Consider the following 57,671-nt stretch of genomic DNA (forward strand, 5'->3'; position numbering starts at 1 on the left):
GCTGGGGTGGGTATCACTATCGAATCACCGGCAAGGATGCAGATGGCAACGTGACCTACGAGGGTGGATGGCAAAACAATCGCCCCTCGGGAATGCACAAGGACCAGCGGATGGTCGAGAACATCTTCGAAGAGTTGGATGCGCCGGGCGAGTGGTATCACAACGCGAAAACGAACACGTTGTATTTCTATCCCGGCCCAGCGTTGGATTTAAAGACGGCCAAAATCGAGGTCGTTCGGTTGCGGCACTTGATCGAGTTCAACGGCACCGAGCAACAACCTGTTCGTCACATCACATTGAACGGTTTTGTCTTCCGGCACTCGGCGCGAACGTTCATGGAAACCAAGGAACCGATGCTGCGATCGGACTGGACGATCTACCGCGGCGGTGCTGTTGTGTTGACTGGAACCGAAGACGTCGAAATCGCGAATTCGGAGTTTGATCAAGTCGGTGGCAATGCGATCTTTGTCAGCAATTACAACCGCCGGGCTCATATTCACGGATGCCACATTCACGACGCGGGAGCCAGCGGCGTTTGCTTTGTCGGGGACCCCAACGCGGTGCGAGACCCGTTGTTTCAGTACGGTCACAAAAACGATTTGGCAAAGGTCGATCGAACGCCAGGACCGAAAACGAACAACTACCCAGCGGACTGCACAGTCGAGGATTGTTTGATCCACGGGATTGGACGAGTCGAACGGCAACCCGCTGGCGTGCAGATCGAAATGGCGCAGCACATCACCGTTCGTGATTGCTCGATCTACGACTGCGCTCGGGCCGGCATCAACATCGGCGACGGAGCTTGGGGCGGTCACTTGATCGAAGGATGTGATGTCTTCGACACCGTCCAAGAAACGCACGATCACGGCTCGTTCAATTCATGGGGACGCGATCGTTACTGGAGCAGCGACCGAGGTGCCAGCCAGAAAGTCATCGACAAAGAGCCTGACTTTCCATTCTTAGATGCGGTGGAAACGACCGTCATTCGAAACAGTCGCTGGCGTTGCGATCATGGTTGGGACATCGACCTGGACGATGGATCGTCGAACTATGACATCACCAACAACTTGATGTTGGCTGGTGGATTGAAGTTGCGTGAAGGTTTTCGTCGTCGGGCGTGGAACAACATCACGATCAATAACGGACTGCACCCGCACGTTTGGTACAACAACAGCGGTGATGAAGTCTTCAGCAACATCTTCATGGCCGCGCCGCAAGGTGCTCGAATGCCGACGAAAACGGCCAAGGGAAAACGAGTCGACGGCAACCTGTACTACGCAAACGCTCCGGACATGAAGGATCGTTACGCCAGTTTTGGTTGGGATGTGAATTCGATTGTCGCGGATCCGAAATTCGTCGATCCCGAAAAGGGAGACTTTCGCGTGGAAGCAGGTTCACCCGCGATGGCGATCGGTTTCAAAAACTTTCCGATGGACCAGTTCGGAGTGAAAAAGCCTTCGCTGAAGAAGATTGCGGCGACGCCTGTGATTCCGGAATTGGATGTCAAGAGTTCGCTCAACAAACCGCGATCGGACAGCGGTCGTGTGACGCGGCCTCAGCCGATTTATTGGTTGGGTGCGAGAGTGGCGGACTTGAAAGGGGCGGAGTTCTCGGCATACGGCGTTGCCAAAGAAGACGGCGGCGTGGCGTTATCGGCCGTCGTGGCGACCACCTCCGCCGCGGAGGCCGGTTTGCAAAACGGCGATCTTGTCCAAGCACTCAATGGGAAACCGTTGCGAAAGGTTTCTGAGTTGCTGACGGAGTACCAACGAGCGAGCGGAGAGACGTTGCAGCTCAAAGTGGTTCGGGAACAACGGGTGATCGAGCTTTCGGTTGAGAAAACGCCGATGGTGATCGTTGAAAACTTCGAGTCCGCTGCCGCTGCAGGAGAAATCAACGAGACGCTCGGTTCGGATGCGAAGGTCGAAGCCAATGATTCCGTTCGCGATGCACCCGTTGGAACGCTCCTCGATGGCAAGTTGGCGGACGGATACGGTCCCGTGTTTGCAAATGGAGTCAACTCGGGGGCGTACCGAGTGGACTTGGGGACCGTCGCGGAAGTTTCTTCCATCCTCAGTTGGTCAACGAACCTGAACGGTGTGCGTGGTCCGCAAAAGCTGACTTTGTATGCGAGTGCGATGGATTCCGACCCCGGATGGAACGTCGAAGATCGGTCCAAATTCGTTCCCCTGACCACGATTGACACCACCGGTCTGAAACACGGCAAGTATTGCTCCGTCGAGTTGCGATCACGAGAGGATCAATCGCTGGGCCGTTTTCGATGGATCGTTTGGAAGGTCCAACCCGTTACCCAACGCGGTGAGAACTCTGCCTTTCAAGAACTGCAAGTTCTGACGCGGTGAGCTGGTGCATTCGCCGCTCACCGCGATTGAAGTCCGACCAAACAACCTCCCTCCTTCCCGCCCCCACCTTCACCTCCCTCCTCTCACCTCGGTGAACCCTCATGTCTCGCTTCCTGAAAATTCAGGCATTGGCCACGTGCGCCGTTCTTGGTGCGATCGGTTTCGCTGCTCCAGCATTCTCGCAGGATCGTCCGGACAAGCCCAATGTGGTGTTGCTGTTGACGGATGATCTCGGATGGCAAGACGTCGGTTGCTACGACATCGACGAGCCCTGCCCCTATGAGACTCCCAACATCGATCGGCTGAGTCAGCAGGGCGTCTTGTTTCGGCAAGCGTATTCGCCGGCACCAACTTGTGCCCCGTCGAGGGCTGCGATTCTGTCAGGCAAGCATCCCGCCAGAACACAGAAGACTCATGTGGTTGGAGGAGCACCTCCGTCGCCTTACACCAAGAAATCGCCACTGATCTCGCCGTGGTACAGCGGCCGAATGAAGTTGAGCGAAATCACGATTGCCGAGGCGCTTCGCGAAAACGGGTATCGGACGGGGCACGCGGGGAAATGGCATGTCGCGATCAATCATTTCGCGTTCCCACAACCGGAAGACCAAGGCTTCGATTTCACTCGGGCCGAACGAGGCGTGACCCGACCAATGCGTCCCAACCGCTTGTCCGGATTCGCGAGCGATGCGGACGACGATCCTTACAAGCTGGATGAGGATGGATTCCCGTTTCATCAGAATGTGGCTGACGTGATGTCGTTCATGGACGAAGCCAAAGCCGAACCCTTCTTTCTGTATCACGCGACGTACTTGGTGCACGCTCCGATTCACACGCGATCGGAACGGTTGCTGCGGAAGTACTGTGAAAAAATGAATGTTCCGTTCCCGACTGATCCCAAGATCTGGGAGCTCGAAGGGCAACGCAATCCGTTCTACGGTGCGATGGTCGAGATGCTGGACCACTATGTTGGCAACGTGTTGCGTTACCTCGACACCACGGAAGACCCGCGTTGGCCGGGACATCAACTGAGCGAGAACACGTACGTGATCTTCACGTCGGACAATGGCGGGATGGAGCGTCATCCGGGCGAGATCATCACCGACAACTATCCGCTCGACAAAGGCAAGATCAACGCGAAGGAAGGCGGCGTCCGCGTCCCATTGATCATTCGCGGTCCAGGGATCGCACCAGGAACAGAATCCAATGCGATGGTAAACGGTTTGGATTTCTATCCGACCATTTTGTCTTGGACCGGAACCTCCAAGCCGGCCGAGCAACATCTCGATGGAACGGACCTGTCGTCGTTGCTTGCATCAGATCCAACGGATGCGTCCTTGATCGTTGATCGCGACGGAAAGCCTCGTGATTCGATGTTCTGGCACTTCCCGCACTCGTCGATGCAGTCCACTCTTCGCGTCGGCGGCTACAAGCTGATTCGAAATTGGAACGATGTCTTGCAAGGCGGTGACAATCCGCTGGAACTGTACCTCCTCTATGACGAGCGGAATCAACGTGTGGACATCGAGGAGTCCAACAACTTGGCCGACGATATGCCTGAGAAAGCAGCGGCGATGAATGAAGAGCTGCAACGGCGTCTCGATGAAACAGCCGCGAGCACGCCCTCTCTGAACCCAACTTGTTCGCGTCGTTTGCCAAACAAAGACAAGGTTTGCGAGGTTTCCGATCACGGACGGGATGGAAGCATTGTGTGGGCGAAGTTTGAAACGAACGGGGCGAAGGTGGTGAAAGCCAATCTGATCTACACGGACAACGGAGGCGAACGATACGAGGAATGGTATCGGCTGCCCGCGAAAATCGTGGGTGACCGTGTGGAGGTTGAATTGCCCAAAGAGGCGACGCACTACGTTTTCAACCTGATCGACGAGAACCAATATTTGGTCAGTTACCCGACGATGAAAAACGGAAAGGATTCGTCGGAACCGTATTCGAAACGGGCGATCGCGAAATAGCGAGACGATGATGTCTTCCTGTCTGAGTTTCTCCGTCCTCATCCTTCCTGCCCATCCAATACCAAACCGATGAAGTCCTGTCTTCGTTCTCGATGTGTGTCGATTCGCTGCATGTTGTTGGCTTTCATGGTTGTATTGTGCGGCGCAGATTCCGCGTCGGCACAATTGGATGAGACTTTGCCGTCACTCGTCGACGGACGTGCTCCAGAAAACTTTGAGGAGATGTGGCGAGGCTTTGATCCCACGAGCGAGCCTCTGAATGTGGAGGTGGTGAAAGAATGGGAAGAGGACGGCGTCGATCTCAAGATCGTTCGCTTTCGAATGGGTGTGTTCAAAGGACACGAAGCCAAACTCGCCGCGGTCTTTGGCGTTCCCAAATGTGCCACGAATGTGCCGGGGTTGGTTCAAATTCACGGCGGCGGTCAATTCGCCGACCACAAGGCTTGCGTTGCCAATGCAAAACGAGGTTATGCGACGGTCTCGATTGCTTGGGCCGGTCGGATCTCAGCACCCGGCCACCGAGTTTCTCGCGACGAAGTGAAGCTGTTCTGGGATCAGAAAACGGATGATCCCGCCTACAGGCTGACCACCGACTGGGGCGTGGTGGATGGCTATCACGCTCCATCACGCAATCCTGGGAATCAGTTCCCGAGTGCGAAGCCCGCGGAGTGGACGTTGGACGATGTGGAATCGCCACGCAACAGCGGTTGGTTCTTGTGTGCGATCGCTGCCCGTCGAGCGTTGACATTTTTGGAATCGCAACCGGAAGTCGACGCAAGCCGACTTGGCGTCTACGGGCACTCCATGGGCGGCAAATTGACGGTGCTGACCGCGGTGGATCCTCGAGTCAAAGCCGCCGCGCCATCATGCGGCGGAATCAGCGATCGCTACAACGACAGCGAATTGTTTCGCAAGACGTTGGGCGATGACGTGAGCCTGAGTGAGATCCAGTGCCCGATCATGTTCCTCAGCCCCGCGAATGATTTCCATGGACGGATTGGTGACCTGCCCAGTGCGGTGAGTGAGATTCAAAGTCAAGATTGGCGGGTGACTTGCTCGCCTCATCACAACCACCAAGACACGCCCGCCTATGAAGCGGCGACGTTGCTTTGGTTTGATCAGCATCTGAAGAACGCCTTCCAATTTCCCCAGACACCCCAGGTGACGATGGTTTGGGATGGTTCCGAGGGCGTTCCGAAAGCCAAGGTTCAGGTGGATGCGTCCATGCCGATCGAGTCGGTTGATATGTACTACACCCAAAACGGCAAACCCGGCGAAACACCAGCCGATCGAGACGACGTCGTGCATCGATTCTGGCACCATGTTTCCGCCGCCGAAGGTGATGACGTATGGACCGCGAAAATGCCGATTTCCAGTACGAGCAAGCCGTTGTGGGTTTATGCCAACGTGACCTATCGGTTGTCTGAAACAGTGGAAGGCGTCGGCTACTACTACCGAACGTATCGCACCGACGAAGTGAACCTGTCTTCGGTGGTTCAAATGTTTGACTCCGAACAGTTGCGTGCCGCAGGTGTCAAAGCGACCAAGCAACACACCAACCTCATCGAAGATTTCGCGAGCGATTGGGAGCGTGAATGGTTCACCTATCGGCCGGAACAGTGGGCTCGGACGACGAACAAGCTCTGCGCCGATCAGTACAAAGCTCCCGCAAACGCGAAGCTGGCTCTGGAGGTACAGTCATTGCAAGCGAATTCGTTGGTGGTCGTGATCGATGAATATGCGGCGACTGTCGAGCTTGATGGCAGTGAGACTTGGCAAACGATCGAACTCTCGCCCGGCGATTTTCAGAATGCCGCCGGAAAGTTGCTTGCCAATTGGGAAGGCATTCGTCAATTGAAACTGAGCGATGCCGAACGTCTCACCGGCGGCAGAGGCGAAGCGGCTCAATCACGCATCGTCGGTCGGCGTTGGAAAGGCGAACCGCCTCCATTTCGAAACTTGCGATGGACAACCCAAGCGGCCGACTCCGCCAATTCCAGATTGGACGTGTTTCCTGCGTCCACGGTTGGAGTCGAATCGGTCAACGGCGAAACCAAATTTCAGAAGCAGTATTCGCCCAGCCCAAGCGTGTGGGACGACCGGATTGATGAAGCGGCTGTCTTTCAAGTCGAGATGCAGCATCAACAATCCCCCGCGAATTCGTTTCGATTGCGAATGGGCAAAGGCGGTCAAATCTATTCGCTTCGAGGCTCGTTCGGCGAGAGTTTGCCGCCATCTTGGAGAAAGCCCGGTGGCAAACTGTCGCCTTGGAACGATGAGGTTTGGCAGTTCGTTGCTGTGTGTACTCAGTTCAACGGCATCAAGACACAGCGGCCCAATCGACGTCGACCGGAACAATCATCGTCACAAGTCGAAGAGGTCAAGAACAAACTGGCGGAACTCGGGCTGAGTGACACTTTCTTTGTTCACAACTCGGGGGCGTACATCCCCAATTCGTCGGAGCTGAAGTCTCTGTACTGCCCACTGCTGGCCTACGAGATCGACGAAGACGCTCGTGCCATTCGAATGTTGAACTGGGGGTTGGTTCCGCAGATCCGAAGCGTGCATCGATCGCCGTTGCTGTATTACACACAAATTCGCGATGCGGGCGATGGCGTGATCGAGATGACTTGGGTGGTGCATAACTTCAGCCAACGAGAGGACGTCGTTTTTGATCACCTCAATGCACCATGGGGCGGCACACGGATTAGCAGTTTGCCGCTTCGGTACGTGGCGTCTCCGGAAGGCGAATTGCTTGAGCGGGAAGGGTTTTTGAGCGAACACGGCACCGTGGACGTTCGCGAAACCGCGGGTTGGAATTTGTCGTGTCAATCCGATGCGGACGACAGCCCAAGTTTGGCGTTGGTGTACGGTCGCGACAAACATCTGGAACGCGAGTTGGAACGCAAGGCCAACGGCGAAGCTTATTGCCAATTCAAACACTCGTTGTATCGCGATTGGCGTGCGAGCGATCCGCTCTACAAAAACGAATGGAATGATTGGGCGACTCGGCCGGAAAATAGTTTCCGCAACTACGACGTTTGCGAGATAATTCCAAAGCTTCGCATCGTTCCGGGATCGACGATTTGGTTTCGCAGCTACCTGGTTGTTGGTGAAAAAGCAGCAACCATGAAGCGGGCTCAATCGCTGGTGGACCACGTCGACTATGGGCTGTTGGATTTTCGTGCGGACCAGTGCCCCATGACGACGGTTGTTCGTGGCGACGTGTCGATGCAGTTGTTTGCGAAGCCGGTTTCCGGATCGTTGCCGGTGTTTGAAATCGAACATACCGAAACCGGGCAAAACATTCTGACCACTGATCCTTATTACTTTGTCGAAAACCAACCGCTGGATTTGGATCTGCCGAGCGATCACCCACAGCGAGATTATTTCGCTAGCGTTCGTGGCTACTTTCTCGACCGCAACCACAGCAAGTGGAAACGTTTGGTGGGATACGCCCTGGTCGAACCTCCCGCAGAAGGCGGCTCACATGCGAATGGGACCTGGAAACGTCTGTCCAGCGTGCTGAACTTGCAAGTGGCGGCGGAGGACAACAAGTATCATCGAGATGTCTGGGTTCAATGCAGTGACACGGCATCCAATGTAGAAGCGAGGGCAACGGAATGAACGACATGTATTGTTTGCTCCCTTTTCCAAATCCAAAGCTTGGTTCAATAGTCATTTCCATGCAGCGTTCTCTGTTTGCATCCCGTTTGTTCGTTGTCCTCGCCGTGTTGCTCGGCGGTGGTCACTTCGCCGTGGCCGGTGCTGAATCGGCGAGCCAGGTCGAATCGTCGGGATCTGTTCAGACGGACGAGTCGTCGCCTGTTGTGCTCGGCTATGGCGTGGGGAACTTTCGTGATGGCAAGTTACTTGCGAAAGACAACTTTGAAACGCTCGACGACTGGGTGGTGCAGATCGAAGATCGCAAAGGGTTCCCAGAGGCTTCGGTTCAAGCGAAGGATGGGACGTTGGATTGTTTGGTTCCGGGGCGTGGTTGCACGGTTTGGTACCGGAACAAATTGCCGACACGAATCGCGATCACGTATGACGTGGTTTGCCCCACCCATGATCCCGCCATTCGCGGTGTGGAACCGCGGGATTTGAATCAGTTTTGGATGGCGACCGATCCAGCGGATCCAGAGAAGGGATTGTTTGATGAATCTCGCTATTCGGGGAAGTTCACGGACTACGATAAAATGCATGGCTACTACGCCAGCAGTGGAGGACGCAAGAACACGACGACTCGCATGCGCCGCTACCCTCGGTCAAAGAACGGCAAGCCCGTTCCTCACGTGGCTTTGAACGAACAAGACAACCACCCCGGTTATCTGATAAAGCCCAATCGCAAGATGACAGTCCAGTTGGTCGCTTATGACGACGTGGTTCAGTACATCTTGGACGGAAGGTTGGTCTATCAATTTCGACAAGGCGACTCGGTCGGATTGGAAGACCGAGATTCTGAGGGCAAGATTGTTCAGCGGATGACGCAACTGGGGCCTGAAGGCGGCGTTGCTTATCGCGAAGGTTTTTTCGGTTTCCGCATGGTCGGAACCCACCATGTCTATTCCAATTTTCGCGTGCACGAGTTGCTGCCGATCGAACCGGATGAGACGTCTGCCAGCCGACCTGTCATTCGAGTCCATTCCATTGAAGGACTTCGGCGCGCTGCGAAGGAGAGTGGACAGCAGATTGTGATGACGCCCGGTGAGTACTTCATCGCGGACCGCAAAGGGCTGAGGTTTTCCGGTTCCGACAATGACGTCGAGCTGACTGGCGTCAAACTGAACGTGCCAATTGAGGTGGCATCGGGGCGAGACTTGTTTCGACTCACGGGAAACGACATCACCATTCGTGGCGGTTTCATCGAAGACACGTACCCGGATGGTTCAACGGAAGTGACCGATTTTGGAAGTTACAACCAAGGTCGCAAGTATGGGAAAATGAATGAGATGGAGATCACCGGCGACAACAATCGGGTGATCGGGATGAAGATGATCATTCGCGGGTCGTACCCGTATGGATACGGCAACATGTTCGGCATCGGTGGCGGCAGTGTGCTTCGGCTGAGGAAACACTGCGGCATTCAAATCACGGGAAACGATGCCGTGATCGACGGTTGCCAGATCAAGATGGAAGCCTTTGGCCACGCGATTTTTGTGCAAGGTGGCAATCGCACGACGGTCCGAAATACGATCGTCGAGGGCACGGTTCGGCGCAGCAACGATTGTTACGCTGAAACCGACGACGGTGATTTGGCCAATCGATTCAACTACAAATTGCAGTGGCCGGAAGACGTGCGTGGTTTGCCAATTCCCCGCGACCACATGATCAACTGCACCGAAGACGGCATCCGTGCGTACAAGGGCGCCGGCGAGATGGTCGTGGACAATTGCGTGGTCAAGAAAGCACGTGGCGGAATTAAGCTTTACATGGCGAAGAATGCGACGGTCACCAATTGCGAAGTCCTCGACTGCGTCGTGCAGGGTTATTCATTGCCTCGGCGCGGTGTGATCCGAAACTGCTGCGGCAACGCAGCCTATGGTCCTCTGTTGTACGTGCACTCCGATTCTCACTCGGGTCAGCAAATTGATCTGGAGGTGCTGCCTGCTCCTCATTCACTCGGTGATCACCCCTTGGCGGCGATTAAAGGCAAGGGGCATGACATCCGGCTGTGGCAACGTTCGCCTGCGGAAGAAACGCTGCGTCCGATCATCATTGGCTACGCTTTGAGGTTTGATTTCTTGAGCGTTGACTTTCCAGATGTTCCAAAGGGGCATGAGACGCTCTTTGAAACACACGCCCCGAAGACCTATCGAGCCTCTGACATCACGCTCACCAACGACACACAGCACCCCGTTGTGCTGGCTGAACTGTCGAGCGGCAATCACGTCAGCAGTCTGGGCTCCGTGACGGATCTTGGCATCGACAATGAACTGGAATCAATTACCCACACCGACAACGTAAAGGACACACCATGAAATCACGACGATCGTTGAACGCCCTTTTGCCCTCATTGCTGCTTGGCATGGTCTGTTGTCCGAATCTCGCAGTGTCCGATGAGACCTGGCGGATTGAAACGCAGGAAGAGTGGACGTCGGGCTTGGAATCGAGTTCTGAACTCAAGCTGAAGGATGGCCAAGCTGTTCCGACGGCCAAGCTCGCGACTTTGATGAGTGAGCTGAAAACGTTTCCGATGAAGCGGTCGGCCAAGTCCATCGTTGTGACTCAGTCGGCTGATTGGTTGAACTGGGAACCAGCGGGAAACCTCGGACCAGTCAATCTGGGTGACGCGCCGGTGATGTTGAGTCTCGGACCAGACAATTACTGGATGTTTGGTCGATATGGAAGTGGGCGAAACCGCAAAGACCGATCCAAACAAGCTCCGTTTCAGCCGGAGCCCGCCACGTTGGACGGATTCGAGATGCCGCTGAAGACGACTCCGTTTGCCAATCAATACGACGCACCCGGCGGCTTGAAAAAACGCCTCGGTGGCTATCACGCTTGGCAGAGTCGTGACATGGTCAACTGGGTGCACCATGGCCCGATCACGGAAAGCTTTGCCAAGTGGATGACCACCGCAGAATTCGCGGACGGCAAGGCGTACTTTTACTACGATTTTCCCAACGACCAAGACCCGCATGTGTACGTGGACAGTGATCTGTTCGACGGCGTGCCGGGCGAGAACAAGAGCATGGCCTACGACGACCCAACGCACGGATCGGATTGTGCGATCATCCGTGATTTGGACGGTCAGTTTCATTTGATCTTGGAAGATTGGAGTCCCATCAACGCGCAGACGCACGCGTGGGATTCGCCTTTGGCTGTGCACGCTGTCAGTCCCGATGGGCTGCAGGATTTCAAAGCGTTGTCGCCACCGATCGATGAACGCACCAAGCCAACCGGTGAGATCGGAACGTATAAGCACCCGCACTGGTTGAAGGAAAACCCCGAGCGATTCAAGACTAACATCGCGAAGTATGAAATTCACAAGCCAGAACAAAACGCGTACGGCGACTGGGCAGCGATCTCGATCGGCGTCCAGTACTACTTGTTCTGCGACTACGATCCAGCGGACAGCAAGTCGATGAGCGTCGGTTGGTTCACTTCCAAAAGCATCGATGAACCGTTCACTTGGTGCGGCAACATTGGCAAGGGCCATCCTGATCCGGACATCATGTTTGCCGAGGGCAAGTTCTATCTCGCGACGCAGCAGGCAATGGACTTTGTCAGCGATGGACCTTGGGTGGACGGAGTGCAAATTCGAGTCGGCGTGGATGTTGACCAAGATCAGTCGATTGATCAGTGGACCGAGTGGACCACCATCAAAGAAAGCTACGACCATGTGCCAGGCTTCGCCAAACAAGTCTCGCGAACGCCCGCTGAGCTGGATTTGTCCAAGTTGCCCGAAGGGTTCGGCTACCAGTTTGAGATCAAGTTGGAAGACACCACCGAGAACGATTCGAAACCCGTGCTGGACTCAGTGGAATTGATGTTCGACTGAGTTGGAGGCTGGTTTAGCGAGTCACCGTTCGACCTCCCCTCGCTTCGCTCGACCCTCCTGCCAGGAGGGTGAATTGAGGAAGTGTTCGAACGCTTCCGTCCGAATCACGCTAGAATGTCGGCACCCAACTTCACTTCACCGGCCAAAAAACTTCACCCTCCCTCTGGGAGGGTCGAGCGAAGCGAGGGGAGGGAACGCGCACGGAGCCATTCCTGAATGTCCCACGACCACGCAAGCAATCGCCGCAAGAACAGCACTCGATCCGAAGGCTTGCTGTGGTCCATTCTTCGCGGGCAACAAGTTTGCGGACTCAAGTTTCGTCGCGAACATTCCATTGCACCTTGGATCGTTGACTTTGCGTGCCTCGCGAAATCACTTGTCGTTGAGATTGATGGTGGCTACCACGATGCGACGATCGAGCGCGACATGCGTCGGCAGCGCGACTTGGAATCACGCGGGTGGCAGGTCTTGAGGTTCACGGATGAGGAAGTCGAAAACGATGCCGAAGCTGTTGCTCGTGCGATCGTCGCAGCGATAGGGATGGAGTATTCGTTTCAGCCGAGGTTGAAGACGGGCAGCGGAGCGCGGAATATTCACGCGAAGAAACCCAAACCGAAGTGATCTTCAATTGAGAGGTTTGCTGGAAGGTTGGTGCAGGTGGCTGATTGGGAGAAGGAATTGGAAAGTTGAGAAGTTTGGGGTGGTGGCTGGTTTGGCGTGTCACCGTTCGACCTCCCCTCGCTTCGCTCGACCCTCCTGCCAGGAGGGTGAATTGGCTTTGGCGGATGCCCAAGCCTGGGACACTTCACGTTGCTATATTGCGGTGCAATAGGATTGGCGGCGGGCCGGCGGAATGTGCTTGGGCATGGTTGGAGAGAGGATGAATATGGTGAAACGACTTCGTGTTCTCTTCAGCAAGTGGGCATTTGGTTTGCGAATCGGATCGTCACTCACAATCCTCGTTTGCTTTTTGGGGGCTAGCTCGAAGGTTTCGGCAGAGACCACTGGCAGCATTCAACCGCCGCATATCGTGCACATCATTGCGGATGACTTGGGGTGGAATGATGTTGCTTTTCATGGCAGTGATATTCGCACGCCCAACATCGATCGGTTGGCCCGTGAGTCGGTGGTGCTCGATCGGTTTTATGTGACCCCCATTTGTTCGCCGACTCGTGCGGGAGTGCTGACCGGTTTGTACCCGTTTCGTTTTGGCATTTGGGGCGGTGTGGTCTCGCCGACCAAGCGACACGGGCTGCCACCTGAAACACGAACGACGCCGGAATTTCTGGCGGAACTGGGGTATCAACATCGAGCGATGTTCGGCAAGTGGCACCTGGGGCTCGCGTCGACAATGTTTCATCCACTGCGTCATGGGATGACTCAGTTCTATGGTCACTACAACGGAGCGATTGATTACTTCAGTCGAAAACGCTTTGGTGAGTTGGATTGGCATCGCGATTACGCCAGCATTCACGAGAATGGGTATTCAACGGATTTGATCGGCAACGCGGTGGTGGACTTCATCGACCGAAACGCGGGAGGCGATCCGCTGTATGCCTACGTCGCGTTCAATGCGCCGCATTCTCCGCTGCAAGCGAAACGCTCCGACCTCGTCGAATATGGTTTTGACCCAGACGGCGATCTGGCTCCCAACACCGATCGCAAAATCGCGAGGCGTGAGAATGCATTGAACTACGGCGAGCGTGGCAAGGGCAACACGATCCGGCAGACATTTTCCGCGATGACTACCGCGATGGATCAGCAGGTCGGACGTATCCTGGAAGCCATCGATCGCAACGGAATGCGTGAAAACACGCTCGTGGTTTTTCACAGTGACAACGGCGCGGATCCCAAACATGGAGGAAGCAATACGCCTCTTCGCGGGAAGAAATTCAGTACGTGGGAAGGTGGTGTCCGCGTGATGGCAACCATCCGTTGGCCTCGCGAGTTGCCCTCGGGAGTCACGTTCAATTCCGTTGCGAGCTATGTCGATCTGATGCCAACGATGATCGCTGCAGCGGGTGGGGCTTCACCGACGGAGACAGACGGCGTGAACCTGCTGCCGTATTTGTCCGGACAAGCTTCGCCGCCAGAGCGAACGATTTTGCTGGGGGAGGCCACGGTGGTTTCCGATCGTTGGAAGTTGAAGGATGGCGAGTTGTTCGATTTGAAAGACGATCCGAACGAAGCCTCTCCGATCGACGACCCCGATCCCAATGTGTTGAGTGGTCTCAGCGAATCATTGAGGCGTTATTCGTCGATGGTCGGCCCTGCGGTGACGTCACGTTTGCCGGAGCCAGAAAGCTGGCCGCCCTCGGAGTGGAAGCTACCCGAGGAAGAATCGCCAATCCGCTGACGCGTGTTCGTGTTAACGGGGGAGGAATGTCCCATCGCGATGTTTGGTGGGATCTCCAGCGAACTCGATTTGACGGGCGAATTTGCAGCGGAGACACTGGGGGCTGGGCGGAAGAGCGTCGCCGATTGCGTTGCGACGCGTTGTGAGAGTCACGAAATCTTTTTACACCTTGAAGTACAACATGAATTTTGCAGTCTCGAAGTCGTCCAAAACTTTGCTCGCGTGGACGATGCTGTTTGTCTGTTTCGCTGGTTTCAGCGGTTCGGTCATGTCCAACGCCTTTGCCGTCGAGTCAGCCACTGATCCAGGTTCGGCGACCGCCCGTCCGAACATTGTTCTGATCGTTGCGGACGATTTGGGTTACAGCGAACTGGGGTGTTATGGGCAAGCGAAGATTCGAACGCCTCGTTTGGATCAGCTAGCGGCGGAAGGAATCAAACTCACCAATTTCTATTCTGGGAATGCGGTTTGCGCACCAAGTCGTTGCTGCTTGATGACTGGCAAGCATCCCGGCCACGCGCACGTTCGCGACAACGGGGATCCTAAGATCGATCCAGCGATTCGCGAAAAATTGGAACTGGAATATCCCGGGCAGTACCCTTTGCCTGTTGAAGAGATCACGATCGCGGAGCATCTGAAGTCGGTTGGCTATCGGACGGGGGCGTTCGGCAAATGGGGACTGGGTCACTTCGGAACGACGGGTGACCCAAACGATCAAGGATTTGATTTGTTCTATGGTTTCAACTGCCAACGTCACGCGCACAATCACTATCCAAAATTTCTGTGGCGAAACCGAGTCAAGGAAGTTCAGCCAGGCAACGATCGAACGTTGCACGGCGAAACTTATTCGCAAGATCAATTTGTGAACGAGGCCTGTGACTTCATTCGTCGAAGCGTTGCGGAGGACAAGACGCAGCCGTTCTTTGCCTATCTGCCTTTCGCGGTGCCTCACCTTTCGATTCAGGTGCCCGAAGACGAAGTCGACGAATACGAAGGTGTGATCGAAGAAGCCGAGTACGAGCATCGCGGTTATCTCAAACACCCACGTCCGCGAGCCGGCTACGCAGCGATGGTGACTCGAATGGACGAAGGGGTTGGGCAAGTCGTCGACTTGATCGATTCTTTGGGGCTGGGTGAGAACACGTTGATCCTGTTCACGTCCGACAATGGTCCGACGTACAACCGTTTGGGCGGATCTGACAGCGATTACTTCGAATCGGCCAAGGGAATGAAAGGCCTGAAGGGGCAGCTCGACGAAGGTGGTATTCGTGTGCCGATGATCGCTCGTCAAACAGGAGTCGTTCCGGCTGGTCGGACGTCGGATTGGATCGGCGCGTGGTGGGATTTTTTGCCAACGCTGACGGACGCCGCTGGTGTGAAGGTCGACGCGAGCACGACGGACGGTGTCTCGTTTCTGCCATTGCTTCATGGCGAGAGCCAGAAGGACCACGAGTTTCTGTATTGGGAATCGCCGGGTTACAGCGGCCAACAAGCGATTCGAATGGGCGATTGGAAAGCGATCCGAAAGGGTTTGTCACGTCGTCCCAAAAAGGGCGTGACAGAGCCACCGGCGTTTGCCCTGTATGACTTGTCGAAGGATTTAGCGGAGTCGACTGACGTGAGTCAATCGCACCCAGACGTGATGGCCAAGATCCAGGCGATCGCGAAACAGCAGCATGTTCCCAGCGAACACTTTCCTCTCAGGGCGATCGACTGATGCGAAACACGTTGGCAGAGATTCGACAGCATTTGAAAGATCATCCTTGGTTGGTATCGATGATCTTTCATACCGCCGCCTTGCTGGTGATGGGACTGTGGGTCTTTCCCGACTGGATGGACAGGCAAGGACAAGTGATCACTGCGAGTTTTACTGACTTGGGTGATCAGGAGTCGACGTTCTCGTTGATGCCGATCGCTTCGATCGAAATGCCCGACATGGGCGAACTCGATTTCGAGGACGAACCCGTTGAGACTTCGACGACATCGGAGATGACGGAAGTGGATCTTCCTGAATTGATGCCGTCCTTGGAAGGATTGCAAGCGTCTTCGGTCGAGCTGCTCCGCCCGACTCCCGAGACTCGGTTGGCTTCGATCCGGAAGATGATGACCGAAGTCGGCGGCAGCGAGACGACGGAGCGGACTGAATCAACGGTAGAGCAAATCGGTGCCGCGGATGGAATCGAGTCCGCAACGCAGTCGGTCGAGAACGCGATCCGTGGCGAACTGAAGCAGGGCGACACATTGGTCGTGTGGTTGCTCGATGCTTCCATCAGTTTGCAACTCAACCGAGACCGAATGGCACGACGGATTCGCGAATTTTATGAAGAGATCGGCGCGTTGTCTCGGCCCGATACTTCGGACGGAATTGATCGGCATCGGTTGTTCAGCAGTGTGGTCGCGTTCGGGCGAGGCATCAACGAGGTCTCTCGTCCGTCACTGGTTGGCGTCAATGCAATCGATGCGATGACTCGAGTGCCGGTCGACACCAGCGGAGTCGAGAACACGATGTCCGCGGTGGACCATGTGCTCAATCACTATCGGTACAAGACGAAGCGCAAAGAACGATTGATGATCGTGTTGTTGACGGACGAATCCGGCGATGACGTGGAGAAGCTGGAATACACGATCGCGAATTGCCGCGAAGCCAAGGCGGTGGTTCACGTGCTGGGCCCCACCGCCGTGATGGGCATGCAAAAAGGATTGCAGCGATGGAAGTCCGACCAGCGGGGCGGTGCCGAGTACTTTTTGACCGTGGATCGAGGTCCTGAATCCGCGGTTCCGCAGCGGATTTTCTTGCCTTATTGGCACGAGGCGGATGTGCCGTTGAAGCTGGTCAAGATGCAATCCGTAACCGCGTTGCCTTGGTATGGGAGTGCCTATCGCGAGCGTGTGTTGTCTGGGTTTGGGCCTTACTCGCTGACTCGATTGGCGTTGCAAACGGGCGGCACTTACACGCTCTACGACGACGGTGTCTCGGACCAATACGATGTGGAAAAGCTCAGGCGGTACATGCCCAGCTATCGGTCTGAGGGAGAGGTGCGTGTGTCCGTGCAAGACAGTTTGTTGCGATCTTTCGTCGTTCAGTCCGCTGATCTGACCATGCGAGAGAAGGAGCAATTCGCGGCACCTCGGACGCTGTTCATGGGAAAGCGATCGCCGATCAATCCAATGCAATTCACGACGATGTACTTGACCCCATCTGCCTTTCGATCGCAGTTTGGCAGGCTGGTCAAACGCGAACGATCCAAGAGCGAGGATGCTTTGAAGTCGTTGGACGCGCTATTGTCAGAATCTAAAACGCACAATTGGCGAGCATTGTTGGAGGGTGAAAAATCCGAACGCTGGCGGGCCGCCTTCAGCCTGGCGAGGGGAAGATCGCTGGCGGCGATGGCACGCTATCACGAATACATCGCCGCTTGTGACTCAGCCGGTGAGCACATCCAAACCGATACGAACATGCTGATCTTCATGCCTTCGTATCACATGAACACGTCGCCCGGCGTGGCGCTCGCGGAGCAAGCCAGGCAAGTGCTCAACGAATGCGTCAACCAACACCGTGACACGCCATGGGCGGAGCTTGCGAATTGGGAATTGCAAAAGGAGTTCGGGATCGAGATCCAGGCTCGTTCGGTTCCAAAACCGACTCCGCGAATTGGCGTGCCTCGAATGCCGATGACTCGTTCTGGCGGCGGATCGGGGATGTCGGTCCCTTCGCTGTAGTCGCATTCGATCAGTGGATGGCGGGTTCTTCGCCCGGTGACCGACCGGCGAGGAAATCGAAGTCGCATCCCTGGTCAGCTTGCGTCACATGTTTCGCGTAGAGCTTCATGTAACCGCGAGCGGGTTCGGGTGCAGCGCCCGGTTGGTTCGCTCGGCGTCGAGCAAGTTCGTCATCGTCGATGTGCCAATGAATCGAACGCTCTGGCACATTGATCTCAATCTCATCACCGGTTTCGACGAGAGCCAACGGTCCGCCCGCGGCACTTTCTGGAGCGATGTGTAGGACGCAGGTTCCGTAACTGGTTCCGCTCATCCGCGCGTCGCTCATGCGGACCATGTCGGTGACACCGGCCTGCAAGAGTTTTTTAGGAATCGGCAACATGCCCCATTCTGGAAAACCGGGGGCACCGAGCGGACCGGCCGAACGAAGAATTAACACGCTGTTTTCATCCACCTCCAAGTCGGGATCGTTGATGTTTTTTTTCATCTCGGGGTAGTCATTGAAGACCACCGCACGGCCGCGATGATGCAGCAACTTTTTGCTGGCGGCAATGGATTTAATCACGCACCCAGATGGGGCCAGGTTGCCACGCAGCAAGCAGACGCCTCCCGCCGGTGAGACCGGATTCTCGCGAGTCCGGATGACTTCGTTGTCGTGCACTTCGGCTTCTTCGATTTGTTCACCGAGTGTTGTCCCGGCGACGGTTTTGCAATCCAAATTCAGCAGATCGCGAAGACGTTGCAGCAGGGCGGGCAGTCCGCCGGCTTCGAAGAAGTCCTGCATGAGGAATCGACCGCCGGGGCGCAAGTCACCCAGAACTGGAGTTTGCCGCGACAGTTCATCGAAGCGGTCGAGCGTCAAGGTTTCGCCGAGTCGGCCTGCGATGGCGATCAGGTGCACAATCGCGTTGGTGCTGCCGCCGATTGCCAAAGACGTTGTCAGTCCATTGTCGATGCTGCGTGAGTCAAAGAATGTACTGGGTTTGAGTTGTTCCCAAGCCATGTCGACGGCGCGTCGTCCGGTTGCGACGGCCAATCGGGAGTGATCAGCCATCACGGCGGGAATGGTGGCGGCGGACGGAAGCGTCCAACCCATCGCTTCCGCGACGCAGGCCATCGTGCTGGCCGTTCCCATCGTCATGCAGGTGCCAGCGGACGCGGCGATACAGTTTTCAACTTGGTTCCAATCGCGATCGCAAAGGTTGCCTGCCAATCGTTGGTCCCAATACTTCCAAGCATCGCTGCCGCTGCCCAGTGTTTGATCTTTCCAGCGGGCTCGCAACATTGCTCCGGCCGGCAAAAAGAGACTGGGGATGTCCGCGCTAATTGCTCCCATCAACATCGCGGGAACAGTTTTGTCGCAGCCGCCCATCAACACCGCCGCATCGATCGGGTGACAACGCAGAACTTCCTCGACTTCCATTGCCAACAGGTTGCGATACAGCATCGTGGTTGGCTTCATCATCATTTCGCCCAGTGACATCACGGGCACTTCGACGGGGAAGCCGCCGGATTGCAAGATGCCACGCCGGACCTCATCCGCTCGATCGCGAAAATGCGAGTGGCAGGTATTCAGTTCACTCCAAGTATTCAGAATCGCGACAACGGGACGATCGCGGTAATCAATGTCGTCGAAACCCATCCCTTTCAAGCGTGAACGGTGGCCAAAAGAACGTAAGTCGTCACGGCCGAACCAACGATGGGAACGCAATTGGGTTGGGTCACGGTCGGGATTGGGATTCATGGAAGAAGACGTATCGTTGGGGAAGGGATCAAACGGTAGGATAGAACCAAGCTTTGGGACGAAGGGCATCACGTCCAAGGTGGGTTGCCGGACAGATTACCGACAATGATTGTTGCCGTGTGCACGAGGGGGCTAGCGATGACTGATTCGTTGCGAATTGTTTCTGTTCAAATTGGGGCTTGCCAGTCTTATTTCAAAAATGGCGATCCGAATCGACCCTGGGTATCCGCCATTGAAAAAAGTGTCGTGTTCGGTCCGGTGCCGACTTCGGAGTTAGGTCTGGACGGTGATGAACAAGCGGACAAAGTGCACCATGGCGGAGTCGACAAGGCCGTCTTGGGTTATTGCGAATCGCACTATTCTTTTTGGAAAACCGAATTTCCTGAGATCAATTGGGGATCCGGTGCGTTTGGAGAAAACCTGACTCTTTCCGGCATGCTCGAGTCCGAAGTGTGCGTCGGTGATATTTTTGAGTGCCAATCTGCGACTGCTGGTGGTCTTTGCTTGCAAGTTTCACAGCCTCGAGAGCCGTGTTGGAAGTTGTCCCAACGTTGGGGGCTGCCTAAGTTAGCGGTGCGAGTTCAGGCAACGCGGCGGACTGGGTGGTACATGCGGGTATTACATCGTGGGGATCTGCAAGCCGGTCAAACGCTGAGTTTGGTCGAACGGCCTCATCCCGAGTTCACCATCGATGTTGCGAACGACATATTGTTTGCGAAACCTCGTGATGCCGCGGCGGATCTTCGGTTGGCCGGATGCCAGCATTTGTCAGAAGCTTGGAAAGAAAACTTGATTCGTCGGAGTGCCAAACATGTCTCTTGAGCCATCGCTGGATGGAACTACCGTTGATCTAGCCTCACCGTCGCCTGCGGCGGCTTCCGGTCCGGTCATCGACACCAAGTACTTGCGTCGTTTGATGCATGACTTGAGTGCTCCGACGCGGCACGTGTCCTTCTTTTCAGGCTTTGTGGACGAGGCATTGACCGAACCATTGGATTTGGATGATGCCCGACGTTCTTTGCAAACCGTTCGCACCGCCGCCGAGCGGATGCAGCAGTTGACGAACATGGTGTCGTTGCACATGAGAAGCATCGAGACGTTGCACGCCACCGCCGCGAATCCGAACCAACGCTTTTCGGAAGAGGCGTACGGTGTCGCTGAGTTGGTGGCCGACGCGTGGCAAAAGGTTGGTGGGGATGCGTCAGTCTTGACGGTTCAAGGCGATACCAAAACGTGTGTGGATCGTAGTCTGCTGGAAATTCCCATTCAGCAAGTGCTGCGAAATGCGATCTCTTTCGCCGAAGAATCGCGACCACTCAAAGTCGTCGTGGCGATTCAACAAACCAGCGACATGATTTCGGTTGCGGTCGAAGACAATGGCATCGGATTTGACACGCAGTACGCAGAAAAAATCTGCGAGCCGTTTGAGTGCTTGGGCACCGGCAAAGATCGACGCGAAGGTGCTGGGTTGGGATTGACGGTGGCTTCGTTGGTGATTGATGCGTTGGCGGGGGCGTTGAAGTTGCAATCCGATGACAAATCGGGAACCAAGGTGACGATGAGTTGGCCACACCATTGCAAGGAAGCTGCCTCCGACGTCGAATGAGGGCTTCTGTTGACCGCCCGAGAAGCCTTGTTCGAATCTTCCCATGGACAATTCCGCTGTTGCCGCCGTCTTCGAAGAGCTTGCTGAGCTACTCGAATTTCAAGGTGAAAACCCTTTCCGAATCCGTGCGTACCAGAACGGGGCTCGTGCAATTCGCGACCTCGATGAACCGATCGCGAATTTGGCGTCGGATCCGGATCGAGATTTGTCGAAACTGCCCGGGATTGGCAAAACCATCGCGGAGAAAACCAAGGTTCTCTTAGAGACAGGCTCGCTTCCGCAATTGGAAAAGTTGCGAGAGGCGGTCCCGGAGGTCGTGATTCAAATGTCACGGATTCCCGGGCTGGGTGCCAAGAAGGCCAGCAAGCTTCGCGAAGAATTGGGCATCGAGTCGCTGGAAGATCTGGCGGCAGCGTGTCGAGAAGGACGTGTCGCCAGCCTGAAAGGTTTCGCCAAAAAGACGGAAGCGGCGATCCTGGACGGGATGGCGATCGCGAAAGCGGCGTCGGAGCGAATCTACTGGTCGAAGGCAGATGATCTCACCCGCGAGATCGGCAAGCACATGCAGGCTTGCGACGTGATCGAGCAAATGGAATGGGCGGGCAGCTATCGACGAGGCCGTGACACGGTTGGTGATCTGGATTTGTTGGCGGTTGCTTCAGACCGAGCCGCCGCGATGGATCATCTTGCGAGTTTTCCTGGCTTGGTGTCGATCATCGGACGCGGCGACACAAAGATGTCAATCCGTGTCGGCAAAGCGTTCCAGGTCGACATGCGATTGGTGGACGCTGAAGAGTTCGGGGCGGCGCTGCAGTACTTCACCGGCAGCCAAGCTCACAACATTCATGTTCGCCGAATCGCGAAGGAACACGGGTACAAGATCAACGAGTACGGCGTGTTCAAGCTGGACGACGAATCTCGCGTGGCAGGCGCGACGGAAGAAGACGTGTATCAATCGATCGGTTTGCCATGGATTGCGCCGGAGTTGCGCGAAGATCGCCATGAATTCGAGTTGGCAACAGACGGTGACTTACCTGATCTGATTGACACCGACGATGTGCTCGGCGACTTGCACATGCACACTTCGGCAACCGATGGCCAGAACACGATCGCGGAGATGGCGAATGCGGCGATCGAGCGAGGTTTGAAGTACATCGCAATCACTGACCACAGCAAACGAGTGACGATGGCGGGCGGATTGGACGCCGAACGATTGCTCAAGCAGTGGGAGATCATCGACGAAATTCGTCCGCAGTACGAAGGCCGTTTGGTCATCCTGAAAGGCATCGAGTGCGATATTCTTGAAGCCGGTGGCATGGATTTGCCTGACGAGGTGTTGGAACAAGGCGATTGGATTCTGGGAAGTGTTCACTACGGGCAGAAGCAGCCTCGCGATCAGATCACAGACCGTATCCTGGGTGCGATCGAGAACCCACACGTGGACTGCATTGCTCACCCGACAGGTCGGATTTTGAATCGCCGCGAGGCTTACGACGTTGACATGGATGCCGTGATGCAGGCCGCGAAAGAGAACAACAAGTTTCTCGAACTCAATGCGAATCCGGCTCGGCTGGATTTGAACGACGTTCACCTGGCGGCGGCGAAGAAACGAGGTATTCCGATCGTGATCAACACCGACGCTCACGTCACGGATGGGCTGTGGGTGATGCGTTACGGAATCCGGCAGGCTCGCCGCGGTGGGCTGACTTCGGCCGATGTTGCCAACACATTGCCCTACGAGGCCTTTTCTAAAAAGCTAGCCGAAGTTGGCAGCTAAACTCTCTTTCGTTTGCACCATGGATCGTCTGATGGTGGAACGTTCCCTCAAACAACCATTGAATTGTCATGGCAATCCTGACCATCGTCGCTCACATCACCGCGAAAGAAGATCAAGTCGACCTCGTGAAGAGCGAACTCGTGAAGTTGATCGCACCGACGCTGAAGGAAGAAGGGTGCGTGAACTACGACTTGCACCAGGACAACGAAAACCCGGCTCACTTCATGTTCTATGAAAACTGGGAATCACGTGAATTGTGGCAGCAACACACGGCTGGTCAGCCGTTGAAGGATTTCGGAGCAGCGACCGAAGGTGCCGTGGAAGACATTCACATTCATGAAATGACGCAGCTTTCTTAGAGTCGAAAGAGGCGAATCCGCCATTCATCACAACGGAACCGAACCATGCTCAATGAACTGCCCGACACCGCGGCCTTTCCTCTGTTGACCGAGGATGAGTTGGCTTGTTTGGAAGAGATTGGGACGGTTCGTCGATTCGCCGACGGCGATCTGCTGTTCGATCTAGGTGAGATGGACTACTCGTTTTTCGCGATCAAGTCCGGTGCGGTTCGTATCTTGGACCATTCTCATGGCGAACCTCGCGAGGTGGCGTTGCATGAAGCGAAATCGTTTTCCGGCGATGTCGACCTTTTGACGGGGCGTCCGGCGGTGATCAGTGCAGTTGCCAAAGGGGACTGCGAAACGATTGAGGTGACCGCGTGCCGCATTCGCCGAATGCTGGGCGAGATCCCGACGCTGAGCGACAAGTTGCTCGATGCGTTTCAACTTCGTCGTCAACGACTGGAAGCGTCCGGGTTTTTGGGAATTCGTTTGGCGGGCTCGAGCCACTCGAAAGAGACGATGCATCTGCGTGAGTTCTTTTACAAGAACAAGGTACCGCACACGTTGTTTGACACTGAGACAGAGGAAGGTCGAAACCTGCTGCGTGAGTGGGACGTCACCGAGGAAGACACTCCGGTGTTGGGTTGCGGCAAAAGAATGGTTCGCAAACCGTCGCTTGCCGATGTCGCAGAATGCTTGGGCATTTGTCGTGAGATTCCTGATCAGACCTACGACGTTCTGATCGTTGGTGCTGGACCGGCCGGGTTGGCAGCCGCGGTCTACGGTGCATCCGAAGGGTTGCAGACGTTGGTGGTTGATCGAATGGGACCTGGCGGGCAGGCCGGGCAAAGTTCGCGAATTGAAAACTACATGGGGTTTCCGGCCGGTTTGACTGGCGCGGATTTGGCGAACCGAGGTTACCTGCAATCGTTGAAATTTGGGGCGCAGTTCACCGCACCCGTGTCGGTTGCGTCGATGTCAAAGGCTGAGAATGGTGACTACGAAGTCGACTTTTGCACTGGGCAAAAGGTTCGCACGCGGACGGTGTTGATTGCGACGGGGGCGTCGTATCGGCGATTGCCGTTGGATGCTTGTGAACGGTTCGAGGGCATGGGCGTTTACTATTCCGCGACCTCGGTGGAGGCCCGGATTTGCCGAGAGGCGACCGCGGTTGTCGTTGGCGGTGGGAACTCGGCCGGACAAGCCGCCATGTTTTTGTCGCAGCACGCCAGCGACGTTCGTGTCTTGCTTCGTGGAGGTGACTTGCGAAAAGGAATGTCCAGTTACTTGGCGGACCGAATCGAGAAGCAACCGAACATTGAAGTGATGTATCACACCGAAATCAGTGAAATGGTCGGAGACAAACATCTCGAGCAAGTCGGCATTCGAAACAATCAAACGGACGAACGGTCGACGTTGGATTGTCCTTCGGCATTTATCTTTGTCGGAGCGAAGCCGCACACCGAATGGCTACCCGATTCGGTGGCGTTGGATGAACGCGGTTTTGTGATGACCGGGCCGATGATTCATGATCACGAGAAGTTGCCTGAAGGACGGACGCCGTGCGAATTGGAAACGACCAACCCCGGCGTGTTCGCGTGCGGCGATGTTCGAAGCGGAACCACCAAGCGATGCGCCTTCGCAGTCGGTGATGGGGCTCTGGCGATCACGTGCGTGCATCAGTATCTGCAGTGAGGTTTGGTTTTGTTTCGTAAGTGTTGCGATCGCAAATCATAGCGGTTGGGCGCGAGCCCTCCGGTGACGGACCGGGCGGCTCGCGCCGCTCCGCTAGGAACTCATTACCGGGCGGCTCACGCCGCTCCGCTAGGAACTTAGGCGAACTCGAGGCCTCGCATGGTGCCGGTGGCACTTGCGAAAGAGTCGACTTCGAGGCCGAGGCGTTGCAGCATTGAGGTGTACAGGTTCGGTAGCGGGTAGTTGTTGGTCTTGTCGAACGCGAGGTGTTGACCGTGACGGAATCCACCGCCGGCGACCACCACGGGCATGTTCTTGGTGTCGTGAGATGATGCGTTGCCCAGGTTGGATGTGAGCAGCAGCATCGTTTGATCCAGCAGGTTTCCGTTGCCTTCTTGCGTTTCGTGAAGTCGTCTCACCAGGTTGCCCCAGGATCGCATTTGGGCTTCTTCGATGATTCCAAGTTGTGTGATCTTGTCTTCGTCGCGGCCGTGGTGGCTGAGTTGGTGATATCCCTGGTCGACGCCTTCCAATGGAACGCGTTCGCCACCGCCATCGGTGTGCATGGTGATGAACCGCGTGCTGTCGGTTTGGATGGCGAGGTAAATCACGTCGTGCATCGCGGATTGTTTCGCGATCGTGTGACTGTTGTCGGAAACTGGCGCCGGTGCTTTTTCGTTGACTTTGGGTTTGGCTCGTTCCGCCCAGCCTTGGTTCATGTCCAAGCGACGTTCTAGATCGCGAACGCTGGTGAAGTAGGCATCCAGCTTTTCGCGATCGGTTGGCCCCAATCGACGCTGCATCGTTTTGGCTTCTGCCGCAACGAGATCCATGATGCTGCGGCCTTCGCGAATACGTTGTTTTTGAGCTTTCTGAGCAGCGGGGCTGTCGTCGATAAACAGTTGTGCGAACAACTTCTGTGGTGAATTGATCGGCGGGATCATCGACCCGTTCGCAGTGTACGACGTGCCGGTGGTGCCGTTGGAGCTGAGGACCAACGACGGGAATCGGGTCTGACCCCCGAGTTCTCGGACCATCAGTTGGTCCAGCGAGATCGTGTTGCGAAAGTTGGATCCGCTGTAAGGAGCTGCGGAAAGGATGCACGGTTCGGCTTTGTGGCCGCCACCGACGCCGGGGTGAGATGCTCCCGAAATGATTGTGAATTGATCACGCAGGTCTTCGATTGGTTTCAGATACCGCGTCGTTTCATAGTCGCGACCGCTCTTTTTCGGGAACAAGAATGGCCCGTGAAATCCCAGAGCGTTGCTGATGCCAACGAATCGACGCGGAGGGTTGGCCGCGGAGGTCGCTTCGCGGCCGAAGGCGGGCACCATCGAGTCCAACCAAGGCAGAGCCATGGTGACGCCGGCGCCCCGGAGCACGGTTCGGCGAGACAACGATTGGTTGTTCACAAAGGGTTTGGTATTCATAACGGCAAATTTTGTGGAGGTCTATTTGTTTTGGAACAGCGGGCTTTGGATCACTTCGTGGATCAGTGATCGGACGCCGTAGTCCGTTGGCTGGGTCGCGGCGACGATGCGTTGCAATTCGTCTCGGTCGGCAAACGTTGGTGACGCTCCCGTCGCGTAGGTCACAAATTGGGATGCAAGGTTCTTCGCCAATTGTTCCGGTCTTTTCGTGAGGATCGCTTTCAAGCCTTCGATGTCGTCGAAGGCTTCCCCGCTGGTGAAAGCGTGGCTCGGGTCGATTGGCAGACCGGGCACCCAGCGTTGTTTCTTGTTGGGAGAAGCGGCACGGTAACGCTCCCGCCATCCACCGATCACATCGTAGCTTTCCAGCGCGAAGCCCGGTGGGTCAATTTTGACATGACAAGCAGCACAGCTGTCGATGTTGCGGTGTTTGTCGAGTTGGTCGCGAATCGATGTTGCACCTCGGATATCCGGTTCGACCGCGGGAACGTTGGCGGGCGGTGGCGGCACGTGCTCGCCAATGATTTTCTCCAGCATCCAAATGCCACGAATGATTGGTGACGTGGTGGTGCCATTAGCCGTGACTTTCAGGACGCTGCCGTGAGTGATGATGCCGCCTCGTCGGCAATCGTCATCGATCGCGACGCGTTGCATGTCGGTTCCGCCGGGCCAGTCGACGCCATAGTGGCGAGCCAAGCGTTGATTGAGAAACGTGAAGTCCGAATCGACGAGGTTGGTCACGGATAGGTTTTCACGAACCAGTTCCGTCACATAGGCGTGCGTTTCATCGGGCAGTGATTGATGCAAAATGACATCGTATTCGGGATACAGCTTGCCATCCGGCGTGGTGCTGTTGAGTTCGTAGAGTTCCAGCCACTGATTGGTGAACTCGTTGATTGCGACCTGTGATCGCGGATCGTTCAGCAATCGTTCGGTTTGGGCTCGCAAGACTTCCGGCTCGCGAAGTTTGCCTGAGCGAGCGAGGCGTCGAAGTTCGTCGTCCGGTGCTCGTCCCCAAAGGAAATGGCTGAGCCGATTCGCGAGAGCTTCGTCGGACAAGACGCCGGGCGATTCATCGAAGTAGAGGAAACGAGATGAGCACAGGATGGCTCGGTAGCCCGCACGCAGACCGTCCTGCATGGAGCGTGTGGCCTGACGTCTCGCCTCAGCAAATTCGAAATAGGTGTCCAACTCTGACGGATCGACTTCTTGCCGGAACGCTTGCTCGGCAAAGGCGTGGATTCGTTGTTTCAGGTCCTGTTTGGGGTTAGCCGAGACGATTTTGAAACGTTGCTTGGAACGTTTGTTGGTTGCATCGATGGGTTGGAGTTCTAAGTCACCGACCAGAGCCACTTTGATCTTTTCGCGGTCGCCCCGGAGTCGCTCCAGCTCAATCCACTCAATCGCGATCCCAGCGACACCCATTTCTTCCACCACGCCAGGTTTCGAATCCACCGCTTTGGCTGCGACGCGGCGAATGCCGTAGTCATTGGGGACGATCTGCAGCATGTGGCCTTCGCGAATCCACGCATCGAATTCGTAGACCTGAGTTTCATCCGTCGCTTCGATGCTTCCGATCCAATACATCGTGGATGCTTTGCCCGAACACACGCCGCTGTTGACGCTGCACCAGACGCGACCCATTTTCGGAGTGTTGACCGAGCGGGCTTTCACTCGAACTTTGTAGCGGCCGGTTTCTGGAACCGACGTCGCTGGCATTCGTCCGTAGAAGTTTTGGCTGCTGGACCACGAGACAATGTCCTTGTGATCGGGACGTCCTTCGGGCTCGCGGTTCGTTCGTTTTTCGTTTCGGCGAAGCTTGTTCCAGTCCAGGTGGATTGTGTCGGGGGAACCATCGACCGAGGCATCGGACCCGAGCAGTTGATCGAATGCGGTTTGCAGCGCGAAGTCGGCTGCATCGAGGTAGGCTGCCAGCGAATGGTCCGAAACTTGTTGACTGCTGGAAACCGTGTCGAACCCATCCGCGAGAGATTCTTCGGGAAGGAATTCACGCAGAGGGACATCGATCGCAAGCAAATCGCAAACGTTGCGCTCGTACTGAGTTCGCGTCAGGCGTCGCGTGGGCACTCGGCCTTCGGTGTTGATGCGGTCGTTGTCGGCTCCGTCGAGGATTCCGTGTAGCTTTGCCAAGAACGGTTGGGACTCGGCGGGATCCAAGTCTTCTTCCGGTGGCATCTCTCCTTCGCGAATTCGATCGAAGACGCGTTCCCAAAGATGGAAGTTGTCGGGGTCGGCCAGTTCCAATGTCAGCGACTCGAGGTCCAGGTCCCCTTCTTGTGTAGAGGAGTCGTGGCAGTAGGTGCAGTTCAGTTCCAGGAACTCGGTGAGTTGCTCGGGAGGTTGGCCCGCGGAAGCATTCGGCAACGTGGATGATGGACCAGCAATCGCGGAGAGCAAGGTCAATGCGATCGGGAGGCGACGAACGTCGAAAGGGAACGACTTAGTTTTCATCAGTTGCAACGGTGGGATGCCAGATGGAGAGGCGGGCCTCGCGACGTTGGTGGAAACACCAAGCAGGAATCGCCGCCGAGATCTGTCGGTGACGACTTCGTGCAACGTCGTGTTTGGGTGGGGAGGGGGCGGGAGAGAACAGGCCGTGAATCTGCGGATGATTTTACGACGAACTCCAATTGAAACGTATTCTTACCCGATCCAAAATTCAACGCTTGTTCGGCGGATTGGAGCACTTTGCGCACGTCCGACCGGGGATTCATGTCGCATTGATCCTATGAAACGGTTCAGAAGCCGCGTTCAATGCGAAGGCTATAGAGTGGCGGGTTTCTTGAAGCGATTTGTTGGGTGTCTCAATTGGTCTATGGAGACGACACGCTCATCGTGCCATCTGGGCTCGGCACACGTCCATGATGCTGTCTTCGTCTTGCAGATGGCTGACGTGGATGCGTTCGGCCAACAGCGGACCGGCCATGCGAGAGTATCGATCGATGTCGAGTGTGTTGATCACGACGGCGATCGCCCAACCGCGACGAGACAGTCCGACCAAGGCCGCGATGTCGGCTTCGGTGGCTTGTTGCAACATCACCAACATGGTTGTCTCGCTGGAAAGTTGCGACTCGGTTTCGACCAGGAACTCGGCCAGCGTCAAACCATCGGTTCGTTCCAGTCGAGCTAGCGTGCGGAACATCTCTTTCAGGTGAACCGGTCCGCGATCAACATCCACGAGCACCGGTCGCAATCGCTCATTAAGTTGTTTGAGCGAGGCTGCTTTCACGGATGCATCACGTACGCGATGGTCGCCGCGAAAGCCCTCGGTGCGGATCCGGTCCGCTGCGTCGCGTCCGTTGGTGGCCAATCCAAAGGGTTCGCCAGCGTCGTGCAGTGCCGCGGCGATGGAAGCCGCGGTGGTGATCGTCAGATCGCTTCGCAGTGGTTCGTGTTGATCGGGATTGGTATCGACATGCAAGTCCAGAATGATCGTCGCACCGGCGACCGAGGAGGGCTCGTAGACTTTGCTGTGCAGGATCCCGGTTCGAGCGGTCGCGGCCCAATGAACGCTACGCAGAGGATCGCCGATCTGCCATTGCCGGATACCTCGCAGTCGCGTGGGATCGGTCATGGAAGAGGCTCGGATTTTAATTTCACCGATCGGGCGACGCGAACCGATTTCGTAAGTCGACAGCAGTTGGACTTTCGGAAGCACGGTCACGAACATCGGTCGAGCTCCCAATCGATAACGGCGAAACATGCCGACGGGGTCGCCGGTTTCCAGAACCGTTGGACCGATTTGAAAGTAGCCTCGACGGTGGCAACGTACCGAGTATTCGATTCGTTTGGTCTGGCCGGGCAACAACGCCATGACAGCCAAACGGGCGCCTTCGATGGGGAGCGGCGTGGTGCGTGGATCGATTGCCATGCCGTCGGCTTGGCGGGCTTGTTGTGTGGCGGCGCGAGGGATCAGGTCTTCGGCCAGGACCCAGGCAACGGGCAGTTTGCCTTGGTTGGTGACTTCGACCGTGACCGGAACCAGTGATCCAATCACGACCTCGAGGTCACGGCCTTCTTCGGGTGAGTCCAAGCGAACGGCAACGACTCCCGCGGACCACTGGGTGGCGACCCAGTTGCCGATTGCGACGACCGCGGCCACGGTGATCGCGGCGGTCATCCACAACCCAGCACCGGCGACCATACCCAGAATGACAACGATCGCGCACACGACGATGATTGTCAGCCAACGCGAAGGAGCGGGCGGATCGGATGGCGATTCCGATGCGTTGCCGTTGTCCGTCATGATGAGATTGTGGGCACCGCGATTTCACTGAGGATTTCCTCGAGCACCTTTTCCGTGGTCAGCTTCCGAAGTCGACTTTCCGGTCGCAGGATCAAACGGTGGTTCATCACGGGAGCGATGATTTTCTTGACGTCGTCGGGGGTCACAAACGTTCGGCCGCGAATGGCCGCCATCGCTTGACTGCATCGGAACAAGGCGATCGTCGCGCGAGGGCTGCCTCCGAGAGCCAAGTTTTCGTTGTGCCGAGTTTGGTGAACGATTTGAAGCAGATAGTGGCGGACTCGCGGGTCGACGTGAACGGATCGAATCGCTTGTTGAGCCGCGACCAATTGTTCGGCGGTTGCGACCGCGGACATCGAATCAACCGGATGTTTGAACTGCAGCAAATCCAGCATCCGCAGCTCTTCTTCGATGGATGGGTAACCCAACGAGAAACGCATGAGGAAACGGTCGAGTTGGGCTTCGGGCAGCGGGAAGGTGCCTTCGTGATCGACGGGGTTTTGAGTGGCGATGACGAGGAACGGAGGATTTAGCGTGTAGGATTTCCCGTCGACCGTGACGCGGGCTTCCGCCATCGCTTCGAGCAACGAGGCCTGGGTTCGCGGCGTGGCTCGGTTGATTTCATCGGCGAGCAGAATCTGCGTGAACACCGGGCCGGGGCGGAATTCAAACTCGGAGTTTTTCTGGTTGAAGATCGATGTGCCGGTGACATCGGTGGGTAACAAATCGGGAGTGCACTGGACTCGTTTGAAGTGACAACCGAGGCTTTTCGCGAGGGCTCGGGCGAGCATCGTTTTGGCCACACCGGGAACGTCTTCGAGAAGAATGTGTCCTCCGCTGAGCCAAGCGACCATCGAAAGGACGAGCTGTTTGCGTTTGCCCACGATCGCATTTTCGACGTTGCCGATGACGCGTTTGGAAAGTTCCGCGACGGCCGAAACATCAGCGGGAGCGTTGTTCGCCGATTTCGGAGCGGACGTTTTCGAGGCGGTTGGCGGTTGAGGGCTGGCGTCGCCACGAGGAGCGGCTGGCGGGGTCGCTTTGGAATTCAAGGGCAAACGCTCCGGTGACGGATGACTCCGATTGAAAAGGTTGCGTGGCGGAACGGAGCCGCGACGCGATGTATCATGATAGCCGGGAATTTCGATCGCCGTGACGGTTTGCTGGGTTGCGAAACGGTCGGTGAATCAGGTGGGCCTCCGGCAGGGTTGATTCTCCGAAAGAATTGGTTGGGCCGGATGGGTGGATCGTGCGGAAAAAACTCTCTTGCGGGGCGAGCAACCCAAAACCGAGCCTGTGACGTATAATGAAGGGATTCACAATTGAACGTGAATCAAAACTCATTTTCTGTTTGCGGGGGTGTGAATGAGCCATGGTCGACGCTGGCATGATCCCAACAGTCTTGGTGACCGACGACGACGCCGATTTTCGCGGCGTGGTTTGCGAGGCTCTTGTGCGCCGTGGCGTGAAGACGGAACAGGCCGCTGACGGCGACGAGGCTCTGCGTGTCATTGAAAAGACCGCGATTCACATGGTGTTGCTCGACGTGCACATGCCGCGAGTGACGGGACTGGACGTGATGCGGATTCTTTCGCAACGTCCCAATGCAATGCCATATGTTTTGATGAGCGCTTTGATGGATGAAGCTATCGAGCGTGAAGCGGCCCGAATGCGAGCGTACAAAATTCTTCGTAAGCCGGTTCGTTTAGGCAAGCTTCGGGAAATCGTGTGCGGCGGTCTGACCGAGACTTATGGTTGGCTTCCACCGGAATGACGGACGGTGGCAGCGACGTCGAACAAACCTCGTCGTCCAAGTTGCATCGAGCGTTGGTGAATCCGTATGCGACGTCGATGCGGTTGGATGGAACGGACCCCAATCCGGCGACCAATTCCGATCAAGTTGGAATTTATCTCGCTTTCGATGGCGAAATCACTTCGGATGACATTCGGCGATTGATACCACAACGCGGATTGGGGTTTCTATTGGCGGTGTTGATGTGGGGATTTCTTATTCCTGCGTTTGTAATTGGTGGGACTGTCGTCTCGATCAATGCGGTGCGGAATGGTTTTGATTCCGAGACATTTACCAAGCTTGTCTGCTGTTTTGGAGTCGCGAGTGGATTCGCTCTCGCTACGCAGTATGTCAGTCCTGGCAGACGGATGCGTCGTGCGTTGAAGCAACGCCCCGATTTGGTCGGGCGTGCCGTCGGCCGATTCGTTGCCAATGGTTTGTTGTTCAACGACGGCGAACGAACCCACTACTTGAACGCGGACTACTGCAGACGGGCTGAGTTGAACCGTCACGGTGTAAAAGTTCCGTTGTTGGAGGGAGGTCCATACGTCCAGCTTTATTTGGCCAAGCGGTTGTTCGATCGGTTCGAGTCATCTGTGTGGAAACAGCTTGAATCCGTCTGGCGCGAACATGATGCGTCGCAGTTGGATCTGGACGCTGTCATGGAATCCAATTGCAAGCAGTTAGGAGTCCGCCCGGATTCGGCCGTTACATTCGACGGGCAAGTCACGCTTCAGATGCCGGTGGACCATGGAGCGGTGCGTGGAATCATGTATCGCAACGGTGGACTGGTGGTTACTTACGGAGTCGGGATGTCGGTCGCCTGGCATTTCGGTTTCACCGTGTTGGCGGTCGGATCATTGCTGTTGATGCTCGGCACGTTGCGATACTTTTACAACAGTTGGCGTTGGATGGCGGTTCCGTCTCAGGAATTTTCGTGGCGCCAGCGTGGATGGATCAGCGAAGATGAAGTTGTCAGCGTCAATGAAACGAATGGCATCCGTCTGTTTCGCAGCGAGTACCTGAGAACCGAATGGATTGACGAGAAACTGGTTTGGCATCTAGGAAACAATCGAGCGATGTATTTTTCTCGCGAACACTTTGAAAGCGATGGAGACTGGAACTGGATTTGTGAAACCAGTTCGCTCGAGTCAGCGTCCGCGTCCGAATGACAGGATGGTTTCGACCATCGTTTCCACACACTGATCGATGTCCGGAGCCGAATTGGCCTCGAAGGATCCGAGGCCGCGAATTTCGGAGAACGATCGCAGCCAGGTTTCTTGTCGTCGAGCCAATCGCCGGGTGTGAAAGACGACTTGTTCCGCCGCGGTCTCCGGGGTGTCGCCCGCTGCGATCGCTTCGATGATCTCGCGGTAGCCAACCGCTTGGCGTGATGTCTTGGAGAGCGGTTGATCGAGAGCCAATAGGCCTTGCACCTCGGCAACCAAACCTTCCGCGAACATCTCGTCGACGCGTGTTTCGATTCGTTGATGCAGAATCGGACGAGGCACACGAAGTGCAAAGACCAAACCGTCGTCGCTGGAACGTGCGGAGTCGAACTGCAGTTGGCGATGGCTGATCGGTGTTCCGGTCGCACGAGCGAACTCGAGTGCCCGAATCATTCGCCGTGAGTCGCCCGCATCGATCTTTGCCGCCGACAACGGATCGACTTGTTGCAATCGTTCTCGGAGTGCGCTAATTCCATGTTGACGCAGATCTTCTTCGACTGCGTTTCGAAACGCTTCGTCGGCAGGCGGGCCAGCATCGAACCCACGCAGAACGCCTTTCAAGTACATCGGCGTGCCACCGACAAACATGGGAAGTTTTCCCCGTTTCAGAATGTCTTGGATGCGCGCGTGAGCGGATTGCAGATATTCGGCGACGCTGAACTCATCCCAGGGATCGACCAAATCGATCAAATGGTGGGGGGCTCGGGTTAGTTGTTCGGGGGTGGGCTTCGCCGAGCCGATGTCCATGCCGCGGTAGACCGCGATGGCGTCGAGCGAAAGGATTTCAATTTCTTGCCGGCCTTTCGTTTTGGATGCCAAAGTTTCCGCGACCCGCAGGGCCAGTTCTGTTTTGCCCGAAGCGGTCGGACCGGTCAGAACGATCACGTCATCGAACAATGGGGCAAAGGGCTGGGATCGCGTGTCAGGTTGCATCTCGAAAGTCAGCTGATGTGGTAAACTGGATTGTTCACAAGAGACCGTGATCCAGGAAAGGGGGCAACCCGAGTGGGCATGACTTACTTTCGCCGTTACCGCATGGAGATGAATCTGCGCGAGTGGAGCGGTTCTTGGGACGCACCTGATTTAGCCGCTCGCGGTTACGAATGGGTGGCGTTTGAAGAAGGATTGGTCCGCGAACATGCGGCGGCCAAATTTCAGTCCTTCCGCAGCGAAATGGACGCGGATGTGTTTCCTTGTCTTGGACGCCGCGACGGTTGCCTGAGATTGATGCGAGAAATTTCCAGTCGTGCCGCGTTTGTTCCGGAGGCGACTTGGTTGATTCGTTATCGAGATCGTCCGGGAGGCCGACCGATTCCTGTGGGCACCATCCAAGGGTTGGATCTGGATGAGTGGGGCGCGGTGCAAAACTTGGGCGTCGTCCCGGAACACCGCGGCAATGGCTTGGGCCGTTTGCTGATGATGCGATCCGCATCGGGGTTCAAATCCGCGGGGCTGAAACGCATGCACCTGGAAGTCACGACCGCAAACACGCATGCGGTTCGACTGTACGAGCGAATTGGATTCCGCCAAGCAAAAGTGGTCTACAAAGCTTGCGAAGTCGCAGGCGTTTGAATCGAGTTTTCCCGCGAACGATTGCTTTAGGCGTCAAATAGCATCCGACGGATTTCGCCTAGCCAGCCATGGTGATGGCGACGCAGTCGAACTGATTGCTTGGCCTTTGCAACGGCAGCATCGAAGTGTGATGGCGACAGAAACATTTCGGCGGTGTGAGGCAACTCGGCAGCGGTCGCCAACCGGTCGATCAAGCCTCGGTGGTAGATCGACAGACCGTGTGCTCGGCAAAGGTCCATCGTCAGTGCGTCGCTGGTTGGGACTTCCGGTTCGCGTGTTCGGTAGTACCAGGTCACACCGCCGGCAATCGCTGTCAAGGCGAGCACGACGCCGACGATCACGATCATCGGGATCGATGAATCTTCCGACACGACTTGGTATTGCGGAGCCAAGTCGGTCATGCGCGTGACATTCATCAGCGGCAGTGAATGGCTGATGTCGGAGTCGGCGAAGAAAGGAGTGACCTGCGTGAGATCCATGTTAGCGGGTGAGATCATACCGTCAGTCCTCGTTCTTCCATTGCCGCAACCGCTGCATCGCGGAGTGACCCATTTTGGATGGTGCAAAGTTCTCGCAACACAGCTTCGGATTGAGATCCGGTTCCGCGTGCCAGTGCTTGGGCGGTCCGAAGTTTTGCCGATTGGTGGTCTGTCTGAGCAATTTGTCGAAGCGGATCGATCATCAAATCAATCAAGCCAAGAGACTCAGCGAACGCGATTGCATCCAGTCGGTTCTGCATGACCGCATGGCGAAGTCCCTGGCGAATCATGTCCAGAGTGCTAGCGTCAGTTTGCATCAGGACACGACCAAGTTGCTGCCCAACCTCAAGTGAAAGTTCCGCGAAAACGGGGAGCACCTCGGCGGTGTTCAGATGAGCAAGCAGTGCTTGAGCCGCATGGGCGAGCGGTTTGGACTCGTGATCGGAAAGGTCGATCAATTTGTCGAGCAATTTGATTGGCCGATCGAGTCCGGCGTCTTGCTGGACGTTGTCGGATGGGTTGGTGTTCTCATTCAGGGCCGCTCGATGCTCGACCGAATCTTCTAGAACCGTGACCCAGTCGGCCAATTGTGGCGCTTCGATGCGTTTCAAACACAGTTCCGCGGCATGGGTCGCGTTGAGGCCGTCTCGTTCCAGCATGGCGAAGACCATGTGAATGGATTCGGTTTCGTGTGGCATCGCGATGGAGTAGGCGTTGCACATCGCCGCGTCGCGATCACTGCCGAGTGATCGCATGAACGACTCGCCGCCACGCAAGCAATCGGGCAATCCGTACTCGCGTAAATTGATCGTGGTGACCGGTGTGGGAGCGTCCCCGATGGTCTCGAGCAAGGTCTCACAGAATTTTGCATCGTGGCGACGCAACAACAATCCGATCACCGGCCCGGGGATCTTTCGACGTCGTATGAAGCCCGCCAAAAGTTGCAGAACCGATTGATGTTCACTGGTTCGCATCCGACGCAGGAGTGTTTCTTGCGTGGGCGATTCATCACCCATCAAACGCTGCAGTAGCGCATCGTTCCAATCTGATATGACCAGAAACGCATCCAGTAGATCGTTGTTTCGGTGAGCGTTGTATCTCTCGACGGAGGCTCCCAGACGCTCCGCGATTGATTGCCTGAATCGTTCCGCCTCAGGATCCATTCGCTCGCTATTGTTCCGGTGTCGGATCGTTTTGGACAGCGGACTTGCGAGTGACAAGGTGACTTCGCCCGAAGCGGCACGGATGAGCGAATCGTCATGGTTTTGTGCCAGGTCGATCAATGTAGCCAAGGCGGAAGTTTGGTTGAGGCAATCGACCATGTCGATCAGTCGCAATCCAATCGCCTGGTTCCATCCGCCTTTGGCAAGCTGCTTGGAGACAGCGGTGCCCAGGTAGCCGGCATCAACTTGGCCAGTGGATGTGGTCAGCACCGAGAGCAAGTCGTCGTGATACTTCTCGAAACGATTGATCAGCCAATTGAGCGACTTCACGTCCTTGCGACGCGCGAGAGCTCGCAGGCAACTTTGACGACTCGACGGGTCGTTGCTGGTCGCACCATGCCTCAGCACTTCTCCGGCACTAGGAGACGGGTGTGTCGTGAGTATTTCGAAGGTGACGCCCAGGGAAGTCATGACTCAAGTGGCCGGAAAGGGTTTGCGTGAGACCTGGGCGTCGTCTCGCGATTGAAATTCAACGCGTTTAGGAGTGATTTACAAAACGCGTGCCGAGTGAGTTTGGTGTCACCGCCGGCGCGTGCTTGGTCGCTCTCATCTCTCGAGACTGTGCCCAGACAAAAGTACCCCTTGGTTGGCAAGTGTCGGTCAAAGGGTTCCGAAAAAAGAACCCGTCACAGATTCATGGCCGGCACAATCGGATCATTGTTCGCAACAGGTGCGTGGAAACGCTCTGCAGATGCGTTCAGTTGGGATTGTTCGGAAGATGCGAATCGTGCAGCCATGAGTTGGCCGGCTTAGAACCTCGCCTGGCGCTGCTGCAGGTACTCGGTGAGCGCTCGATCAAACGGCATGCTGGTGTCCAGCGGGACGTAATCGATTCGCAGTGCCGAGCACCCTTGCGAGTACGTTTCGCGAAAGGCGGCGATTTGATCGAGGTATTCGGCTCGGAATCCCGTCGCGTCAACCGTGACCAGCTCACCAGTTTCAGGGTCCTCGAATTCCACGGGACCGTCGTAGGGAAAGCGTACTTCGGCGTCGTCGAGCACATGAAAGACGATCACATCGTGGCCGCCGTGTCGTAGTCGGGCCAGGGCCGCGAGCGTTTCCTCGGGATCGCCCAGCAAGTCGGAGAAGAGCATCACGAGGCTGTGTTGCTTCAGCATGGCGGCAACCTGAACCAAGCAATTTGGCAGTTCGGTTGTGCCTTCCGGAGTCATCCCGGACAGGGCCGCCAGAACGTCTCCGAGATGTCCACGGCGACTTCGGGCGGGCAAGATTGCTCGCAATTTATCGTCGAAGGTGAGCAATCCCACTGGGTCTTTTTGCAGCGACATCAGATACGTCAGCGCCGCAGCCAAGCACGTTGAGTATTCGAACTTTGTCATCGAGGTTCCCTGACGGAAACCCATCGATTTCGAAAGGTCCATCAACAAGAAACCGTTCAGGTTGGTTTCCGCTTCGAACCGCTTGATATAGTGCTTGTCCGTTTTCGCGTAGACCAGCCAATCGATCAACTTTGGATCATCGCCACGTGCGTAACGACGGTGATCGCTGAATTGAACCGAAAAACCTTGCAGCGGGCTGCTGTGCAAACCTTGCAAGAATCCGCGCACGACCATGCGAGCCTTCAAATCGAGTCGCTTGATCTGCTGCAACGTTTCCGGCGAAAGAGTCGATGTCATGCGGTGATGCCAAATCTTTCGCGACGAACCAAGGCTCCATCGACCAACTCAAAGCGTTCGTTCATTTCGTCGGCGAGCGACAACGAGTGCGTGACCGTCACCAAAACCGTGTTCTGTTCGGATTGCAAACGCAGCAACAACTCCGTGATCGTTTTCGCGGTCTTGGAATCCAGATTGCCGGTTGGTTCGTCAGCGAGAACGACCGCTGGTTGCATCAACAATGCTCGTGCGATTGCGACCCGCTCGCGTTCGCCACCAGACAATTCGCGAGGCAAATGGGTGGCTCGGTGTGATAAACCCACCGCGTCGATCAATTCGCTTGCTCGTGAGAGATCGTCGCCGGTTGGTTTTCCATTCGCCAAGGCGGGGATGAGAACGTTTTCCGTCACGGACAGCTGAGGCAGCAGATGATGGTCTTGGAAGATGAACCCAATCGTTTGATTTCGGTAGGCGGCTCGCTCGCGTGCATCGAGAGCAAACGGATCTTGGCCGTTAATTTGGACGGAACCAGAGTCTGGTTCGTCGAGGGTTCCAAGAATTTGTAGCAGCGTTGTCTTGCCACTTCCGCTTGGACCAACAATCGCGGCAGATTGTCCGGGGGAAAGCTCGAGGTTGACGCCTCGCAAGACGGACAGCGGTTCGCCCGCGGTGGGATACGATTTCGACAGCTCGGAAACAACCAACACGTCCGTGGACTCCGTTTTAACGACTGGGATGCAACCGACTCAGTCTAACAGTCTTCCGCATGACCGTCTCGATGCGAACGAGGCGGCCTGAAATGCTCTTCAGTTGTGGTGCGGTCTTCGGTTGAAGTGAAGCTTGAATCGACTACTGCTGATGCGGTTCTTTGCTATCGGGCTGTTGATTTAGTCGTATACCGAATGACAGCAATTAGCCGATGCGCGTTGGCCCCGGTTGGCGTCTGATCAACCGCCGCTAACGCGGAACGGCTCATTCAATCAACAGCCCGTTATGGAACACATGGGACGACTAGACCGTGCCGCATCGTCAGATCAAACCTAAGCCGATGAATTGCGGGCTGGTGGAGCAGATTGAAACTGAGTGAGAAGTACCGCCAATCCGTGGCGACAGTTCGCTTGAAATTTGGGCGTTGCCGCAATTTTTTTAAACAAAAATGCGAATTTGCCGCGCGGGCTGGATGTTTCGAAAGAAGCGTGGGCCGCTCGTCCAGCAAACGAAATGCAAAAACTGACCAAGAAATTAAGATTTTGCGTTCTATAGAGGGTGATTTGCGGCACATAGAGACTCGCTTTATGTCGGTTTGCAGGGCGTTATTCGGAGCCGGTTTTCTCGTGTGCGCATTTCCAAGCGAATGGTTTGCAAACGGTGTGATCGCGAAATCGAGGTTTTGGGCGGCGGAATGATGGTTGCGTGACATCGGGGCGTCCAAAGGGTCGAGTTCGCTCGATGCCCTCCTACCAAATCCCTGTCTTATCGAGAGTCCGATGTTGATGTATCCGACTATGTCATCGCGTTCCCACGTTTGTCCGGACGGCGCCGATCATACGATTCGCACACGACGTGGTTTCACCTTGGTTGAACTGCTGGTCGTCATTGCGATCATCGGAGTGATGGTTGGGTTGTTGCTGCCTGCTGTGCAGTCTGCTCGTGAGGCCGCTCGCCGGATGAGCTGCAGCAACAACATGAAGCAGATCGGATTGGCGCTGCACAACTACCACTCGACGTTCAAGTCGTTTCCCGCGTCTGGCCGCGCGGAGGACTACACGGCGAATGGTTGGTCCCGGAAGTCATCTTGGTTCATTGCCATTTTGCCTCAGTTGGAACAGTCAGCGATCTACGATGGAATTGACTTCTCCGCGTCATCTTTCGATGCAATCAATGCGGATTGGGCGGCTCCCGTGGTCCACTGGGAAGAAATGGATCGAGCACGGGTGCCAGGATTTTGGTGCCCATCGAGTGTGCTCGCGAAAACCAATATCTATCCGACCAACAGTGGCACGCAGGCTTTGGGTGCACCCGCCAATATCGAAGTGCAAATTCCTGACTACGCTGGCAACAGCGGCAGCAACTTTCGCGGCGGAACGATTGAAGATCATCCGACCGCGGTTTGGGATTGGGGCGGTGTCCATGCGGACAATGGTTTCTTCGGTATGACGATGCGTTTCGATACGCCTTGGCCGGGGACGCTCACCAAGTTTGCCTCGCTGTTGGACGGAACTTCGCACACGATCGCGGTGGGCGAGCAAGGTGGCGTTCACGACGGTTTCAATGATCACCGAGCCGGAGCCGTGCTCGGTGGAATGTGGTCTTGTGGAACCGCGACGGCGTCTAGCAACAAAAACAATTATGTCGTGACTCGATATCCGATCAATTACTCCGGCGACGATTGGCCGTCTTGGGGTGGACTGAATTACGACGGTGGTTGGCAAAAGAACGGCATGGAAACGGCCTTCAATAACACTGCCTTTCGATCGCAGCACGCCGGTGGGGCTCAGTTCGTGCTGGCCGACGGGTCCGTTCAGTTCATTACCGATAGCATTCAGTTCGAAGTCTACACGGCGTTGATGGATCGTGCGGACCGTTCCGGCATGGAGGAACTCGAGTGATGACGATCAAACAAATGACCTCGATTGAGACGCCGAATATGCGAAAACGGTTCTTTCTGCTCGGCCCAAGCATGCTGCTGGTTGGCTTGATGGCAGCGGTGTCGGGATGCGGGCCATCGGGTCCTGAGACGGGTGAAGTCACGGGGGTGGTCAGCATGGACGGGGATCCCGTCCCGGGTGCCTCGATCACCTTTTATCCTGTTTCGGGTCGACAGTCTTTCGGGAAGTCAGACCAGGAAGGACGCTACACGTTGGAGTACAGCAAGGACATGCCAGGTGCGGTCACGGGGCAGCACCGCGTGAAGATCATGACCGGAGGAATGGGGGCACCCAGTATGCCGAGCGGTCCGGCTGAAAGTCCCAGCAAGTCTCGTCCACGTTCAGGTGGCATGGCCCCGCCGACTGAAGTCACGCTGTCCGAGATGGTCACCGTTGAGTCTGGCACCAACGAAATCAACCTGACGATTCTTCCGAAGTAGCTGGCTGACTCGCATTCCGCGAAACCATTCGTTCCCATCTGTTTATGATGGGCCGCATGAATGCAAACCCTTCCATTGATCCCGCCGAAGACCAGCCGACTCAATCAACGGTGAAACCTCGTTCGTGCTGTTCGGGCATCGTCGTTGCGCTCGCCGTCCCGGCTGCACTCGTGTTGTTGCTGGTTGTCGTGACGTGGATGCAACAGGGTTTTGTTGCTGGGATGAGGTGCGGAACCGATTTGATTCAGCCGGTCGGTTTGGTTTGGCTGGGGTTGCTTGCTTTGACCGCATTCGCTTTTTCGCAGTGGCGTCGAGGGTTTCACTCGGTGGTCAAACCGATCGCGTGGTTCACTTGCTTTTTGGTTTGGGGGATCGTCGCCAATGGTGACTTTGCGAATTGGATGAGCGGGCAGGTCGAAAGCCCGCTACGATCCGAACCTCACCCCGCGTTGGAACAACGCAAGTTGGAACGACCGTTGGATGCCGTGGTTGTGTTGGGCGGCGGTTCATCTGCGATCACAGCCGGTTTCTATGAACTGGGACGAGATGGCGAACGGGTGATTTCAGCGGCTCAGGCATATCACGCCGGTGCTACGCGAATGATTATCGTCACGGGATCTTCCACGGACGGATACGAGCCGCCCTGGAAACAGTCGACTCAGTTACTGTTGTCGTTGGGTGTGCCAGAGGCAGCGATCGTTCGAATCGAGGGAGTCAACACGCGAGCGGAAATGCAGTCGCTGAGAGAGTTGATGGACTCGCCGCCAGCTGAATTTGGATCGCTTGGGCGGACCGACGAGGAGCAATCGGGTGAACTCCAAGTGGGATTGATCACCAGTGCGTTTCATATGCCACGTGCGCTGCGGTTGGCGAAAGCATCCTCGCTTGAGCTGATCCCGCTGCCGTGTGCCTTTCGAGCCGAAAACAATGATCGGCCTTGGGTTGCATCGTCGCTGGTTCCGAGAGCAGAGAACCTCGATACCGTCGCGAAAATGTTCAAGGAAACGATCGCGAAAATGGTGGGGCAGTGAGCCGCGGGGTGATAAGTCGCGGGGATCGGGTCTGCTGAACGTTAGAGTTTGAGTTCACTCAACTTGGGTTCGAGAGCGGCCTTCCATTTTTTGTAGCCAGCGTCGTTGGGGTGCAGCAGGTCGGGGAACTCTTCCACCGTGGCGTCGCCTGATTCGTTCGCGAAAGGTGTCCAGGTGTCGACCAGATGAACCGTTTCGTGTTCGCTGGCGATCTCCGTCAGCAATTCGTTCAGGCGTTTGATTTTGGCCGCGGGACGAGACTTGGTTTCGCTGCTGGGCATCACCAGGCAAAGCACGATCGGCATCTCTGAATCGCTAGATTGCAAGTCTTTGATGATCAACTGAACGTTGGAGGCAATGACTTTCGGCGTGGCGTGTTCTTCCAAATCGTTGGTGCCCATCAGCATGACCACCGCTTTAGGATCCAGATCCAGCACGTCTTCTTGCAGCCGGTACAACATCCCGCGAGTTGTATCTCCGCTGATACCACGGTTTGCGACTTTTCGGTTAGCGAATGCTCCGCGAAAATCGTCGCCCCAGCCTTGGGTGATGGAGTCGCCAAGAAACACAATCGCGTTTTGATCTTGTTGCTTGCGTGAATCGAAGGTGGATCGGCGACGCTGCCACACTTGCTTCATCCAATCGTACCGACGAACTGGACCTTTCCCGGCCATCGAGTCGTCGGTCTCGGGAATCAAAAACTGTTTTTCGACCGTTGCGGAAGAGTCCTGCGCGGTCGCCGGCATGCCCAGGCATAGCAATGCAGCTTGCGAACCCAGCAAAGCACAAAGAAGAAGGAGGCGCAGAGGGCGAAGTTGGTTCATCGGGGCAAACTCACGGTGTGGAACGGGGCGGGACCGCATTAGTTTATCATGGAAGATGTCGGACAATGATGTCGCAATCCAATTGAAAATGGAGGAGCCTGTGCCGAGACCCAAGTTGACATTGGTATCTATGAGCGGGTTGCGCGTTGGACACGAGGAGTTGCTTCAGCGTGGATTGAAGCTGCCTGGTTTGGCACGACGTGCATCGGCACTTGCCCAACTGCCTCCGCTTGGGTTGTTGACCATCGCTGCGATGGTACCTGAGAGTTGGGACATCGAGCTTGTTTTGGATGACGGTGCGAGTGATGAAGATGCCGTGGCGGAACAGATCTTGACCGGGATCTCTTCGCCGATTCAGCCGAGGGTCGTTGCGTTCTCCGCGCTGACACCGTCGGCGGATCGAGCCGCGCGGATCAGTGAGCGTCTTCGACCTCACAAAGTGCTCACGGTAATTGGCGGGTTGCATGCAACGGCGGCTCCCCAACATTGCCAGCCCTCCTTTGATGCGGTGGTTCGAGGCGACGGCGAAAGCACGTTTGCGAAGTTGCTGGCGGATGTTGCCGGAGGAACCTTGGCATCGTCCTATCAAGCCGATGGATCGTTTTCGCTTTCGAATTCGCCGCTGCCACGTTGGGGTTTATTGGGCGATCATTCGCCGCCACGCTACACGATTCAATCGATGCGAGGTTGCCCGTGGGCGTGTTCGTTTTGCGCGGCGAGTCGAATGCTAGGACCCGCGAGAGTCAAGCCGGACGAACGATTTGACGCGGAGTTGCGTGCGATTGCGAGCCGACAATCTCGGCCGTGGATTGAGTTGGCGGACGACAACACTTTCGCGAGCGGACGTGACCATGGACCCATGCTCGAATCGTTGCGGCGACACGGGGCACGTTGGTTCACCGAGTCAGATTGGCGAATTGCAAAACAACCAAAACTGCTGCGACAAATCGCTGAGAGCGGTTGCCGACAGATTTTGATTGGATTGGAATCAAGCGTGTTTCGGTATCCTGGCATGGGAGCCAAAAATGCCGATTGGCAGCGCATGCTGGAGGCCGTGGATGCGATCCAAGAGGCGGGCATCGTGGTCAATGGTTGTCTGATCGTTGGAGCGGATGGCGAGACATCGGAGTCCATTGAAAAGCTGGGGGACTTTTTGGAAGAAGCCCCGATGGGAGAGATTCAGTTGACACTGCAGACACCGTTTCCAGGAACCAGTCTTTACGAATCGTTGTTGCGAACGAATCGCTTGCTTCCCGGCAACTTCTCTCGATACACGTTGTTCGACGTGGTGTATGAGCCTGACCAGATGACGGCCGAGCAATTGCAAAACGAGTTCAACAACTTGGTAGAACGAGCCTTCCGGACCGAGGCTCAGTCGCGACGCGATTCCATTCAAAAACAGATTCGATCCTCCCGACGCAACGCCGGAAAACAAGCATGAGTGATGTCGCGAACAATGATCCGATGACGCTGCGATTCCGCGATCCCTTGCTGTTTTTGTTCGGGGTGGAATCGTCGATTCGGCGTGTGCTGCGATGTCGTTGGTCGATCCTGCTAGGGGGGGCGTTGGTTGCGACCGCATCGATGGCACGCGAATACGATGCGGTCAGTTGGTTGGATGCACCTCTGGATTTGCTCGGTCCATTTGCTGCGTCGCTAGTGATTTCCATGGTGTTGTTTTTCGTCGTGCAGATTTGTCTGGCAATGACAGGGTACAAGCGAGATCCCAGGAGCAACCCGCTTCGTGACTACCGAATCTTTCTGATTGGATACTGGATGACCGCGCCATTGGCCTGGTTTTATGCGGTTCCGATTGAGGTGATGGCGGATGAAGTCACATCGTTGCGTTTTAACCTGACCATGCTGTCGATCGTTTCGATCTGGCGAGTGCTGTTGTTCAGCCGTGTGATCGCAGTTCAGTTTGGGCTTCGATGGTGGGCGACGTTGTCTTGGATCCTGGTTCCGTGCATGGTGATCGCGTTCTTTGCACTTCTCTCGGCACAGTTGTCGATGGTTTCGATCATGGGCGGAATTCGTCTGACACAGACTCAGCAGATTTTGTCGAACTATCAATCCGCTGTTGCTGGTGGGTGTTTCTACGGCATCATTCCCGTTTTTATCGCTGCGTTGGGATCGATTGCGATGTCGAGCAGTTCGGGGCATCGTTCGGATGAACTTGGTCCCCGCGACGTGATGATTGAGCGAGTGGTTTGGGTTTGGCCGTTGGTTCCCGCCGTGATCTTGTTGGTTGCTGCGTCTTTCTTTCAGCCGAAGCTCAGGCGTTCGGCAAAAGTTGACTCGATGTTGCGTCGTGGTGACATCAATGAAGCGATCTCGATCATGCAGGCCTCAGGGCAAGATGCATTTCCGATCGTTTGGGATCCACCACCAAAGTACCCTGATCGCGGAGAAGTTCTGCCTGAGATTTCACTCATCGTCGATGCAATCGAAGCAGCGAATGCGGACCCGTGGATCATGGATCGGTTGATGGTGCAGGCCGACGAAATCGCACTGCGGCAAGAAGGTTGGTATCAAGGAACGGCCGATCTGGAATATGTCCAGCGATATCTCAGTTTCCACGACTTGGAGACGATCGAACGCATGCTCAATACGCTCGAACAACTTCGATCGCTCGAGGTTGGAGACCAAGAAACGCGAGAGCATCGCCTCGAACTGATTCGTGTCATTGAAGCCGCTCGAGCGGGAGCGATTGAGCGGAAAGAGGCCGAGGAGAGTGAAGCCGATGTCGAGGAAACGGAGACAGCCGACGATGACCTGGATGTCGAAGCTCAGCAGGTCGACTCCGATGAACAAATCATCGAGTGAGACACCGGCGCCGAGCGTTGATACGGCTCACTCCGTCGCTTCCAACTGCTGCTTGGCATCGGTGACGATTTCCGCCGCCCAGTCTTGTTCTTCATAAAGCGTGACGATTCCTTGTAACACTTTGGCTTTGTTCTCAGGTGGCAACGTCAATGCAGTCGTGAGTCGCAATCGCAGGGCGAGTTCACGCTGGGTGTTGGCGACGAGGTCGGAAGGCTCCTCTTTCAAGCGTTCGAGTTCATCGCGAACGAGTGTTTCAAGTTGTTGCAGTTCTCTCAGTCGAAGTCGGTGCTTCAGTTTGTCGCCCGGCGAGAGAACGTAGCCCGCGGCTTCGGGATCGACCTCGATGGAATAGACGTCCAGCCAAGCTTGCAGGTGTTTCGCTGCATCGACGCTGGAAGATTCTCGCAGTGTTAGGGCCTGCAGCAGCGACTGTTCCGCCGGTGGCATCTTGAAAGAACCACCCGCAGACCGGGCACGATTTTTAAGCTGACGGTAAGTCGATTCGAGTTCAGCAGAACGTTGCCACTGAAGGACTTGTTCGGCGCGTTCATCGTCCGGATAGGCTTCCAAAAATTGAGCCATGCGAGAGGTTTCCGATCCCAAATCTCCATTCAATTCAGCCTCTTGTAACGAGGCGAACAATGTGGAGGCGGATGGGGTTTGGATGGAATAGATGAACAGCGAGAGACCGCCCAAAAGGATCAAAACCATCCCGGCGATCGACGCCCATTGCACCCAGTTTGAATCCAAGCTTTCTGCGCGGTGAAGGTCCGACAGATAGCCACCGGGCGTTTGGTTGGAATCGATGGTTTGAAAGTGAGTCTTAGCCGCTTCTTCTTTGTTCTTGGATTGAGTCGCTGAGTCGTTGGTGCTGGTCATCGCCGGATCGGTTAGCGGATCGGCGAGGTTGCTGGGATGTTCGCCCCCAATGACACGTCGACCGGTGATATGATCGCCACCGGTTTCGTTGGTTGGTAGATCAGGCGAGACCTCGCGAGAGGCATCGGTGTGATGATGTCCGCGAGTGTCGAGGTCGCCGGCCAAGTTAGGCGGCAACTCCGGTGTGAAGTCTTCGTCGCCGAGTTGAGTGCGAGACGCTTGTTCGTTCAGTGTGCGACCACGTTGCAGTCCGGCACGTGTGGCTTTCAATCGATTGAGGACCGCGAGTGCGGTTGGTGGCCGATCGGTAGGATCTTTTTCCAGCAGTTGATGCACGATCTCGACCACTTCGGCCGGGATGTCAGGATTGATCAAATCCAGGGGCACCGGTCGATCTCGTTGCAAAGCTTCGACGACTTGCGTGACTTTCTTGCCCGCGAAAGGGGCTCGTCCGGCCAGCATCGCGTACATGACGCTGCCGAGAGCGTACAGATCGGTGCGAGGCGTGATCGAATAGCTGCCGGCTTGTTCCGGCGCCATATAGTCAGCGGTCCCGAGCACCGATCCGTGCAAAGTTTGTTCGCCAAAGCCAAACAGTTTGGCGATTCCAAAGTCGACCAGTTTGACTTCGCCCGCGTCGGTCAAAATCAAGTTAGCTGGTTTGAGGTCGCGGTGGATCACGCCGATGTCGTGAGCGTGTTTCAGGGCCGCACAAACTTGTGAAGCGATGTCCAAGGTTGGCAACCAGCCCAATCGTTTGACATCGCGAATTCGTTTTTGCAGTGTCTCGCCGCGAACCAGTTCCATGGAATAGAACAGTTGCCCGGATTCTTCGCCGTAGCCAATTAGGCGGACGATACCCGGATGACGTAGTCGGCGAAGAGTTTCGATTTCCGCGTCAAAACGTCGGCGGAATCGCATGTCGTCGGCGACGTGTTGAGCGATCAGCTTCACGGCGACTTCTTCACCGGACTTTGCATGGTGAGCCCGATAGACCGACCCCATTCCGCCGCGGCCGATGACGCTATCAATCTGGTACGGCCCCAGAATTTCTGGCTCAGCCATCGAGGTCCGTCCAATCCGCTCGCGGGTCGTTGGAAACTTCCGTCGGCTCACCTTCTTCCGTGAGCGTTTGGATTTTTTGTCGCATGCTTTCGACTGATTCAGTGTCCATCAAAGGATGCAATTTGATGCGGAATGACTTTGTTTCTCCGGCACCGACATCGACCAGTCGTCCTTGTTGCTCTTCAAATCCGCGTCGATTGGGGAAACCGGTTGCGGGTTCCAGGCCGGCCACGTACCCGTCCGATTCAGCGGCAGTGTTCTTCCAAAGTACGAAAGCGGGCAGCGTGGAAGTTTTGAAGCTGACAGCGAAGCCGCGGTCTTGATCGGGCGACATCAGCATCGCGTGCGTGTAACCGGTTTCATCGGCCCGAGGGCGGCCGAAGTAAACCCGTTCGGATTGGCCGGTGGTTGGTCCATCGAACTGGTCCCAGCGATCCATTTCCTCGGCCGCGTGAGCGTCTTTGGGAGCCAATTCGTCGAGCGTTGAAACGACGCGGCTGTTTTCGCCGAGGATCGGAGCCCCGAGGTTGATGTGATAAAGCATCTGCATCGTCCGCGGCGTCGCCAGTTCGTTGGTCACGTCGTCGAGCAACTCGACTTCGGTTCGATCGGCGTGAACGCGAATTCGTGATCGCATTCGGAAACGCTTGAAAAACAGCCTTGTTTCGATGGTTTCAGCGATCAACTCGACGCGTCCGCTGGCTTCGTCGAATTCCAGTGACAAAGAATCTGCGGGTGTGTTGGCGATGTGCCCGTGCAGCGGAAACTCGAGTTTTCCGTTGGCGTCGTGTTGAGGTGCACCGTTGCTTTCCAAACCGCACCGCACGACCAGTTCATCGAAACCTGACAACCAACCCAATCCGCTGGGTTCAGAAACGGGGACATGGTTTGGATGGACTGGACCGTTGACCGGGGAATTCCAGCCAAAGCGGACTCCGTCGCACTCGATTCGCCAGATGGACATGCCGCGAGTTGGCAGCACATCCACGTGCATTCGGCTGTTTTTGAGTCGGACGATTTCGACGCCTTCGCTCACGCCACCGCGAAAGACGCCGTGACGGACCGTCCAATCGCCTACTCGAGTCGACAAATCCAAGTGCAGAGGACTGCTGGTGTCCCACTGGATGCGTAGGTCACGGTCTTCGACTTCTCGGACAACGACGGATTCGGTGGCCATGAAGGGCTTCCAATTCAATTCGAGGGTGGCGTGCGAAGCCGGGGCATTCTGGACCCAGCCTCTGAACTTGTATAGACCTTCACGTCGGCCTAAAACATGTCCTGGAAACGGTCTGGGCGCGTTCAGCGTCAATTGTGTTCCATGCTAATTATCATCCATCCTCCCCATCTCACCCGCCTCCCAACCGAGCACCCGATGAGCACCGTGAAGTTAGACGAAGGATTGATTCAGGGCGACAGCGTTTCCAGTATCCTTGATTCTGCCATGGACGCCCATGGTGGTGTACTGCGGTTGACTCCGACCTGGGTTCCGCGTTCGTTTCTGCATCCGGGACGTCGGATCAAATTGCATCCTTCGGATTATTACCGATTCGGTGCGGATCGCGGCGGGATTGACGAACGCTGGTTCGGCAGCACCACCGACGCAGCCAACGAAGGCCGAGTGTGGCACGAAGGCCAGAGTTTTTGCTTGTTCGAAGGCCAAAAATTCATGCTCAAAGATGCCGTCGCCGAACGAGGCAACGACATCGTTGGAGAAGCAATCTACTCGAAGTACAACCGCTGGCCGGTGTACTCGAAATTCTTCGACAACATGGGCCCGATTCCGCACCACATGCACCAGTCGTTTGAAGATGCGGAATTGGTCGGACAAGAAGGCAAGCCGGAAAGTTACTACTTCCCGCCTCAGCTGAACAACGTCGACAACAATTTCTCGTACACGTTCATGGGATTGGAACCTGGCACCCAACCCGAAGACGTTCGTCGTTGCTTGGAAAACTGGAACGAAGGCGACAACGGAATCTTAGATCTCAGTCGTGCGTACCGTCTGAAACGTGGTACGGGTTGGTTGATCCCACCGGGAGTCCTGCACGCGCCGGGTTCGTTGTGCACGTACGAGCCACAATGGGGCAGTGACGTGTTTGGCATGTACCAGTCGATCGTGGAAGGCCGCTATGTGCCTTGGTCATTGCTGGTCAAGGACATGCCCGAAGACAAGCACCAAGATCTCGACTTCATCGTCGGTCAATTGGACTGGGACAAGAACGTCGACACGCACTTCAAGAACAGCAATTACCTCGAGCCCGTTCGCGATGAAAAACGCAGCGGCGATGGGTACGAAGATTTGTGGATCGTTTACGGCACGGTCGATGGCGATCAATTGTTCAGCGCGAAAGAGCTGACGATTGCTCCGGGTGCCAAGTGCGTTTTGAAAGACGGTGCAGCGAGCAGCTGGATCACCGTGCAAGGCCGCGGCCGGATCGGGAACCTCGACCTGCAAACTCCCGCGATGATTCGCTTTGGTGAGAACACGACCGACGAAGTGTTCATCAGCCACGTGGCAGCCACCAACGGCGTCGAGATCGAGAACTTGGGCAGCGAACCATTGGTTGGCCTGCGTTACTTCGGCCCCAACGCTCACACCGATCTGCCCAAAGCCGGCAGCTGAGCGGATTCGTTCGATCAGAACGATCTCAATCACTTAGCGAAACGCGAGCGTCCCGAATTGGGGCGTTCGCGTTTTGCTTTGGTAGAACGCCGGTGCTTGCTAACGCATTTCCAATCGACGCATTCTCTGTCGGCTCCGTCACAACCCGCCGCGTTAGGAACCGTTCGGAATCAAGTTCGGCTTTAGCGGAGCGGCGCGAGCCGCCCGGTGTGTCACCGGAGGGCTCGCGCCCTTCCGCTACCTTTTTTAGATCCCGAAGTTGTTTCCGAATGGTTCCTTAGCGAGGCCATTCCAGAGATCCTTGACTCGCTCTCAGTAACCTACACTCACGTTCGTCGAGTTTAGAAGAACACGTTTGCCGCCAATGGCATTTGGTGAGCTTGGCTTTCGGCGAAGTGCATTTGATAGGCGGCCGTGTTGGGGATCAGCACAAGGTCGCCTCGCGAAATTCCATGCGGGAAGCGGAAACGTCGTTGCATCAGGACCTCCGATTCGGTGCAGTAGCCGCCGACGAAGAAGCCGGTTGTTTCATCATCGTTGTTGTCGTTCGCCGCGGGATCGGGCGAGTTCGACTTTCCGATGACGATTGGATCGACCAAGAAATCGTCGCGAGTCGTCCTGCACTGAGAGCTGTTCATCATCAACCCAACGAGCAGTTCGTCGTCTGAGCCGTTTTTGACAAACTGAACTTCGGCGATCGTCATTCCGCATCCGTCCAGCAACGCCCGTCCGGGTTCACACTTCAAAGTCAATTCGCGACGGGTGATTTCACTCACGAGCGTCGGTGTCAGCACTTCGCGAAACCAGTGTACCGCGTTCCAAGGCTGCCAGGCTGGATCGACGTCTATCAATGGCCGCTGACTCCACGTCATTTCGCGGTCGATCGCGAATTCGCCATTGCTCGCGGGGTCTGGTTGAGCCAGAGCGAGAAACCTCCGCCACTGAGATTCATCGCGGAGGTAGTTGATCGGGAAACCGCCACCCATGTCCAACCACGCGATCGAGTGCCCGGTTTCGCGAAGTCGGTCGACTGTTTCGAGTGCGTCTTCGATCAGCGACCTAGTGAACTGCGGAGCGAATTGCTCGTGGGATCTTTGAACATGAAAATGAACCCCGACGACCTCGATTCGTTGGTCATCCAAAACTGTTTTCGCGAGCCGCACGAGTTCACTTGCTGGCGTTCCGAATCGCGTAGCGAGGGCCGGGAATTTCTGACGGCACGGTTGCAAGCGAAATGCAATTCGGGCGACCGGCGCCGGCTGTTCTATACACGCGAGGACTTCACGTAACGTCGCAAGTTCATCCGCGTTGTCGATCACCAGGGTGACGTTCTCGGTCACGCACAAGCGAATCAACCCGTCTGGCTTGATCGCGGCGGTGCAGAGAATCGAATCTTCAAATGGTTCGTCGAGGGAACCCTCGAACTCGCCGAGCGTTTGTCTGAGTTCCGATTCGCTGGCGACATCGAAGCCGATCGAATTGGGAATGCCGGCTCGGACAAACTCGACGCACTTGTTGGCTTTGCGAGCCAAATGAATTTGCAGCGGCAGGTTCGCTTCGGCGGCGACAGTTTTCAAATCGCAAATGGTTGCCCGCATCGGATTGGATGTCAGAACGTTGACCGGCGATCCGTGGAGCTGGATCAGTTGCTCCACGCGAACTGGGTTGCTGGCCAAATCGGTCATCCACGGCATCCAGATCGCGTCCAGCGGGACCACGCCACGGCACCGGCTGCGAAGATCGCTTGCGTGATCGTCCGAAGATGCCGGAGCGGGGGATTCGGCGCGGTTTGGAAGGATGCTGCGGTTCATGCGGGCGAGGTTAGCGTGACGCGTCTGAGACTGGAAGGAAGCGACTTGTCGACATTGAGTTGAGACGATATCCTGCCGCTTTGCCCGCGGATGTGGCGGAATTGGCAGACGCGCTAGACTCAGGATCTAGTGCCCGATAAGGGCGTGGAGGTTCGAATCCTCTCATCCGTACTTGATTGAAATTTGATGAATCAGCCCCAGTGTGGGTGCCGCTTTTTTTGATGCGGTGCCTGCGGATGGGGCTTTTTTTATGCCGTTTTCGTGTTTTTGCGTTTTGTAACAACCGACGCTACCCCTCAATTTGATTGCAGAGGTTGGTCCGGTTGTGACGAAGTAATGGGTTGTGCAGAGGAGCTTTCTGCACCGGTGGACGACAAACTCGCTCGCCGATTCATTCGAACACAAGGTGGCACCGTGACCGGCAAGCTCATTCGACTCAATCAACGGAAGCGTTCCGCGAAACTGGCGACCGCAAAACGAGTTGCCCTCGCTCTGGCAATCGCGACCTCGACGGCCATGGGCGTCTCCGCTCAGCGTCCCAATCAGCCTCAACTGAAGCACGTCAAAGTGCCAGCTTCGGTGGCCGAATCGGTTGCGACTCGCTTGAGCCTTCAGTACTTGGACCAACCCGGTGTGACGATCACGCCTGACGACCGTCCAGGCGGTGGATTGTTGGTTCTGGCTCCGCCCAATTTGCAAAACAAGATTGCCGCGGACGCCTCCACTTTGTCCAGCAGCCTGGCTCAAGTCGCCGGTTCACAAGTGGCGACGCCGATCACCGTGCATCTGGTCAACATCACTTGGCGCGAAGTCGAAGACGCCTTGCGAATCATCGCTGGCGAAGATGTGCCAGTGACGACCAGCCGCAATGGCGAGCGAGCATCGTTCACCTTGACGATGGAAAAACGTGGCGGCAGCACGACTCGAGTCGAGGTTGATCGTCGCTCCAACGCGGTCACGCTGACCACCAGCCCGATGATGCACAACACGTGGCGCAAGACGATCCAAGCGATCGATCAGGCACCTCGTTTTGCCGGCGAAGAAACTCGCGTTTACATGTTGCAGTACGCAAAAATTGCTTCGGTCCAACGTGCGATTCGTTTGCTTCGAGACTTGGACCCGAAGAGCGGTTCGGGAACGTCGGCACGCCCCGCGTCCAACCGGACTCAGCCTAATTTCCGCACCGCGGCTTTCCAAAATGACGGTGGCACGGCGCCGGACGGAGCGGCTGATGTTGCTCCCGCCGATGACGATGTCGACGGCGAAGATCCTGCGGGTCCCATCGGCGATCCCGAGATTCAGTTCGTTCCTGAGTCCGGACTGATCATCGTCAAAGGCAACAAACGCGATATCCAACGCGTCATGGATATCGTCAAAGACATCGAAGAAAAGAGCAAGCTGACTCAGCCGGAAATTGAAGTTCGTCAGCTTCAGCATGCTGACTCCAACGCGGTTGCTGCACTGCTCACGCAGCTCTACGAAGACGTTTTGTCGGCTCGCCAAGGCGATGTCAGCATCACGGCTCTCGATTCACCCAACGCATTGTTGTTGATTGGTCGCAAAGAAGCGATCGAAGCGGTCAACAACTTGATCGAGAAGATTGACCAGCCGATTCCCGACACGGATCGTTTGCGAGTCTTCCGTTTGCAGCACGCTTCGGCGACTGACGCGGAAGCCACCATTCAGACGTTCTTCACCAACCAACCAGGCGGCGATGAAGAGAATCGTCCGGGATTGGGTGTTCGCGTCCGGATCTCAGCCGATTACCGCACCAACTCGCTGATCGTCAGTGCTTCGCCACGCGATCTCGCGGAAGTCACGCGTTTGGTCGAAGAGATCGACGTACAGAAGATTCCATCGACGGCTGAAATCAAAGTCTTTCCTTTGACGAACGCTCGTGCGGAAGACATGGTCGAGGTGTTGCAAGACTCGATCTCGGGCGAGCCAGAAAACATCGCGGGTGACACCACAAACGCGGCAACTTCGTTGTCAATCGTTTCGTTGAATTCACCCGGCAACCCGATTCTCGATTCGGGCATCTTGAGCGGTGCCGTGATCACCGCCGACAGCAACGTCAATGCGGTTGTCGTTCGTGCTCCCGCCGGTGGCATGCCATTGATCGGCGAACTGATTCGTCAGCTCGATCAAACACCCGGCATCGATTCGCTGGTCAAGGTGTTCACCATCGAAAACGGTGACGCAACGCAGTTGACCACGGCTCTGCAAAACTTGTTCGGCGAGGATGCCGCAACCAACGGAACCAGCGTCGGTGCGGGCAACCTCGGCGATCTGCCATCGTTGTCAGCATCCGAAAGTGCTTTGACACCGCTCGTCTTCTCGACCGACATTCGCACCAACAGCATCATCGCCAGCGGTTCGGCCGAAGACTTGGAAGTGGTCGAGAGCATCTTGTTGCGACTCGATAGCGAAGGCTTCGCGGAACGCATCACCGAAGTGATTTGGCTCAAGCACCAGATTGCGGAGAACATTTCGACTGCGATCACCAACTATGTTTCTCAGCGTCAGCAATCCCGCAATGTGATCACGCAGTTCCAGCAAGGCCTCGGACCTTTGGACTTGCCCGATCGCGACATTGTCGCGGTTGCCGAAGGACAAACGAATAGCATTTTGCTCAGCGTTTCGCCGCGGATTTACGAAGAAATTCGCCAATTGATCGATCGTTTGGACCGACGTCCACCGATGGTTCTGATCAAAACATTGATCGCAGAAGTCCAACTGGATGACGGATTCGAAATCGGCGGTGAGTTTGGGCTACAAGATTCGCTGTTGTTCGACCGCGGCAAGGCCACGGGTGCCATCGCCACGGCGAATCCTGCATCTGATCCGGGATTCAATTTCGGCGGCACAAGTCTGCCGAACAGCAACTCTTTTGGGCAGGAAAACGTTGCGTCGCAAGGTTTGACAAGCTTCGGAGCCAACGCCAGTCAGCTGACGCAGTTGAGTGGACTGAACTCAGGCGGCTTTGTCTTCTCCGCGGCGAGCGAGTCAGTCAATCTGTTCTTGCGGACCTTGCGAGTAGCGAACCGACTGCAGATTCTGAGTCGACCTGAAATCATGACGGCCGACAACACGGAAGGATTCGTCCAGGTTGGTCAGAGTTTCCCTCGTCCGACCGAGTTGTCCTTTACTGGAGGGACGGGCGGCACGGCTTCGCAACCCATCATCGGGATCGAAGACGAGGAAATTGGGATCATCCTGCGGGTCACTCCACGTGTTGGGGCTGACGGCTTGATTTTGATGGCCATCGATGCCAGCCGTAGCGATATCAACAACAACGAAGGCCAGATCATCGGGGCCTTCCAAGATGATGTTCCGATCTTCGTTCCTGCGATTGATCGAACTCAGGCACAGGCCACGATCACTGCCTTCGATGGCCAAACGGTTGTCTTTGGCGGTTTGATCCAGAAGGTCCGTCAGAATCGAACTCGTCGGGTTCCCTATCTGTCGGATGTCCCAGTGTTGGGCACCTTCTTCAAATATGACTCCGAGATCGAGCAGCGAAGCGAACTGTTGGTCGTCATGACACCGATCCTGGTGACCGGTCATGAAGACCTGGAATACGTCAAGCAAGTTGAGTCCAGCCGGATGAGTTGGTGCTTGGCCGACGTGGTGGAGATGCACGGCGATGTTGGATTGTCGGGTGGCTATGGATTGTGGGGACCCGCTGTTGGCCCAACGATCTACCCAGACATTCATCCCACAGTGGATGTCTTCCCAGCGGCCGACATGCCCGGTGGTGGTCGAGCGATGAAGGGTGGCATGGTTCCTCCGGGGACCGTCATCAATTCGGTCGAAGGACACGTGGTGCCTGGTTCGACGAATCAGTTGCCATCTGATGTGAAGTTGAATCCTGGCGAGTCAATCATCCACAATGATTGGATCGAGGCTCCGCAGGGATCGATGCCCACGCCACAACAAGGGTTGCCCGTCGATCAATTGCCTCCACCCGTGACATCGACACCTGGCGAATTTTTGCCGGCACCCGCATCAAGCGGCGTTCCGGTGACCGGGGCAGGTTTCACTGGAACAAAGCAAGCTGGTCCGACCACTTCCCCATCGGGCACGAAGGTGCAAGCCAAACAAGTTTCGGCTCGGACACCTGCCAAGCCCGCTGTTGAAACACCTGCGGCTGAAAAGCCGGCTGGTGAAGATGCTCCGGCGAAGAAGCGTTGGTTCAATTTCAATCGTTCCAAGTAGTGACCATTGCCGTGCCGCGTTCGCGTGATTCGCATCCAGCGATCACGCCTGTGTGACACGGCAAACCGAAGTGCATCCGATTGGGACCGTCCCGACACGGATGAAAGAAGATGACGTTGTCAGCATCTCGAGCAGAACTTTCCCGCAATCGTTCTGGTCGAAGTCGGCATCGTCGATGAATATTTGTGTCGTCGTGAATCTGCATTCAAACGTGCACTGCGTTGGGATTGGATTTCGCGGTCAACCCTCAAAGCAGAGACCCAGACATGTCAGTGAAATCTCGCGCCCGAAATGCATCCCGAGTGACGCTTGGGGCTTGCTTGGTCAGTTTGACACTCAGCACCGGTTGTGCGTCGATGACCCAGTCCGATAGTTCGGCTCCCAAGAAAAGTATGTTGGAGCGGATGCCATGGGCGAAAAAAGACAAGGCTCCCGAACCTTATCCAAACCCCGCGAAGCTGGCGGCGGTTTGGTCGACAGAATCGCTGACGCAGGTCGGCCGAGTCCCGACCCGTGGGTTTGGCGGACGCATTTTCTTCTACGATGAAAAAACGAAATCCGTGCCCGTCGATGGCACGCTCGTGATTCATGGCTTTGACGAAAAAGCTGATGATCCCAAGAC

Annotated in this window: 39 protein-coding genes and 1 tRNA gene (2 of these 40 running past the window's edge); 26 read left to right on the top strand and 14 right to left on the bottom strand. The window is 56.0% G+C overall.

From position 1 onward, the window contains the following. The 9 genes from CEE69_RS03235 to CEE69_RS03275 form a co-directional block, all read left to right on the top strand. Positions 1 to 2,363: the 3' portion of a PDZ domain-containing protein gene (locus CEE69_RS03235; protein WP_233214571.1), read on the top strand. It extends 517 nt beyond the left edge of the window; the window shows 2,363 of its 2,880 coding nt (coding positions 518-2,880); its start codon lies off the left edge, out of view; it ends in the stop codon at positions 2,361 to 2,363. Positions 2,364 to 2,464: 101 nt separating this feature from the next. Continuing rightward, the gene (locus CEE69_RS03240) at positions 2,465 to 4,333 is read left to right on the top strand and encodes a sulfatase (protein WP_099259318.1); all 1,869 of its coding nucleotides are present in this window, start codon (positions 2,465 to 2,467) and stop codon (positions 4,331 to 4,333) included. Between the two features lie 69 nt (positions 4,334 to 4,402). Beyond that, positions 4,403 to 7,960, top strand: a complete 3,558-nt coding sequence (locus CEE69_RS03245; protein WP_099259319.1) for a dienelactone hydrolase family protein — start codon at positions 4,403 to 4,405, stop codon at positions 7,958 to 7,960. Then, complete coding sequence (locus CEE69_RS03250) at positions 7,957 to 10,314, top strand: right-handed parallel beta-helix repeat-containing protein (RefSeq protein ID WP_099259320.1); 2,358 nt, start codon at positions 7,957 to 7,959, stop codon at positions 10,312 to 10,314. Before CEE69_RS03245 ends, CEE69_RS03250 begins: the two co-directional genes overlap by 4 nt. Next, positions 10,311 to 11,837, top strand: a complete 1,527-nt coding sequence (locus tag CEE69_RS03255; RefSeq protein WP_099259321.1) for a glycoside hydrolase family protein — start codon at positions 10,311 to 10,313, stop codon at positions 11,835 to 11,837. The genes CEE69_RS03250 and CEE69_RS03255 overlap by 4 nt, the downstream gene beginning before the upstream one ends. A 216-nt stretch (positions 11,838 to 12,053) precedes the next feature. Then, complete coding sequence (locus CEE69_RS03260; protein ID WP_099259322.1) at positions 12,054 to 12,458, top strand: endonuclease domain-containing protein; 405 nt, start codon at positions 12,054 to 12,056, stop codon at positions 12,456 to 12,458. 259 nt (positions 12,459 to 12,717) lie between these two features. Continuing rightward, positions 12,718 to 14,193: an arylsulfatase B gene (locus CEE69_RS03265; protein ID WP_233214575.1), complete on the top strand. Its 1,476-nt coding sequence runs from the start codon at positions 12,718 to 12,720 to the stop codon at positions 14,191 to 14,193. A gap of 268 nt (positions 14,194 to 14,461) precedes the next feature. Further along, on the top strand, positions 14,462 to 15,910 hold the full coding sequence (locus CEE69_RS03270; protein ID WP_390179960.1) for an arylsulfatase: 1,449 nt from the start codon (positions 14,462 to 14,464) through the stop codon (positions 15,908 to 15,910). Next, positions 15,910 to 17,913 (top strand): vWA domain-containing protein, encoded by a 2,004-nt coding sequence (locus CEE69_RS03275; protein WP_099259324.1) that lies wholly within the window; start codon positions 15,910 to 15,912, stop codon positions 17,911 to 17,913. The genes CEE69_RS03270 and CEE69_RS03275 overlap by 1 nt, the downstream gene beginning before the upstream one ends. A 10-nt stretch (positions 17,914 to 17,923) precedes the next feature. Here CEE69_RS03275 and CEE69_RS03280 read toward each other — a convergent pair whose 3' ends face one another. Next, positions 17,924 to 19,657 carry an IlvD/Edd family dehydratase gene (locus tag CEE69_RS03280; protein ID WP_099259325.1) on the bottom strand — a complete coding sequence of 578 codons (1,734 nt, stop codon included), beginning with the start codon at positions 19,655 to 19,657 and terminating at the stop codon, positions 17,924 to 17,926. A gap of 138 nt (positions 19,658 to 19,795) precedes the next feature. On the opposite strand from CEE69_RS03280, the gene CEE69_RS03285 reads away from it, so the two are divergent. The 5 genes from CEE69_RS03285 (at position 19,796) to CEE69_RS03305 (ending at position 25,076) form a co-directional block, all read left to right on the top strand. Next, the gene (locus CEE69_RS03285; protein ID WP_099259326.1) at positions 19,796 to 20,479 is read left to right on the top strand and encodes an MOSC domain-containing protein; all 684 of its coding nucleotides are present in this window, start codon (positions 19,796 to 19,798) and stop codon (positions 20,477 to 20,479) included. Next, positions 20,469 to 21,263 (top strand): ATP-binding protein, encoded by a 795-nt coding sequence (locus CEE69_RS03290; RefSeq protein ID WP_099259327.1) that lies wholly within the window; start codon positions 20,469 to 20,471, stop codon positions 21,261 to 21,263. Before CEE69_RS03285 ends, CEE69_RS03290 begins: the two co-directional genes overlap by 11 nt. 43 nt (positions 21,264 to 21,306) lie before the next feature. After that, on the top strand, positions 21,307 to 23,040 hold the full coding sequence (gene polX, locus CEE69_RS03295) for a DNA polymerase/3'-5' exonuclease PolX (protein ID WP_099259328.1): 1,734 nt from the start codon (positions 21,307 to 21,309) through the stop codon (positions 23,038 to 23,040). Between the two features lie 68 nt (positions 23,041 to 23,108). After that, on the top strand, positions 23,109 to 23,399 hold the full coding sequence (locus tag CEE69_RS03300) for a putative quinol monooxygenase (RefSeq protein ID WP_099259329.1): 291 nt from the start codon (positions 23,109 to 23,111) through the stop codon (positions 23,397 to 23,399). Positions 23,400 to 23,444: 45 nt separating this feature from the next. Beyond that, a complete protein-coding gene (locus tag CEE69_RS03305; protein WP_099259330.1) occupies positions 23,445 to 25,076 on the top strand; it encodes an FAD-dependent oxidoreductase in 1,632 nt (543 codons plus the stop codon). A gap of 137 nt (positions 25,077 to 25,213) precedes the next feature. Here CEE69_RS03305 and CEE69_RS03310 read toward each other — a convergent pair whose 3' ends face one another. From CEE69_RS03310 to CEE69_RS03325, 4 genes are all read right to left on the bottom strand, one after another. Next, positions 25,214 to 26,506: a DUF1552 domain-containing protein gene (locus tag CEE69_RS03310; RefSeq protein ID WP_099259331.1), complete on the bottom strand. Its 1,293-nt coding sequence runs from the start codon at positions 26,504 to 26,506 to the stop codon at positions 25,214 to 25,216. Between the two features lie 21 nt (positions 26,507 to 26,527). Continuing rightward, positions 26,528 to 28,978 (bottom strand): DUF1592 domain-containing protein, encoded by a 2,451-nt coding sequence (locus CEE69_RS03315; RefSeq protein WP_099259686.1) that lies wholly within the window; start codon positions 28,976 to 28,978, stop codon positions 26,528 to 26,530. 379 nt (positions 28,979 to 29,357) lie between these two features. After that, positions 29,358 to 30,773: a DUF58 domain-containing protein gene (locus tag CEE69_RS03320; RefSeq protein ID WP_099259332.1), complete on the bottom strand. Its 1,416-nt coding sequence runs from the start codon at positions 30,771 to 30,773 to the stop codon at positions 29,358 to 29,360. Continuing rightward, positions 30,770 to 31,825, bottom strand: coding sequence for an AAA family ATPase (locus CEE69_RS03325; RefSeq protein WP_099259333.1), 1,056 nt, complete (start codon positions 31,823 to 31,825; stop codon positions 30,770 to 30,772). The genes CEE69_RS03320 and CEE69_RS03325 overlap by 4 nt, the downstream gene beginning before the upstream one ends. A 320-nt stretch (positions 31,826 to 32,145) precedes the next feature. Between CEE69_RS03325 and CEE69_RS03335 the strand changes: the two genes are divergently transcribed. After that, on the top strand, positions 32,146 to 32,547 hold the full coding sequence (locus CEE69_RS03335) for a response regulator (protein ID WP_099259335.1): 402 nt from the start codon (positions 32,146 to 32,148) through the stop codon (positions 32,545 to 32,547). Next, positions 32,529 to 33,737: a hypothetical protein gene (locus tag CEE69_RS03340; RefSeq protein ID WP_233214576.1), complete on the top strand. Its 1,209-nt coding sequence runs from the start codon at positions 32,529 to 32,531 to the stop codon at positions 33,735 to 33,737. Before CEE69_RS03335 ends, CEE69_RS03340 begins: the two co-directional genes overlap by 19 nt. Here CEE69_RS03340 and miaA read toward each other — a convergent pair. Beyond that, positions 33,717 to 34,727 (bottom strand): tRNA (adenosine(37)-N6)-dimethylallyltransferase MiaA, encoded by a 1,011-nt coding sequence (miaA, locus tag CEE69_RS03345; protein ID WP_099259337.1) that lies wholly within the window; start codon positions 34,725 to 34,727, stop codon positions 33,717 to 33,719. The genes CEE69_RS03340 and miaA overlap by 21 nt on opposite strands. A gap of 72 nt (positions 34,728 to 34,799) precedes the next feature. Between miaA and CEE69_RS03350 the strand changes: the two genes are divergently transcribed. Beyond that, positions 34,800 to 35,366, top strand: coding sequence for a GNAT family N-acetyltransferase (locus CEE69_RS03350; RefSeq protein WP_099259338.1), 567 nt, complete (start codon positions 34,800 to 34,802; stop codon positions 35,364 to 35,366). A gap of 26 nt (positions 35,367 to 35,392) precedes the next feature. Here the strand turns inward: CEE69_RS03350 and CEE69_RS03355 are convergent, their stop codons facing one another. The 4 genes from CEE69_RS03355 to CEE69_RS03370 all read right to left on the bottom strand — a co-directional run bounded on the left by CEE69_RS03355 (position 35,393) and on the right by CEE69_RS03370 (position 39,391). Then, the gene (locus CEE69_RS03355; RefSeq protein WP_099259339.1) at positions 35,393 to 35,863 is read right to left on the bottom strand and encodes a hypothetical protein; all 471 of its coding nucleotides are present in this window, start codon (positions 35,861 to 35,863) and stop codon (positions 35,393 to 35,395) included. Beyond that, positions 35,860 to 37,479, bottom strand: coding sequence for a hypothetical protein (locus tag CEE69_RS03360; RefSeq protein WP_099259340.1), 1,620 nt, complete (start codon positions 37,477 to 37,479; stop codon positions 35,860 to 35,862). The genes CEE69_RS03355 and CEE69_RS03360 overlap by 4 nt, the downstream gene beginning before the upstream one ends. A 338-nt stretch (positions 37,480 to 37,817) precedes the next feature. Continuing rightward, positions 37,818 to 38,705, bottom strand: a complete 888-nt coding sequence (locus tag CEE69_RS03365) for a DUF58 domain-containing protein (protein WP_099259341.1) — start codon at positions 38,703 to 38,705, stop codon at positions 37,818 to 37,820. Next, positions 38,702 to 39,391: an ABC transporter ATP-binding protein gene (locus CEE69_RS03370; RefSeq protein ID WP_099259342.1), complete on the bottom strand. Its 690-nt coding sequence runs from the start codon at positions 39,389 to 39,391 to the stop codon at positions 38,702 to 38,704. The genes CEE69_RS03365 and CEE69_RS03370 overlap by 4 nt, the downstream gene beginning before the upstream one ends. 798 nt (positions 39,392 to 40,189) lie before the next feature. On the opposite strand from CEE69_RS03370, the gene CEE69_RS03380 reads away from it, so the two are divergent. From CEE69_RS03380 to CEE69_RS03390, 3 genes are read left to right on the top strand one after another with little or no spacing between them, the layout of a single operon-like run. Next, the gene (locus CEE69_RS03380; protein WP_099259687.1) at positions 40,190 to 41,293 is read left to right on the top strand and encodes a DUF1559 domain-containing protein; all 1,104 of its coding nucleotides are present in this window, start codon (positions 40,190 to 40,192) and stop codon (positions 41,291 to 41,293) included. Further along, positions 41,293 to 41,772 carry a peptidase associated/transthyretin-like domain-containing protein gene (locus tag CEE69_RS03385; RefSeq protein ID WP_099259344.1) on the top strand — a complete coding sequence of 160 codons (480 nt, stop codon included), beginning with the start codon at positions 41,293 to 41,295 and terminating at the stop codon, positions 41,770 to 41,772. The genes CEE69_RS03380 and CEE69_RS03385 overlap by 1 nt, the downstream gene beginning before the upstream one ends. A gap of 56 nt (positions 41,773 to 41,828) precedes the next feature. Continuing rightward, positions 41,829 to 42,803 (top strand): YdcF family protein, encoded by a 975-nt coding sequence (locus CEE69_RS03390; RefSeq protein ID WP_233214577.1) that lies wholly within the window; start codon positions 41,829 to 41,831, stop codon positions 42,801 to 42,803. A 41-nt stretch (positions 42,804 to 42,844) separates the two neighbouring features. On the opposite strand, the gene CEE69_RS03395 is transcribed toward CEE69_RS03390, so the two are convergent. Continuing rightward, positions 42,845 to 43,627, bottom strand: a complete 783-nt coding sequence (locus CEE69_RS03395; protein ID WP_099259346.1) for an SGNH/GDSL hydrolase family protein — start codon at positions 43,625 to 43,627, stop codon at positions 42,845 to 42,847. A 130-nt stretch (positions 43,628 to 43,757) separates the two neighbouring features. Here CEE69_RS03395 and CEE69_RS03400 point away from each other — a divergent pair, with 130 nt between their 5' ends. Both CEE69_RS03400 and CEE69_RS03405 read left to right on the top strand, forming a co-directional pair. After that, positions 43,758 to 45,068, top strand: a complete 1,311-nt coding sequence (locus CEE69_RS03400; protein ID WP_233214578.1) for a B12-binding domain-containing radical SAM protein — start codon at positions 43,758 to 43,760, stop codon at positions 45,066 to 45,068. After that, a complete protein-coding gene (locus tag CEE69_RS03405) occupies positions 45,065 to 46,453 on the top strand; it encodes a hypothetical protein (protein WP_099259347.1) in 1,389 nt (462 codons plus the stop codon). The genes CEE69_RS03400 and CEE69_RS03405 overlap by 4 nt, the downstream gene beginning before the upstream one ends. 27 nt (positions 46,454 to 46,480) lie before the next feature. Here the strand turns inward: CEE69_RS03405 and CEE69_RS03410 are convergent, their stop codons facing one another. Then, positions 46,481 to 48,397, bottom strand: coding sequence for a serine/threonine-protein kinase (locus CEE69_RS03410; protein WP_099259348.1), 1,917 nt, complete (start codon positions 48,395 to 48,397; stop codon positions 46,481 to 46,483). Continuing rightward, the gene (locus CEE69_RS03415; RefSeq protein WP_099259349.1) at positions 48,390 to 49,574 is read right to left on the bottom strand and encodes an aldose 1-epimerase family protein; all 1,185 of its coding nucleotides are present in this window, start codon (positions 49,572 to 49,574) and stop codon (positions 48,390 to 48,392) included. Before CEE69_RS03415 ends, CEE69_RS03410 begins: the two co-directional genes overlap by 8 nt. A 195-nt stretch (positions 49,575 to 49,769) precedes the next feature. On the opposite strand from CEE69_RS03415, the gene CEE69_RS03420 reads away from it, so the two are divergent. Then, a complete protein-coding gene (locus CEE69_RS03420; protein WP_099259350.1) occupies positions 49,770 to 51,020 on the top strand; it encodes a cupin domain-containing protein in 1,251 nt (416 codons plus the stop codon). A gap of 341 nt (positions 51,021 to 51,361) precedes the next feature. Here CEE69_RS03420 and CEE69_RS03425 read toward each other — a convergent pair whose 3' ends face one another. After that, complete coding sequence (locus CEE69_RS03425; protein ID WP_233214579.1) at positions 51,362 to 52,831, bottom strand: Y4yA family PLP-dependent enzyme; 1,470 nt, start codon at positions 52,829 to 52,831, stop codon at positions 51,362 to 51,364. An 86-nt stretch (positions 52,832 to 52,917) separates the two neighbouring features. Between CEE69_RS03425 and CEE69_RS03430 the strand changes: the two genes are divergently transcribed. From CEE69_RS03430 to CEE69_RS03445, 3 genes are all read left to right on the top strand, one after another. After that, positions 52,918 to 53,002, top strand: a tRNA-Leu gene (locus CEE69_RS03430). A gap of 243 nt (positions 53,003 to 53,245) precedes the next feature. Then, a complete protein-coding gene (locus CEE69_RS03435; protein ID WP_099259690.1) occupies positions 53,246 to 57,049 on the top strand; it encodes a secretin N-terminal domain-containing protein in 3,804 nt (1,267 codons plus the stop codon). A gap of 266 nt (positions 57,050 to 57,315) precedes the next feature. Then, positions 57,316 to 57,671, top strand: partial view of a hypothetical protein gene (locus CEE69_RS03445; RefSeq protein WP_099259351.1) — the 5' end (the start) only. 532 nt of this gene lie beyond the right edge of the window; 356 of the gene's 888 nt are visible here — the first part of the coding sequence; it begins with the start codon at positions 57,316 to 57,318; its stop codon lies off the right edge, out of view.

The sequence above is a fragment of the Rhodopirellula bahusiensis genome (assembly GCF_002727185.1).
GTDB classification, from domain to species: Bacteria; Planctomycetota; Planctomycetia; order Pirellulales; family Pirellulaceae; genus Rhodopirellula; species Rhodopirellula bahusiensis.

Bases quoted from the DNA above. Each gene is read 5' to 3' on its own strand.
- CEE69_RS03365 (WP_099259341.1), bottom strand. From the start codon at position 38,705: ATGACATCGACTCTTTCGCCGGAAACGTTGCAGCAGATCAAGCGACTC.
- CEE69_RS03425 (WP_233214579.1), bottom strand. From the start codon at position 52,831: ATGAACCGCAGCATCCTTCCAAACCGCGCCGAATCCCCCGCTCCGGCA.
- polX (WP_099259328.1), top strand. From the start codon at position 21,307: ATGGACAATTCCGCTGTTGCCGCCGTCTTCGAAGAGCTTGCTGAGCTA.
- CEE69_RS03305 (WP_099259330.1), top strand. From the start codon at position 23,445: ATGCTCAATGAACTGCCCGACACCGCGGCCTTTCCTCTGTTGACCGAG.
- CEE69_RS03395 (WP_099259346.1), bottom strand. From the start codon at position 43,627: ATGAACCAACTTCGCCCTCTGCGCCTCCTTCTTCTTTGTGCTTTGCTG.
- CEE69_RS03320 (WP_099259332.1), bottom strand. From the start codon at position 30,773: ATGACGGACAACGGCAACGCATCGGAATCGCCATCCGATCCGCCCGCT.
- CEE69_RS03310 (WP_099259331.1), bottom strand. From the start codon at position 26,506: ATGAATACCAAACCCTTTGTGAACAACCAATCGTTGTCTCGCCGAACC.
- CEE69_RS03240 (WP_099259318.1), top strand. From the start codon at position 2,465: ATGTCTCGCTTCCTGAAAATTCAGGCATTGGCCACGTGCGCCGTTCTT.
- CEE69_RS03385 (WP_099259344.1), top strand. From the start codon at position 41,293: ATGACGATCAAACAAATGACCTCGATTGAGACGCCGAATATGCGAAAA.
- CEE69_RS03265 (WP_233214575.1), top strand. From the start codon at position 12,718: ATGAATATGGTGAAACGACTTCGTGTTCTCTTCAGCAAGTGGGCATTT.
- CEE69_RS03255 (WP_099259321.1), top strand. From the start codon at position 10,311: ATGAAATCACGACGATCGTTGAACGCCCTTTTGCCCTCATTGCTGCTT.
- CEE69_RS03410 (WP_099259348.1), bottom strand. From the start codon at position 48,397: ATGGCTGAGCCAGAAATTCTGGGGCCGTACCAGATTGATAGCGTCATC.
- CEE69_RS03300 (WP_099259329.1), top strand. From the start codon at position 23,109: ATGGCAATCCTGACCATCGTCGCTCACATCACCGCGAAAGAAGATCAA.
- CEE69_RS03290 (WP_099259327.1), top strand. From the start codon at position 20,469: ATGTCTCTTGAGCCATCGCTGGATGGAACTACCGTTGATCTAGCCTCA.
- CEE69_RS03275 (WP_099259324.1), top strand. From the start codon at position 15,910: ATGCGAAACACGTTGGCAGAGATTCGACAGCATTTGAAAGATCATCCT.
- CEE69_RS03285 (WP_099259326.1), top strand. From the start codon at position 19,796: ATGACTGATTCGTTGCGAATTGTTTCTGTTCAAATTGGGGCTTGCCAG.
- CEE69_RS03400 (WP_233214578.1), top strand. From the start codon at position 43,758: ATGAGCGGGTTGCGCGTTGGACACGAGGAGTTGCTTCAGCGTGGATTG.
- CEE69_RS03390 (WP_233214577.1), top strand. From the start codon at position 41,829: ATGAATGCAAACCCTTCCATTGATCCCGCCGAAGACCAGCCGACTCAA.
- CEE69_RS03405 (WP_099259347.1), top strand. From the start codon at position 45,065: ATGAGTGATGTCGCGAACAATGATCCGATGACGCTGCGATTCCGCGAT.
- CEE69_RS03280 (WP_099259325.1), bottom strand. From the start codon at position 19,657: ATGAATCCCAATCCCGACCGTGACCCAACCCAATTGCGTTCCCATCGT.
- CEE69_RS03420 (WP_099259350.1), top strand. From the start codon at position 49,770: ATGAGCACCGTGAAGTTAGACGAAGGATTGATTCAGGGCGACAGCGTT.
- CEE69_RS03250 (WP_099259320.1), top strand. From the start codon at position 7,957: ATGAACGACATGTATTGTTTGCTCCCTTTTCCAAATCCAAAGCTTGGT.
- CEE69_RS03380 (WP_099259687.1), top strand. From the start codon at position 40,190: ATGTCATCGCGTTCCCACGTTTGTCCGGACGGCGCCGATCATACGATT.
- miaA (WP_099259337.1), bottom strand. From the start codon at position 34,727: ATGCAACCTGACACGCGATCCCAGCCCTTTGCCCCATTGTTCGATGAC.
- CEE69_RS03260 (WP_099259322.1), top strand. From the start codon at position 12,054: ATGTCCCACGACCACGCAAGCAATCGCCGCAAGAACAGCACTCGATCC.
- CEE69_RS03270 (WP_390179960.1), top strand. From the start codon at position 14,462: ATGTCCAACGCCTTTGCCGTCGAGTCAGCCACTGATCCAGGTTCGGCG.
- CEE69_RS03335 (WP_099259335.1), top strand. From the start codon at position 32,146: ATGGTCGACGCTGGCATGATCCCAACAGTCTTGGTGACCGACGACGAC.
- CEE69_RS03315 (WP_099259686.1), bottom strand. From the start codon at position 28,978: ATGAAAACTAAGTCGTTCCCTTTCGACGTTCGTCGCCTCCCGATCGCA.
- CEE69_RS03245 (WP_099259319.1), top strand. From the start codon at position 4,403: ATGAAGTCCTGTCTTCGTTCTCGATGTGTGTCGATTCGCTGCATGTTG.
- CEE69_RS03415 (WP_099259349.1), bottom strand. From the start codon at position 49,574: ATGGCCACCGAATCCGTCGTTGTCCGAGAAGTCGAAGACCGTGACCTA.
- CEE69_RS03360 (WP_099259340.1), bottom strand. From the start codon at position 37,479: ATGACTTCCCTGGGCGTCACCTTCGAAATACTCACGACACACCCGTCT.
- CEE69_RS03355 (WP_099259339.1), bottom strand. From the start codon at position 35,863: ATGATCTCACCCGCTAACATGGATCTCACGCAGGTCACTCCTTTCTTC.